The sequence below is a fragment of the Paenibacillus sp. S29 genome, assembly GCF_049319765.1.
Taxonomy (GTDB): Bacteria; Bacillota; Bacilli; order Paenibacillales; family Paenibacillaceae; genus Paenibacillus; species Paenibacillus polymyxa_B.
On the sequence record NZ_JBMOUI010000018.1, the window covers coordinates 1 to 57,671 of the forward strand.

26 protein-coding genes and 3 pseudogenes (1 of these 29 running past the window's edge) are annotated in these 57,671 nt (G+C 46.0%); 10 read left to right on the forward strand and 19 right to left on the reverse strand.

Features of this window, described 5'->3' with window-relative positions:
• The 10 genes and pseudogenes from ACL9RM_RS23270 to ACL9RM_RS23315 all read right to left on the reverse strand — a co-directional run.
• Nucleotides 1–5,152 (reverse strand): amino acid adenylation domain-containing protein (locus ACL9RM_RS23270; RefSeq protein WP_414126575.1); only part of this gene is annotated, 5,152 nt, incomplete at its 3' end.
• 1,722 nt (nt 5,153–6,874) lie between these two features.
• Nucleotides 6,875–7,327, reverse strand: a complete 453-nt coding sequence (locus ACL9RM_RS23275) for a hypothetical protein (RefSeq protein ID WP_250268345.1) — start codon at nt 7,325–7,327, stop codon at nt 6,875–6,877.
• Between the two features lie 269 nt (nt 7,328–7,596).
• A complete protein-coding gene (locus tag ACL9RM_RS23280; RefSeq protein ID WP_061830895.1) occupies nt 7,597–7,905 on the reverse strand; it encodes a hypothetical protein in 309 nt (102 codons plus the stop codon).
• A gap of 120 nt (nt 7,906–8,025) precedes the next feature.
• Complete coding sequence (locus ACL9RM_RS23285) at nt 8,026–9,876, reverse strand: ABC transporter ATP-binding protein (RefSeq protein ID WP_250268344.1); 1,851 nt, start codon at nt 9,874–9,876, stop codon at nt 8,026–8,028.
• A complete protein-coding gene (locus ACL9RM_RS23290) occupies nt 9,869–11,632 on the reverse strand; it encodes an ABC transporter ATP-binding protein (protein WP_250268343.1) in 1,764 nt (587 codons plus the stop codon). The genes ACL9RM_RS23285 and ACL9RM_RS23290 overlap by 8 nt, the downstream gene beginning before the upstream one ends.
• Before the next feature lie 74 nt (nt 11,633–11,706).
• The gene (locus tag ACL9RM_RS23295) at nt 11,707–12,117 is read right to left on the reverse strand and encodes a MarR family winged helix-turn-helix transcriptional regulator (protein ID WP_250268342.1); all 411 of its coding nucleotides are present in this window, start codon (nt 12,115–12,117) and stop codon (nt 11,707–11,709) included.
• A gap of 568 nt (nt 12,118–12,685) precedes the next feature.
• Nucleotides 12,686–13,708 (reverse strand): NADH:flavin oxidoreductase/NADH oxidase, encoded by a 1,023-nt coding sequence (locus tag ACL9RM_RS23300; protein WP_250268341.1) that lies wholly within the window; start codon nt 13,706–13,708, stop codon nt 12,686–12,688.
• A gap of 173 nt (nt 13,709–13,881) precedes the next feature.
• Nucleotides 13,882–14,103, reverse strand: a pseudogene (locus ACL9RM_RS23305) (NAD(P)H-binding protein); the annotation flags it as partial.
• Between the two features lie 860 nt (nt 14,104–14,963).
• Nucleotides 14,964–15,224, reverse strand: a complete 261-nt coding sequence (locus tag ACL9RM_RS23310; protein WP_250268339.1) for a hypothetical protein — start codon at nt 15,222–15,224, stop codon at nt 14,964–14,966.
• A gap of 56 nt (nt 15,225–15,280) precedes the next feature.
• A complete protein-coding gene (locus ACL9RM_RS23315) occupies nt 15,281–15,619 on the reverse strand; it encodes a hypothetical protein (RefSeq protein ID WP_250268337.1) in 339 nt (112 codons plus the stop codon).
• A gap of 75 nt (nt 15,620–15,694) precedes the next feature.
• Between ACL9RM_RS23315 and aiiA the strand changes: the two genes are divergently transcribed.
• The 6 genes from aiiA to ACL9RM_RS23345 all read left to right on the forward strand — a co-directional run bounded on the left by aiiA (nt 15,695) and on the right by ACL9RM_RS23345 (nt 19,352).
• On the forward strand, nt 15,695–16,453 hold the full coding sequence (gene aiiA, locus ACL9RM_RS23320) for a quorum-quenching N-acyl homoserine lactonase AiiA (RefSeq protein ID WP_250268336.1): 759 nt from the start codon (nt 15,695–15,697) through the stop codon (nt 16,451–16,453).
• Nucleotides 16,454–16,467: 14 nt separating this feature from the next.
• A complete protein-coding gene (locus tag ACL9RM_RS23325) occupies nt 16,468–16,737 on the forward strand; it encodes a hypothetical protein (RefSeq protein WP_250268335.1) in 270 nt (89 codons plus the stop codon).
• Nucleotides 16,738–16,750: 13 nt separating this feature from the next.
• Complete coding sequence (locus tag ACL9RM_RS23330; RefSeq protein WP_250268334.1) at nt 16,751–16,927, forward strand: hypothetical protein; 177 nt, start codon at nt 16,751–16,753, stop codon at nt 16,925–16,927.
• 45 nt (nt 16,928–16,972) lie between these two features.
• Nucleotides 16,973–18,361, forward strand: coding sequence for an Asp-tRNA(Asn)/Glu-tRNA(Gln) amidotransferase GatCAB subunit A (locus tag ACL9RM_RS23335; protein WP_029515916.1), 1,389 nt, complete (start codon nt 16,973–16,975; stop codon nt 18,359–18,361).
• Between the two features lie 29 nt (nt 18,362–18,390).
• Nucleotides 18,391–18,582 carry a hypothetical protein gene (locus ACL9RM_RS23340; RefSeq protein ID WP_029515917.1) on the forward strand — a complete coding sequence of 64 codons (192 nt, stop codon included), beginning with the start codon at nt 18,391–18,393 and terminating at the stop codon, nt 18,580–18,582.
• A gap of 161 nt (nt 18,583–18,743) precedes the next feature.
• On the forward strand, nt 18,744–19,352 hold the full coding sequence (locus ACL9RM_RS23345; RefSeq protein ID WP_061830913.1) for a TetR/AcrR family transcriptional regulator: 609 nt from the start codon (nt 18,744–18,746) through the stop codon (nt 19,350–19,352).
• A gap of 1,119 nt (nt 19,353–20,471) precedes the next feature.
• Here ACL9RM_RS23345 and ACL9RM_RS23350 read toward each other — a convergent pair.
• Together ACL9RM_RS23350 and ACL9RM_RS23355 are read right to left on the reverse strand one after the other, a co-directional pair.
• Nucleotides 20,472–20,594 (reverse strand): annotated as a pseudogene (locus ACL9RM_RS23350) (NAD(P)H-binding protein); the annotation flags it as partial.
• 288 nt (nt 20,595–20,882) lie between these two features.
• Entirely contained in the window at nt 20,883–21,791 is a 909-nt protein-coding gene (locus ACL9RM_RS23355; protein ID WP_323873156.1) for a LysR family transcriptional regulator, read from the reverse strand.
• Between the two features lie 78 nt (nt 21,792–21,869).
• Between ACL9RM_RS23355 and dapA the strand changes: the two genes are divergently transcribed.
• Nucleotides 21,870–22,748, forward strand: coding sequence for a 4-hydroxy-tetrahydrodipicolinate synthase (dapA, locus tag ACL9RM_RS23360; RefSeq protein ID WP_422759402.1), 879 nt, complete (start codon nt 21,870–21,872; stop codon nt 22,746–22,748).
• A gap of 636 nt (nt 22,749–23,384) precedes the next feature.
• Here the strand turns inward: dapA and ACL9RM_RS23365 are convergent.
• Nucleotides 23,385–23,489 carry a DUF6254 family protein gene (locus ACL9RM_RS23365; protein ID WP_023988604.1) on the reverse strand — a complete coding sequence of 35 codons (105 nt, stop codon included), beginning with the start codon at nt 23,487–23,489 and terminating at the stop codon, nt 23,385–23,387.
• A 233-nt stretch (nt 23,490–23,722) separates the two neighbouring features.
• Nucleotides 23,723–24,637 carry an arginase family protein gene (locus ACL9RM_RS23370; RefSeq protein WP_250268333.1) on the reverse strand — a complete coding sequence of 305 codons (915 nt, stop codon included), beginning with the start codon at nt 24,635–24,637 and terminating at the stop codon, nt 23,723–23,725.
• A gap of 106 nt (nt 24,638–24,743) precedes the next feature.
• Between ACL9RM_RS23370 and ACL9RM_RS23375 the strand changes: the two genes are divergently transcribed.
• Nucleotides 24,744–25,085, forward strand: coding sequence for a winged helix-turn-helix transcriptional regulator (locus ACL9RM_RS23375; protein ID WP_061830921.1), 342 nt, complete (start codon nt 24,744–24,746; stop codon nt 25,083–25,085).
• A 154-nt stretch (nt 25,086–25,239) separates the two neighbouring features.
• Here the strand turns inward: ACL9RM_RS23375 and ACL9RM_RS23380 are convergent.
• Nucleotides 25,240–26,523, reverse strand: a pseudogene (locus tag ACL9RM_RS23380) (glycoside hydrolase family 2 TIM barrel-domain containing protein); the annotation flags it as partial.
• A gap of 77 nt (nt 26,524–26,600) precedes the next feature.
• On the opposite strand from ACL9RM_RS23380, the gene ACL9RM_RS23385 reads away from it, so the two are divergent.
• Nucleotides 26,601–26,873, forward strand: a complete 273-nt coding sequence (locus tag ACL9RM_RS23385; protein ID WP_254351826.1) for a helix-turn-helix transcriptional regulator — start codon at nt 26,601–26,603, stop codon at nt 26,871–26,873.
• A 171-nt stretch (nt 26,874–27,044) separates the two neighbouring features.
• Here ACL9RM_RS23385 and ACL9RM_RS23390 read toward each other — a convergent pair whose 3' ends face one another.
• On the reverse strand, nt 27,045–27,932 hold the full coding sequence (locus ACL9RM_RS23390) for a LysR family transcriptional regulator (protein WP_235306330.1): 888 nt from the start codon (nt 27,930–27,932) through the stop codon (nt 27,045–27,047).
• A 111-nt stretch (nt 27,933–28,043) separates the two neighbouring features.
• On the opposite strand from ACL9RM_RS23390, the gene ACL9RM_RS23395 reads away from it, so the two are divergent.
• Nucleotides 28,044–29,429 carry an MFS transporter gene (locus ACL9RM_RS23395; protein ID WP_250268328.1) on the forward strand — a complete coding sequence of 462 codons (1,386 nt, stop codon included), beginning with the start codon at nt 28,044–28,046 and terminating at the stop codon, nt 29,427–29,429.
• A gap of 280 nt (nt 29,430–29,709) precedes the next feature.
• On the opposite strand, the gene ACL9RM_RS23400 is transcribed toward ACL9RM_RS23395, so the two are convergent.
• The 3 genes in view from ACL9RM_RS23400 to ACL9RM_RS23410 are tightly spaced (at most 32 nt apart) and all read right to left on the reverse strand, a layout consistent with a single transcriptional unit that may run on beyond the window.
• Entirely contained in the window at nt 29,710–50,712 is a 21,003-nt protein-coding gene (locus tag ACL9RM_RS23400) for a non-ribosomal peptide synthase/polyketide synthase (RefSeq protein WP_250268327.1), read from the reverse strand.
• A 32-nt stretch (nt 50,713–50,744) separates the two neighbouring features.
• Nucleotides 50,745–55,370 (reverse strand): non-ribosomal peptide synthetase, encoded by a 4,626-nt coding sequence (locus tag ACL9RM_RS23405; protein WP_250268326.1) that lies wholly within the window; start codon nt 55,368–55,370, stop codon nt 50,745–50,747.
• A gap of 23 nt (nt 55,371–55,393) precedes the next feature.
• Nucleotides 55,394–57,671, reverse strand: the final stretch of a protein-coding gene (locus ACL9RM_RS23410; protein ID WP_414126578.1) for an amino acid adenylation domain-containing protein. Its footprint extends 6,596 nt past the window's final position; the window shows 2,278 of its 8,874 coding nt (coding positions 6,597–8,874); the start codon falls outside the window, past its right edge — the gene reads right to left on this strand; the stop codon is at nt 55,394–55,396.

The window sequence follows — 57,671 nt, forward strand, 5'->3', positions numbered from 1 at the left end:
CACTCCAGAACCGTTCAGCCTCTGCTTTGTCCTGCCGCTCCAGCCATTCAATATATTCGCTGTATGGCGTTACCGGGGCAAGCTCCGGCTTGCGGTCTTCGAGGATGGCAAAGTACGTATTAAATGCCTCTCCTACAATTAGGAACAAGCACCAACCGTCCATCAAAATATGGTGGAAGCTCCACACAAAACGGTACGACTCCTCACCTGTACGCAAAATAGACACCCGCATCAGCTCGCCTGAGCTGAAATTAAAGCCTTCGGCTTTGTCACGCTCAGCAAAATCAGCAATGTATGCGTCCTGCTCTCCTTGTCCCATTGAGCGCACATCTTCAAAACGGAACCCGGCATGTTTGTGACGGTACACCACCTGTAAAGGCTGCTCATTCCAGCCGCTATAAAAATTCGTTCTGAATATTTGATGGCGATCCACCAGTTGATTTAAGCTTTCGGCAAAAGCCTCCACTTGAAAGCTACCTTGCAGATCAAATGTCGCCTGCTCAAAGTACGCCCCGGATTTTGGCTCCATTAGGCCGTGGAACAGGATGCCTTTTTGCATGGGTGTGAGCGAATAAATATTTTCTAGTTCTCCCGCAGCAGCCGTCTGCTCTACAATATGATCCAGCTCTCCAGCCGTCAGTCCTTGGAAGGACAAGTCACTTGGCGTCAGCTCTGGCAACTCTTTTTCCACACAGTGAGCCAATACCTCACGCAAGCTCTCCTGAAGCAGATCAGCCAGCTTTTTGATTGACTTTTTCATGAACGTTTTGTTGCTGTAGCTGATCGTCAGTTCCAGTGCACCGTCCGTGATCATGCCGTTGATATCCAGAGCATACCGCTTGGTCAACGTATCACTAATGGAAGCTCCGATGGAATAAGGAGACATGCGAAAGGCATTATGTTTCAAATCCTGATCGAATTGTCCGAGATAGTTAAAGCTGATTTCCGGCTCGGCGACAAAAGCGGCTTCCCCTTCCCTAGGCGCAGAAAGATATCTCAAAATACCGTATCCAATTCCTTTATACGGCAAACGACGCAGCCCTTCCTTGACGCTCTTGACACGCCGTCCCACATTCCGATCCTCGCCCATATCGAGCACAACCGGGAATTGGCTGGTAAACCAACCGACCGTACGCGTAATATCCACATCCGGCAAAATAGCTTCCCGTCCGTGACCCTCCAGATTTACAAGCACCTGACGGATGCCTGCCCACTCCTGAATTGCGGTGCCCAGAGCTGTCAGCAACAGGTCGTTCGCTTCCGTATTGTAGGCCCGGTGTGCCTGCTTCAAAAATTGTTCTGTTTCTTCTACCGTCCACGCTACTGTCAGTGTGCGGTCATCTCGTAGCTGAGGCTTGGCCTCGGATTTGCAAGTGTAATCCTTGGGCAAAGCTGCTTGTGTAGCTGCCGCTTGCTCCAGCTGTTGCCAGTACGCACGCTCCTTCTCCAAAGCCGAACTGTTCGCATATGTCGACAGCTGATCAGCCCACAGACGGAAGGAATCCGTCTTATTGGGTAAACGGACAGACTCGCCCCGTAAAGCCTGCTCATAACCGGATGCCAAATCCTCCAGCAAAATACGCCAAGACACGCCGTCGACTACAAAATGGTGGATCGCTACCAACAAATGGTCTCCATCCGGGCAACGGAACAGACCCAGTTTCACCAGCGGTCCTTCGGACAGATTCATGTTATTTTGAATTTCAGTTGCTTTCGTCTCAATCGTCGCGCTCAGCATGGATTTATTTGTCAAAGCTCTAAAATCCAGCACGTCCAGATGGTACAGCTCGCCTTCTTGTATTCCGCGGTTCCACGCTTGATAGCCTTGCTCGGTCTTCCTGAACACCATCCGTAGTGCATCGTGGTGCTCCGTCAAATGCATAAGCGCCTGACGCAAAGCAGCTTCGTCAAAGCCCTGCTCCCGGTGCAGCATAACCGCCTGATTAAAATGATGCGCATCCACTTGCTCTTGTTCAAAGAACCCGTGCTGGATCGGAAGCAACGCTGTTTTCCCGCTCACTTCTCCCTGATCTGCCGTATGACTTGCCTCGTGCATGTGCGGTGCCAATGCTGCAACGGTTGGATACCGAAGCAGATCCTTCATGTCCAGCTTGTAGCCTGCCTGGAATGCACGAGATACGATTTGAATCGCCTTGATCGAATCGCCGCCCAGATCAAAGAAATTGTCCAACATTCCGACGGTTGGCACGCCCAGGACGGACTGCCAGACGGCTGCGAGTGCCCGTTCCGTTGCAGTGCGTGGCTCTACATAATCCGCTCCGCTTTGCAGGCTGCCTTCCGGTGCTGGCAAGGACTTACGATCAATTTTACCGTTCGGTGTCAGCGGCATCTGCTCCAATTGAATGAAATACGACGGCACCATATAGCTTGGTAGCTCCCGCCCCAGCTCACTTCTCAGTTCGCTGGCTCCGAGTTCTTGACTCGCCACATAGTACGCCACGAGTTGTTTTTGACCCGTTTCGTCCGTATGGGCCACGACGACCGCTTCTCGTACCGATTCCACCTGCAATAGCTGCGATTCAATCTCGCCCAGTTCGATCCGGTAGCCCCGGATTTTCACCTGGTGGTCCATCCGTCCCAAATATTCAATGTTGCCGTCCAGCGTCCATCTCGCCAAATCGCCTGTACGGTACATACGTTCATACCCGACTTTGCCTCCTACAAACGGATTATCCACAAATTTCTCGGCCGTCAGTTCTTCGCGATTCCAATATCCACGGGCCAGTCCTTCCCCCGCAATACATAACTCGCCCGGCACACCGACTGGCTGCAATTCCCCACTCGCATTCATGATATAGATTTGGGTATTCGCGATGGGACGGCCGATATTAATGTCTTGAGCATGAGTCAGTTCCTGTACGGTCGACCAAACCGTCGTTTCTGTAGGTCCGTACATGTTATAAATGCGGGGGCCGTTTGCTTCTTGCAGTGCTGCGAGCAGCTTGGACGGAAGGGCTTCACCCCCGACCATAATTTCCTTTACGTCTCGCAGCGCGCGGAAACCTGATTCATGATCCATCAGCATTTGCAGCCGCGATGGTGTCATTTGCAACATATCAATATGATGGTGAGCAATCAACTCACCAAGCGCCTGAGGGTTCACCTGATGCTGGCGGTCGCCAAGCACAACAGTCATTCCACTCAACAGGGGCAGGATGGTTTCCAATACGAAAATATCGAATGAAATGGTCGTCAGTGACAAAATCGTTTTGTTCGCTTCAAAGTCGATGATTTCACGCATCCCGGTAATAAAGTTGAGTACCGAGCGATGCTGGAGCATAACTCCTTTCGGATTTCCAGTCGAACCAGAGGTATAGATGACGTAAGCCAGATGCTCTGGGCGGGCAATTGCCTCTAGGTTGCCGCTTTCTCCCTGATACAATGCTGCATCCTCAAGAAACATGGTATTGGCGATGTAATGATGTTCTTCTGCCAGATCACGACTGGTCAGAAGCACTTCGGCCTTGCTGTCTTCCAGCATGTATTCAATACGAGATGACGGAAATTCGGGATCGATCGGCACATATGCACCACCTGCTTTTAAAACGGCCAGCAGACCTACGATCATTTCCAATGAGCGCTGCACCATCAGACCAACCAGTTTGTCAGGTCCTACTCCTTGTGCTTGAAGCATTCGTGCCAATGAATTCGCCCGTTCATTCAGCTCCCGATAGGTCAGACACTGATTTCCAAACATAACCGCTGTCTGATCCGGTGTACGTTTTGCCTGTTCCTCGAATAGCTCATGAATCCCCACATTGTGTGGATAGGGCACTGCTGTCGCATTAAATACATCCATAATTTGTGCCCGTTCTTCGTCACTCATCAGTGACAACTCCTGAATCCGCTTCTGTGGCCCTTTCACCATATGTTCTACCACACTCAGGAATTGGCGAATAATTCGGGCGATCTCCTGCTCGCTGAACAACTCGGTCCGATAATCCAGTTGCAATACAAGTTTATCGTCATCCAGCATGTCTATCATGGCAATATCGAAGTCACTCACCGTATCTCCGCAGAAATCGGTATGCACCTGCTGAACGGCTTCATCAAAACGGGAGAAGCTCAGTGTACGGTATTGAATGGTAACGCCAAACAGGCGGCGAATATCCGTGCCGCTTTGCTGTTCACGCAAATCCTGCATGATTTTGTTGTACGGATAACGCTGATGCCGCAAAATGGACGCCTGCTCCTTGCCAACACCTTGCAGGAAGGTGAGTAGCTCGGATTCCGGCTCAACCCGCAGACGTGTAGCCACAGTGCTGACGAACATGCCCATTGTATTTTTTTCCTTCTTCAACGTACGGTTAGCATACAATGTGCCCACGGTTAAATCCTGTTCCCCTGTCATTTTATGCAAATAAATATACAGAGCAGCCAGGAAAAATGTAAAAATACTGATGTTATTCGCCTCGCAAAAAGCAGTGACACCACGATATAATTCGTGCTCCAGTGTATAGTTCTCCCGGCGTGCAGCCGTACTCACCGTAAGTGGATTGTATGATTTTAAACCTGTAACCTCCGGCAAATCGGCAAATTTCTCCGTCCAGTATATCTTGTCCTTTTGATAGCGGTCCGATTGCTCATAGCTTTGCTCCACCTGAATAAAATCGAGATATGAATTCTCTGGAGCCGACGCATCTGAACCTGTACCATGCACAATATTCATATAATGCCCCGTAATTTCATTAATGGCCTGCTCCATGGTTACGCCGTCCGAAATAATATGGTGCATTTTGAAACTAAACCAGGTGTCTTCTGCCCCCAACCGCAAAATAACAAACCGATACAGCTGCGAATCCAACAAGGGGAACGGCTGTGCGTTATGATGGCTGACCCATAGCTCAGCTTCCTCCGGGGTAACCTGAAGCGTTTCTATGCTTTGAGCAGCAAACGGCTCCACATATTGATAGGGGATGCCGTCCCGAGCCGTGATTTTGATACGAAAAGAATCGTTTTGTGCAATCACCCGGTTCATTGCCTGCTGCAATGCATCTATTCGAACTGTTCCCTTGATTTTAACAGTGGTAATAATCGTGGACGTGTTGCGATTGGGATACACAAGCTCCGTGTACCAAATACGTTGCTGTGGTTGGCTTAATGCAAACAATTGAACATTGTGCTGAGTCATACGTATCTCTCCTCGCGAAATAGATGTGGGTAAAAAGTAACTCCTCATAAATGACCGTCCTTGTCAAGGAACTGGTCATGTGTACCTTTTCACCGGCATTAAATTGCCAATGGCAGTCGGCAAAAGCGACCACTCCTGATATACCATTGAGATATGGGTGTCTTCGAAGAGCTAAATTTGAATAGAAACAAGCACATCTCTCTTTTTCATCACTCACACTTTCGCAGTGCAAGCTTTTTTAGTTGGGCGGACATAGTGAAATAACTCTGACTCTGGATGTATGAATATGTGCATGGAGTGAGAACATTTTTGAATTATGCTGAGAGTACATCTTGGTGGTGGGTTGTAGAATGGTTGCCGCAGTGTTAACAACGTAGTGTATCATGCTGTGTGCTGTTTGAATCTTGGCTGGAGGGTATCGATGCTGTGAGATACATGAGCTGCTGCAGCGTGGTGAGGAGCGTAATTCTAGGATGAAAGGACAAAAAAATACTCACGACTGCGCTTATAACTTCCTGATTTTGTACATGGATGAAAAATGATGGTCATCGGACGAGTCAACGGGATTCCCAGGCTGTTAAAGGATATATTTCGTATACCTTAAAAATAATAGAGCTGTCTTTTGGAATACGGAAAATGTGAGACGGATTTACCAGATATGATGCTATGGACAGGAAATCTTGCAGTTTTGCCTATACAACTGCCATGCTGTTTCAATTACAATCAGTGCTCCCATACAGTGTCTAAAAAAGAAAACAGCTTATGTACTTATGAAGCCATTTCGGGAAGCCGTGAGGGCATATTGTTCTGCTTGATATCCATGGAGCTTCTGCTGAACAACTTTCATGTTCTGTAAGCCATTCAGGTTTAAAGCCCCCATGTCGGGCGAAACAAAATAACTGGATCTTCTCAGTCAGATGGATCACGTTTTTAAAACCAAGACATGACCGAGTTGACATATAAATTTCTCATATCCTCTTACTGTCCAAAATCTCACAATAAATCCTTATATCCCTTTTTTCCTCCCAATACTTTCTAGCTATTTTAAATATACAAACTTTAAAACCGATTAGCATGGGACATAAGTTCCAAATTAATGGATTTCATGAAATCAATAAATAACCCATATTATTCCATTATTTTTAAATCTTCAAATGCAAGAATTTTACTTTTTTATTAAATTGAATACTGACCATGACTCGTTAATGTGATTCAAAACAAAATTTTTGATTTTATAAATTGATAAAATCAAAATGATGTAGGCTTGCAAGAAAGTCCAAAACCCTTGTGCGAAAACAAATTTTACGTTACATACCATTAACACAAATATAACAAATCAATCCTGACATAATCCGACAAATTTCAACTTTTTCAGCAATATTCTTTAATTACCTATATCATGGAATCTATTTGCATTAAGCTGGAATAATTCAAAATTAATAACTCTTCACTTTTTAAATAGATAGTGACTTTTAATAGATCTTTTGAACCAATTTACATGCGGAATTTTCTTTAATTTTTCTCCTGAAATTTTAGTTCAGCTTAAATTCCCTCTAATTTAAGCTATAAATTTTATTTTTTAATTAATAGAAACGTTTTGATTCCCCTTTAAAAATATAAATTTTTAGAAAACTCATAACTTTGGAACTATTTTTTTTCGCAAAATTTAATGAACGGAAAATACAAAATAGCAAGTCTCCATGTTGCAAGAGACTTGCTATTTTAAAGTTTTGGCGACTTGACCCTTAAGAATGAAGTGAATACTCTCACAGCGAACGTACCGGAAACATTTGTTGTGTGATGTATACTGTGTACGAATCGAATCGTTTTTGTTGCCGAGCGCATCACAACCGAGTGAGCTTCTGCCCTGTGACCAGACAGGAAACGAATGCTTTGAAACCACTCATCAGAAATCCAGACAAACCCTCGTACATCACGTCTTTTAAATGACAAGGGCTTGCCGCAGCTGTTCACATTAACCGACAGTTTTTTTACGCAAAACAATCTCATTACTGTCTTCCTCGCTAAACATCCCATCAAACGAGCGCTGACAGCCCATCCTGACAATCCAAACTGTTCCGAACTGGAGATCTCCATTAATACGCCATCCAAAGCAATAATTAAATCGCCGCTTTTTACCGTCAATGGTTGTTCGCCTAATTTACCAGCTTGCACTGCCTCCGTAATGAGAAACAGCGAAACATCTCTAACCTAGCATCGTTCCCCTTTTAGTTGATCCAGCTGTTAAGTCTCTTAGCATCCAGCCAATGGAATATGTATTTTGTGGTATGGATTATTCTTCCCAGTATATTAACATAATTAACAAAAATGCTGACATCTATGTAACTCGATGTCAGCAGGCAGAAATCAGCACTGTCAATTTGCTGTAAAGATATACTACGAAGTCAACAACCTTCAGCAGAATAAGAATAGTGAATAGTTCTTCACCCATCCACCACATCTGCTTGCAAATCTGTTGCAATTTCAATCATCTTAGGCACGACAGCCTCATCGGAAATAGCCACATACACATCACCCATGTAATGACGAAAAGGTATTTCTACATCAGCATACTTCCACATGAAAAAGTCTCCCTCGATCGACATGGTGCTCTCAGCACCTTGTATAATTAGTACTCGTGAATACGAAAAGTCTGGCTGGGATGCAAAGTAATCTTTGCACTCCTCCAGGGTAATGGATTGCTCCACAGGACTTTCCTGCATGGAACGGGTGATTCGAAAACGCTGGTTCATTGATCTGCCTCCACAATTATGATTAAAAAATTCTGGCTTTCATACCTTATAATGTCCATATGCTGATGTCAATGTCGTTGGAATTATATGGATATTTAATATGCTTTCAAGCATTTACTTTTAAGATGCATGTTCAAACTGACTATTGTATAGATCGGCATAGAAGCCGCCTTTAGCCAACAATTCCTCATGGTTACCCATTTCGATAATGTCACCGTCCTTCATGACCAGAATCAGATCCGCATTCTTGATCGTCGAAAGTCGGTGAGCAATCACAAAGGAGGTTTTCCCCACAGTCAGCTGGTCCATCGCTTGTTGAATCAGCAATTCCGTACGCGTATCGACCGAGCTTGTGGCCTCATCCAGAATGAGCATGGGTGAATCTTCAATCATCGCTCTTGCAATGGTAATCAATTGCTTTTGACCGGCAGAGAGATTGGCTTTGTCATCCAGCACTGTATCATAGCCCTGCGGCAGTGTTTTAATGAAGCTGTGCAGACCCACCGCTCTACATGCAGCTTCCACCTGCTCATCGGTAACATGATCTTTGGAAAAGACGATATTGTCACGAATCGTTCCTTCGAACAGCCAGGTATCCTGAAGCACCATACAGAATAATTCATGAATATTCTCGCGCGTTAATTGGCTAATCGGGGTGCCGTCAATGTAGATTTCTCCATCGTTCAGCTCATAAAACCGCATGAGCAAATTCACGAGCGTGGTCTTACCAGCGCCTGTCGGACCGACAATGGCAATTTTCTGACCAGCTTCAGCTTTCATGGAGAAGTCCTTGATGATCATACGATCTGCATTATAGCCGAAACGGACATGTTTGAATTCGACATCCCCTTTGGCAGTGTCCAGCTTTATGGTCTTGTGACGCTCATCTGCCAATTCTTCTTCACCCAGAAATTCGAATACACGTTCACTGGCGGCAGCCGCCGACTGCAGATTGGTTGCGGCCTGTGCCAGCTGCGACAAGGGCTGTGTAAACAGACGAATATACACCATGAAGGCGACAATAGTTCCAATAGTTATAGTCTGTTGGTTGACCAGCAAAGCTCCCACGACACAGACCGCGACATAACCAAAATTTCCAATGAACATCATGACTGGCATCATCAGACCAGACATGAATTGGGACTTCCATGCATTTGTATATAAGCGGCTGTTAATGCCATGAAACACTTCCTTGGCTGCTTGTTCCCCGTTATATACCTTGACTACGTTATGACCAGCATAAGTTTCTTCGATATGACCGTTGATCTGGCCAAGCTCCGCTTGCTGTGCAACAAAGTATTTCTGTGAATGCTTCATAATCACGCTCATCAGGCAAAAGCCGATCAGCGTAGCTATAATTCCGGTAACGGTCATGATCCAGTTCGTATACAGCATCATAATCAAGGCGCCCACAAAGGTAGCCAGCGCACTGACAAGCGTGCCGAGACTGTTGTTTAACGTTTGTCCAATGGTGTCGACATCGTTGGTTACACGGCTAAGCACATTACCGTAGCTCGTAGAGTCAAAATACTTCAAAGGCATATGATCGATTTTTCGAGACAGTTCTGTCCGCATCTTCTTTGTAAGACGCTGTGAGACGGTTGCTGTAATGAAGCCCTGGAAATAGTTAAAGATAAGACCAAATCCATATAAAAGCGCCAATACAAGAACAATCTTCTGAACAGCACTTACATCAATCCCGGTCACGATTCCTTCCTGAATCAGGTTGGCAATATCGCTGAGCTTATCGGGGCCAATCACGTTGAGGGTGGAGCCGACCAGGGCCAGTACCATAGCTAGTATAATCATAAGCACATAGGCCTTGCTGTAGGATACAAGCTGGCTGATGGTCTTTTTAAAATTATTCGCTTTTTCACCAGTACCCTTGCCCCCCGCGGGTCCTTTACCCATGGGACCTCGCTGATTCATTTTCATTTGCTGGCTGTCGACGGTGTGTTCATTCTTATCCATGTATGAGTTCCTCCTTCGAAAGCTGCGAATATGCGATTTCCTGATAGGTGCTGCAGTTCGTCATCAGCTCTTCATGCGTGCCGCTCCCTACAATCTCTCCCTGGTCCAGCACGATAATCCGATCAGCGTCTTTGATAGTACCTATGCGCTGACCAACGATAAGTGTCGTAGCGTGGCCGGTTTCTTTTTTGAGAGCGGAGCGCAGAATCCGGTCTGTTCTGTAGTCTAATGCCGAGAAGGAATCATCGAAAATATAAATTTCCGGCTGACGGTAGATGGCACGCGCAATGGACAGCCGCTGCTTTTGACCACCCGAAACGTTCGCTCCACCTTGCGAAATTCTACCCTGATATTGACCATCCATTTTTTCGACAAACTCCGTTCCTTGAGCAATACCAACGGCTTCTTTAACGAGTTTCTCCGAAGCTCCTGCTCTTCCGTTATCGCCATACGAAACGTTGGATACAACCGTACCGTGGAACAGTACAGCTCTCTGGGGGACATACCCGATTTTGTTATGGAGTGCCTGCTGATTATAGTCCCTGACATTCACACCATCCACGAGTACCTCTCCCTCGGTCACATCATAGAAACGGGGAATCAGATTGATCACGCTGGTTTTTCCGCTGCCTGTAGCGCCAATAAAGGCAACCGTCTCGCCTTGTTTCGCCGTAAAGCTAATGTTGCGAAGCACGGCCTCCTCCGCGTCCGGATATTTGAAGCTGACATTACGGAATTCCACTTGCCCCATAACGCTCTCTTCTCCAGTCGTCTCATGCCCGTTAACGATGCTGGATTCGGTATTCAAAACCTCCATGATCCGTTTGGCAGAGATCGAGGCGCGAGGCATCAGAATGAATATCATACTTACCATCATAAAGGCCATAACCACCTGCATTGCATAAGAGGAGAATACAACCATATTGGAGAACAACGTGATGCGGTCTGGTACGGCCGCCCCGTTAATCAGGTAAGCGCCGATACAATAGATAGAGACACTCAGACCTGACATAATAAAGGTCATACCTGGGCCAATCATCGTCATTAATCGGTTCGCGAACAGGTTTGTATTCGTCAACTCAACGTTAGCCTGCTCGAACTTCTCCTGCTGATACTGATCTGCATTATAAGCGCGTACTACCCGAAGTCCGATCAGATGCTCACGTGTTACCCTGTTCAGATTATCGGTGAGACGCTGGATTCTCTGAAAACTTGGAAGAGCGAAAACAACAATGACACTTAGCATTAGAATCAGAACAGCCACGGCCGCTCCTGTGGAGGCGGTCCACTGCCAGTTTTTATCCGCAATCTTCACAATAGCCCATACGGCCAGAATAGGTGCCTTGATGATCACCTGCAGCCCCAGCGCAACCACCGTTTGAATCTGCGTAACATCGTTCGTGGAGCGGGTAATGAGGCTTGCCGTCGAAAAGCTGTTCATCTCTTCCATAGAAAAGGATAAGGTCTTGTCAAAGACCATCGCACGCAGACGCATAGCCAGCCCAGCAGCCACCTTTGCCGCGAAATAGCCCACAATAATAGATGCAATCATACTGCCGACGGCACAAAACAACATGTAACTGCCGGGAATCAGCAGTTCGGACACAGGCGTTCCTTCCGTTTGCAGCTTGGTCGTAATTTCCGCCATATAATCAGGCAGCTTCAGATCAAGCCATACCTGCACAACGATGAAAGCTAGGCTGCAAAGTACGAGCATCCATTCATTTTTCTTGAGATATTTGAATATCTTTAGCATTCTGTTGCTCTCCTTTTATCTGATAGTCTTTGATGTTTGGTGAAGTATGGTGCGTCCTGCATCTGCATAGAAGTTCAGCTTCTAGAGACAATAAGCTTAATGAGTCGAATCAGTTCTTTAGCATCCTCTTCGTCTAACTTTCGAAGAACATTCTCGGTCCATGCAATTCCTTCATTATGCCTATCAATCATAAATTGCTTACCTGAATCCGTAATGAATACAATCACCTTACGTTTGTCGTTGACATCAGTACGCCGTACAACTAGCCCTTTCTTCTCCAGACTCTTCAGTGCCGTTGCTACCCGTCCCGTACTGACGGACAAGTATTCGCTCAAGTGGCCAGAGGTAACCCCGTCCTTATTGAAATTCAGACAAATGAGAATCCCCATTTCGCCACGTGAGAAGTGCCCTCGTTCCTCTAATGCCGGTTTCCGCGATTTGACGATATACTCGAATAGTTCTGTCGCTAATGATTTATAATCCAATGGTCACAACACCTTCTCGCTAATACCTTATAGTATGAGATAATTAATCTTATAGTATAAGATAATAATAATGTCGAGTCACAAAGTCAATTAGAGAAAATATGGAATACAAAAAAATCCTCCGTAACTAGCTTGTATCTTTACCAATTTTTCTACACAAAGTCCAATGTAAAAACATCAGAGCTAAAACTGAATCTCTTCTTATGTATCTTCCTCTGAACATCTTCATTATTGTTTGTAAGGTCAAGTTCTACATGCCGTACTTTGATGAATCGTCTGGTCATCGATTCCGCCCACAGATTCAAAGCATATTCGGCAATCTTACGCACTTCTCCCGCCACAATCGGAAACCTTCTTCCATGCTCCTGCCCAGGCAGCCAGCAAATTGGTTTGAGCAACAATATTCTGGATGCTCTCTGTGATCGCAGAGCTCATTAATTAGACCTTTTGTAGAGTACCTTGATAGAGTACTTTACAGAAGGTCTAAAGGACGTACTTTTTTTGCTTAATCGATTCGAATCGTTTTACTGACCCAAGCAGGCTCAATCAGTAATGTATACAGTCAGTCTTAAAACCCTGTAGTATACTGTGTAGGGATTGCGGTTTCTTTTTTCAATTTTGATGCTGCTTCCAGTGACCAATAAGGATTTCTCAACATCCCTCTACCCACAGCAACCAGATCAGCCTCTTCATTTCCGATAACTGCATTCGCCAAAATTGGATCTTCCAGTCTTCCAACGGCCATCACCGGAATATCCAGAGCTTCTTTGATATCTTTTGCCAAGGGGACTTGATACGCTGCGTGAGTTCCTGGTCTGCCCCATGCAGCTATAGGTCCCTCACCGCCAGATGAAATATCAAACATATCTACTCCTGCCTTTTGATATTCCTTGGCAAAAGCAATGCTTTCCTTAATACCATATCCACCTTCTACATATTCTTTGGCAGAAATACGCATCAACAGCGGCATATCTTCCGGCATTTCGCCCTTCGCTGCCTGAATGATCTCCCGACCAAAAAGGGTAAGATCTTTACCATATTCATCTTCCCGTTTGTTCGTAAGCGGCGAATGAAATTGATGAATCAAATAGCCATGTGCACCATGAATTTCAATGCTGTCGAATCCAGCCTTAACAGCGCGAGCTACAGCAGCACGAAATTTCTCAACGAGTCCTTTAATCTCTTCTGTTGCAAGCGCGCGAGGTTGTTTTGAATTTTCATCAAATGCAATAGCAGATGGTGCTACAGGGACTTCAGCATCTTCCGCCTTGCGTCCGGCATGCGCGATCTGGATTCCCACTTTGGCACCGTAGCTGTGACAAGCATCTACAATCCGTTTGAGAGCAGGAATCTGCTCATCTGACCATAAACCAAGATCAAAATCGGAGATACGACCATCTGGCTCTACATCTGTCATTTCAATTATGATAAAACCAGCTCCGCCTACCGCCCGGCTAACGTAGTGTATATAATGCCAATCTGTGGCGACCCCATCCTTTTTGTCAACCGAATATTGGCACATTGGAGGCATAACTACACGATTTTTCAATTCCAAACCTTTAATTGTATAGGGACTAAATAAATCTTTCATGTGAGAAAGACTCCTCTCTGATTTATATTATGAAATGCATCAATAAAATGCATGCACAAGCATATACATTAACATGTTTGTTTCATTTGTCAACTCTAGGTATGATTTCAAAACTTCAAAGTAATTGGTGCAAATAATTCTTTATTGTTTGGATTCACACTTGATCCTCATCTTCAGATTTTTTGCAATGCTTCGACAACTGAATCGTCACCAGTAATCAGATCAAATGCTCGCTTGTATGTGTTCTCCTCATCTAAAGCTGCCACAATGGCACTGGCTACATCCTCACGTGGGATACTGCCATAGGTGATATTCTCCGCGGCAGCCACTTTTCCCGTACCGATTTCATTCAAAAGAATCCCCAGTCTTATGATTGTGTAGTTCAAACTGCTGTTTCCAGCTATGAGTAATGGCTATACTTGAGACAAAAGTTATTCTTACATTCCTAAAATTTCTAGTTATAAGTGATACTTTCTTGCTTTATAACTGAGACTTTTTACGTTTTTTTGGATTATAACTGAGACTTATCCTCCAACAATAACATAATCACACCCTAATATGATCACTCGTCATTCTATAACTGTGAAGAGAAATGAGAACCAGTAGATTCCTTTTAGCTACTGGTTCTACCTGAACCGCAACAGCGACACAACATCCGTTTGAGTAAACTGTAGGCGATCTGCCCGGCTAAAAAAGTCTCAGACATATACCAAAAAAAGTATAGCTAAATTCGTCTCATGTATTACCGTAACTCATACCTGCGTCAATATGCCGGAAGTGTATTCAATAAGATATCCTTTTTCACGAGCATATTTGATTGTGTTTCTAATCCGACGCTGAAACTCCATTGGTGATTTAACCTTTCCGATATGAATTTCTATCGTATTATCCCACCGAAAATAGCCGTAAATATTCGTCCCTTTACCAGGAACTCGTAGCCACAAGACTATTCGTGTTAAAGCTAAGCAATCCAAGAAGAATGCCATAATGTCGATTGACAACCATGAAACCGGTGCATGACCTAAATACAAGAATAATCCAACGAGAAAACTAAATATAAAACTTATGCAAACAGTTTCAAGCGAACGCCCTTGATAAAGCCTGAAGCAAAATTTGAATCTCTTAAACATTTCATCCCACCAATCTTTAAATCTCTGCAGTTGTCTCCATGCCGTGGTTTTTCCACCATTTGATCACAGTAACCGCTGACTCCCCAAGATCCTGTAAGTCAATAACGTGTACAGCATGACAACATTCAAGCTTTTACCCGGACTAGATGCCCCTCATGGATCGAAATCCATTCGTGCCGAGAGGAGTGAATTCTAATCGGGCTATCTTTCTCAAATGACCACTCGTATCTCCCTGGTATCCAGCCGTCCCCAAATTTAACCTCCATGTAGCTACCCGCTTGGATCGGCTTACCGGCAACAAAATGCCGCAGGCCATTGCCGCTGCCTTCGTGTCCAAGTGTAATCAGATCTTCAATCATTCCATCTTTTTTCGGCTGCGGAGTCATCGGGTCCTTCTCCCCAACCCACTTCCTGACTTTCAGTTCCAACCCAGGGATCGGTTCTATCCAATCCGCATCCTAATAATATGTTCCGGTATGATTCCGAAGTTATCCGCTGTAAATAGTATTCTAAGCTGACTAAAAGAGGGCACTGTCACAATTTCCTCTCCTACTTCGGGGTACCGTCGTAAGATTAAATCGGACCTCACTTCAGATACAAATTCATCGTTGCTTTTCAATTCAAATCGTGGCAGATGACTAATAAACTCGGATCGCTTTTTGGCAACTGCCTCTGCATCTTCTTCTTGCTTCCGGGATGCGTAAGGGTAGAGCAGATACATACCAATTGTTGCAGGTGTAAGGCTTTTGCCGAAGCCCAACCGCCGATGACAAATTGACATCGGACAATTTGTCCGATATAATCAAAGTAAAACGGACAAACTGTCCGAATTTATAATATGAAGGGTGAAACTGGGATGAATATAAAAAAGTTGTATTTTTTACCTGTAGGTGAATGTTTCCTAGATCAATCGGCAGTTAATCGAACCCTTGCCCCCGGGAAATTAGTCAGAATGCCTGTGTGGTCTTTTCTATTGGAAACGACCAGCGGGCCGATACTCATCGATACGGGAATGCCCGACGCTTTTATCAACAATCCCGATTACTACAAGGGGACTAGACGTGAAGGGCGCGTCGTCCCTAACATGTCTGACGGCGACTCGATCGTAAATGTGTTAAAGCGTGTAGGTTATCGACCTGACGATATTCAAATGATCATTAGCTCCCATTTACACTTGGATCATTCTGGGGGAAACGGGCATTTCCGCAATACGCCGATCCTTATTCAAAGGGCAGAGTATGATGCGGCCATAAACAATGAGGATTACTCTCCATTAGAGTGCAGGCTGCACGATTTACAATATCAAATCATTGAGGGTGACCATGAATTGATTCCGGGGGTTCAAATTTTATTCACTCCGGGTCATTCCCCTGGCCATCAATCAGTCCTTGTCACAACAGAAAAGTCGGGTCCAGTGCTACTGACAATTGATGTTGCTTATACTCGGGAGAACTTCGAGAATAGCGTACCGTTCTTGACATTCGATCAAGAGATGGCTGCCAAATCGATTACTCGCATGCAGGAGTTAATTCAGGATGTTCGGCCGTCCTATGTTTTCTTGGGACACGATAGAGATCAGGCGCAAAAATGCCGCACCTTTCCTGACTTCCTGTAATGGAGGGACAGACCATGGATACTCAATCAATGGCTTTATCCGGCAATGAGCGGAAATTAATGGGGACACTTTGCTTGCTCATTATTTTCGGAAACATCAATATGACCATGTTTAATTTGTCTATACCTTCGATTTCCGCTGACTTTGCCCTGACCTCCTCGCAGGTGAGCTGGGTTATGGTCGGTTACAGCATTTTGATGGCTATCGGCGCCGGTACTTACGGCAAGTTAACGGAGTCCTTTTCCTTTCGCCAGCTGTGTTTCGACGACACTCCGTTCGGCTGAGCTGGGTGTAGGGATGGGTATTTTCACACTGGCCTATCTCCTAGGCGGAGCATTCGGCCCTGCGCTGGTCGGCCGACTGATTGATCTAAAGATGCCTTTTTCTGTTGTTTATTTTACCATTTCCCTGTTGGCAATCCTGACATACTTATTCGCAAGAAAAGCAAATCGTAGCGGAAGCTATGGTAATTAGTTTGGTAGACTTACGACATGTCCGAAAGAGACGGAGGATGAATAGATGAGTAAATTAAATTTCCAACTGTCCTTTGCTGCTATTCATGAGCTGGCCGAGGGGATCCGAACAAGGGAAATATCCCCGGTAGAGATTACAGAACATGCGCTTCACCGCATCGAACGTTTGAATCCGAAACTGAACGTTTTCGTTACCCAAACGTCCGAACTGGCGATTGAACAAGCGAAGCAATCGGAACGCGATATTATGCATGGTCGGTACAAAGGGCCCCTTCACGGGATTCCCATCGTTCATAAGGATCTATATTACACTAAAGGGATCCGAACAACTGCCGGTTCAAAAATATTGAACAGCTTCGTCCCCGATTACGATTCGACGGTTGCAGCTAAGCTACATGAGGCTGGAACAGTTCTGCTAGGCAAAGTACAGACTCACGAGTTCGCTGCGGGATTGACAACAACTAGCCCGCACTTCGGTCCTTGCCTCAATCCGTGGAACACTGAACTTGTAACGGGAGGTTCAAGCGGCGGCTCGGCTTCTGCTTTAGCGGCTGGACTTACTTATCTGGGCACAGGCTCGGATACCGGAGGTTCGATCCGCATACCCGCTGCTTTGTGCGGTGTCGTAGGGATGAAGCCGACGTACGGTCGGGTCAGTCGGTATGGTATCATTCCAATGGCCTGGTCATTGGACCACTCGGGTCCGTTGACCCGCTGTGTCATGGATGCGTCCCTGTGCTTGGATGTGATGTCTGGCTTCGATCCAAAGGATGAATCGACTGTCGATCTGCCTGCGCCAGGTATCAAGATGTATCCGAATGGTCTCAGGGGTGTGCGTATCGGATTGCCGACAAGCTACTATTACGAGGATTTGATGCCGGAAGTGGAAGCTGCGATGAAGGCCGCTATCAATAAATTCCGAGAACTGGGAGCAGAAATCATCGAAGTTAGCCTGCCCCTGATCAAACATGTTAGAAGTGCGACGATGGCCATTATGATGACGGAAATGTACTCGTACCACGAGAAGTGGCTTGAGACAGAATTGGAACAGTATGGACCGGACGTCCGAATGTTTCTTGAAAGCAGTAGAGATATTCCGGCTTCCATTTACCTTCAGTCTCAGCGGGCCCGGCAACTAATTGTCAATGATTTTTTGAATGCATTGTCCGGAATCGACATCTTGTTGACGCCGGCAACACCGATCACTGCGCCGCGTGCAGATGATGATGCTAGTGTATTCAGATTGAACTCATTTACGGTTCCGACCAATTTGACTGGCTTGCCTAGCCTGAGCATGCCTTGCGGCTTCTCACCTTCCGGTCTGCCGATTAATATGCAATTGATTGGCCGCCCCTTCGAAGAAGCGACAGTACTAGGTATCGGCAATACTTATGAAATGAATACAGACTGGCACAAGAGACATCCGGATTTGTAAGCCTGACTATATTTGATGGAGGGTAATCTATGGATCAAAAGCAACTTAACTCTGAAGTTAGCAGGAAAGCATCAACCGAAACCGGAACAGATACGACGAGCGACAAGAAAAAAGCATACGAGCAGTTTATTCATACGATCGCAAGTTTAAAGGAACTGGACCTATCGGGCATTGAACCGCATTTGCCTCCAATTTACAAAAAGCACTATACCAAGAAATAAAAAAAAGCTCATCGGTCACCCAAATGAATGTATTTTTAATTTTTCACGAAATGTATTATAATATGAAGACGGACAACATGTCCTATACACGAAAAACGGACATATTGTCCGTTTTTCGTGTTAAATAACAGTTAAATTAATGATGAAGGGAGATGTTTATGATGAATTCAGAATCGCAATCTGTCTCTCTGAAAATTCCCAGAGAGGAGTTAAACCGAAGACGAATTTTGGCGGCGGCTAGAGAACTTTTCATCAAAAACGGTGTTGACAATGTCAATATGCATCAGATTGCGAAGACTGCTGGAGTAGGACAAGCAAGCCTATACCGCCGCTACTCGGATAAGGGCGACATATGTCAGGAGATCGCGTATGAAGAATACCAACCTTTGTTTGATGAAGTTCAAGCATTTCTTGATCAGTCCCCAGAAACCGCTGCCTTGGACCGGCTTTACCATGTAATCGTAAGATATGTATCTTTTTTAGAAGCGAAAGTTCCTTGGCTCTGTGAGGTCAGCCGGGCCTCAACCGGGCATCGTCCGTTACAATCTCCGTTATGTCAATGGATGCGCAATATAAGCAGAAATCTGCTAAATGAGGCCGTTGAACAGGGAGACGTATCCGGGGTGGACATTTCATATACTATTGAAGCCCTGCTGGCCGTGCTTCACAATATCGATTACCATCTCCAAGATGAAGGCTTTACAAGCCAACGAGTTCTTGATGGATTACACCGCATATTTATTGAAGGTTTAAGAGCTAATAGACATTAATTGAGGGGCTGGCCACAAAGCCACATAACATGGATGAGGGATAGTCCTGCGTAACTCCTCTTTTTATCTCATAATGGTATATTGAATGTACAAAGAAACCATATCCTTTCAAATGGTCGGGTGGTACCTCCATTTTACCCAGGAACGGTTTCTTATTGTTTTACAATTGGAGAACAGGACGTCCCTAGTCATTTTTATGACTTATGGGACAACCCTTTTTTTTCTGCCAATGGCTGCTATGCGAATTGTCCGGATCGGACTTCCATGGCACGCTCTCCTTATTCGGTCTTCTTATCATCAGCAGCGCTCTTTCGTCTACTTCCTGTAGGCTTCGTAGCCTGAGAATCCATGGAGAACAAGCAGGTTTTCATCTTATGTATTCCAAAATTGCAGTTGAAGAGATTTGTACAGCACTTTTATCGTATGACTTCTTCTCTTGTTGCTTCTCAAGTTTCATCGAGGCTTCCAGTACAAAAGTCGGGTGATTCACTAAATCAGTAAAAAATATCTCTAGATCCTCACCATCAGGCCTCCTTAGCCACACATGAGGGGGATTTATGGTAACCACCTTGAACTTTTTCCCATAAAGACAACACTAAGCATATATCCTGATTTGATTAAATGCCATACAACATTCCTCCATCTATTTTTTCTACTTGGGGGTTCACCTGTGTGTTTAGTAATATTATGCTACGGGATGAAATAAGCTCGTTGAGATTGGTGATTAATGTTCCTTTTGCGATGAGGTGATAAATCAATGGTTTAATTAAGAGGGGATCTGTATTGTTTACGAATGTGGAGGCAAGATGGTCAACTGGACAAGACCCAAATACACTGAAGTCGATAGATAACAGGGTTATATACCATTGTGAATAGTACTTTCTCTCTTTTAAAAAATCTTTCAAAAACTTAAGGTTACGGGACAGAGATATCGGCGTTTTTTTGGGAAAACTACTTGATATTCCCAATCCTTTTTTGATGCGTATGTTCTACAATATTTATTACCCAATTCTGTTCGATCATTGTTTCGTTCTTCTTTGGGCTCCAGTTTTATTTGATAAAGTAATGGAATATGCCCTTGCCTAAAAACCAAAACATCAGGAACATGGAACCATTATGATAAGCATTAGCTTGTTCTTGTTTCCTAACCATCGCACGGACTGTGTGTTCTTTGTTTTCTTTCAAAAAATGGATAAGATGTTGTCCAATTTGTCCATTTGAACCTACCACCAAAACCTTCACCTAATCACTCCTCATTATTATATTTTTTCCTTTCCCATTAACTTAAATCACCATTCTTGGCTGTAAGGTCGATCATCTTGTTCTAATTAAACATTAAGTAACCGAATGGTTTAGTGAATACAAATATTGATTGCTTATTCTCCAGAAAAAATACGTCGATGATTTGAATAAACTTTGGTTCATCTTTGCTTTCTAAGTTCTCATTCTTCGGTACGTTAAACTTTGAGCGCTTCTGGTATCTACTAGGAAGCGCTCGTATTGTATATTAATTTTGATGTGGAGGAAAATCTATATTCTCATGCTCTCCATAAAAAAGCTCAATGCGTTGGACACCCACTTTTTGGGATGAAGAACAAGCTGAATTTCCAGCTTGAGCTCGGCATGCTCAAAGGGTAACACCTTCAGCTCTTCCCGTTCGACCTCCTCCAGTGCAGCCATTAGAGGTAGAATGGATATGCCCTCTCCAGTCTTGATGCTCCGTTTGATCGCTTCCGGATTACCCAGCTCCAGACTCACGCGATAGGTGATTCCATTTGCTCGAAGCACTCTCTCCAGCAGTTGTCTGTAGTTGCACGTATGCTCGGGCATGATCCACTCCGCATCAACCAGATCATTCAGGTCGATTCGCTCTTTAGCGATAAGCGGATGGTTCGGATGGACAATCAGCACAAGCGGTTCTTCTCGAATGGTAATCCACTGCAACGCCGGATTGCTTGAATCGTCCGCGAGGATCAACCCAACATCGGCCTCCCCTTCCCTCACCTGGTGCAAAATCATCTCTTCGCGATCCGTATGCAATCGTATGTTCAGATCTGGGTATTCTTTGCGAGTCGCCTGCATATACGGCGGCAGAAAATACGAAGCGATGGAATCCATAGTACCGATCGTCATGGAGCCTCCGCCCTGCTTGGCCAATTTTTCTTTCGATTGCTCGAAAAGCTCCAGCATTTGTCCAGCAAGCTTGAACAGCTCTTCTCCGGCGGAGGTAAGACGAATCTTATTGTTATTGTAGCGCTCGAACAATTTAACTTGATATGTTTTCTCCAGCTTTTGAATCTGGGTCGTGACGCTGGATTGTGCGTAACCGAGCACTTCTGCTGCTCTTGTAAAGCTTTCACGAATGGCAACTTCCCGAAATGTTTGAAGATAAATGAAATCCAATCTGGCCACCCCATCGAAAATTTTGATTAGAATCATCGTTTATTATAGATAACTCTGATGCTGTTTCCTATGTTACATTAGATTTAATTCAACGGGAAGGGATAACTGATGATGATGAACGAACAACATATTCATGGGATTTTCATACCGCTGATTACACCTTTTACGCGTGACTATAAGCTGGACATCGATTCGTACCGGAAGTATGTTACCTATCTTGCAGGCCATGACATCCAGGGTCTGGTCGTTAACGGTACGACAGGAGAGTCGCCAACCGTATCCTGGGATGAAGTGAAGCTGATGGTACATGTGACGCAGGATGTTCTGAAGAGCATGAACAAAACCATTCCGATCGTTATTGGCACGGGAACGAATGATACCTATTCAACGGTGCATCGGACGGAAATGGCGGCTGAATTAGGAGCGGATGCAGCCATGGTGGTCACTCCGTATTACAACCGGCCGACGCAGGAAGGAATATTGGAGCATTTCCGTGTCGTATCTCGTGTAGGCCTGCCTGTGCTAGTATATGAGATTCCGGTTCGCACGGGTAGTCGCATGACAATAGATACAATTCGCAAAGTGCTGGACCTGGATGGCATAATTGGGCTCAAGGACAGCACGGGCGGTCTTGATCTGCTCTTAAAATTGACCCAGTACGAGACCAAGCCTGTCCTCTGCGGAGAGGATGCCTATTTCCATGCCATGCTATGCCAGGGGGCTACCGGTGGTATGCTTGCATCCGCTCATCTCCATATCCAGAAGTATGTGGATATATACCGACGTTTTATGGCTGGCGACATGAACGGGTCGCGAGACAGTTTTATGCTACTGAAACCGATGATCCAGCATGTATTTGCAGAGCCAGCCCCGGCCGCGATCAAGTGGTGGCTTACCCAGCAAGAGATTATTGCCGCCGAGCAATTGCGTCTGCCACTTATGCCCCTGTCGGATCAGGTGAAGCAGGGTCTCCTGAATTCAATCGTATCCTGATAAATCAGCTTATCTCAGACTCCCCAATCATAACGTAGAAGAAGCATCTCCTGGACAGGAGATGCTTCACAGAGTGTCGAGAAAGTCCAGAGGACTTTTCGACACTTCTATTTTTATATGGGGAGACGCATATTTTAAAACAAAAATCGATTTAAAACGATCTGAGGACCCTAGTTTTTAGACCACTAAGACAGTTTTAAACCCCCTGCAAAAAAACAGGGGGTTTCTCGACAGCCTGAGAAGCATCTCCTGGACAGGAGATGCTTCATTTCTTAGCCGGAACAGAAAACCTTTAGAAAAACGAATTTAAGAAGATACCCTCTATAGTAGAACGCTGCGCATCTTCATCCCCAACCAACCCCAACTGTCTGTCATCAGGAAAACATTTTTTACAAGTCCCGCTATCTGCATTGGGTTGTTATACAAAGAGAATATTATGAATAACTACATACTCAGCGTTTTCATCCTAATGAGGTCTGCAATCTGAAAAGCTTACAAGCAATAGCTGGAAAGTTATTAGTAAATCCAGCTGCAACATTAAAGGGATTATTTCCTGTAAGCGAATTTTTGCAAAAAGAGGGCTGCCGATGAATTTCACCGACAGTCCTTCTCTTTCAAGCAGTATACTCCTCACTCCTATTCGCTGGACAGCTCCTTGAGCGATTTGACTTTACCATGGGGATGCTGCTCTTGCTTTCGTGACTTCCAGGCTGCTTCTTTCCTTTTCTTCTGGTGAGCCATAACAGATATCCTCCTTTGGAAATTGTGATGTATACTACTTTCTTAAGTTGTCATTTCTCAGCTCTGTTCATTCATAAAACTAAATTCGTTGAATTTTCTCCTACATATCACAATCCCAAATATAGGATGTCAAAATCGCTTAATCATAAAAATGCACTCACGCACTTTATGTTTGCGGGGGTGTATTTTTGTGATTAAGCAGATCATTGTTCTATTATAATCCATGTATGAACTTACTTATTTAGAATAGGTATCTCTCCAAGCAGATTCTTTAAATTAATAGCATCCCACGGCATATGCTCTGTTATACCTAATCCAACTACATCTGTTTCTTCAGATAGTTCTTTAATCAGATTAAGTAGCTGAGGCATTTGCATTGTTCCCGCAGGAGAAAAATTATAGGGCGCTTCAGGGTTGGCGAACAGTAAAGAACGAAATGCTTTTGGGTCAAGCACATCTAAATCAAGGTGAATAGCTAGATGCTTAATGCCACTTTCTTTAATCCACTCTCTAATAGATTCAGTACTATTCGTTAACTCTTTGGTTCCTGCAGTTTTAATCCCTAGTCTTTGAATCACTTCTGTGTCTGATTCTGTAGGAGCTATACCTAGTCTTTGAAACGCTTCTGAAATGACTTCTGTTTCTTGTTCTGTAGGAGCCGCTAATCCCGCGATAAAAACATTTTCAGGTTTTAGTGGGATTTTCACATGTTTTGCGAACTCCTCATCTCCTTCTCCCAAAAGATTTCCGAGCGGTAATGTATGTCCGTTATCATAGCCCACATATCTAACTAAATCACTGTGAGCATCGATCCAAATTAAACCTAATTCCCCACCGTATCGTTCGTTCAAATAGGCAAATGGAGCTTGTTCCACTAAGCAGTCACCACCAAACATTACAATACGATCTGGCTTATGAGCATCAATGATATGCTGAGCAGCCTCTAACTGTTCAAGTAGCTGTTTTCTCCCATTCATACCGTTTTCGTTTTCAAGCGGAGTACCGTTATAAGCTTGAATTGGAACATGAATAAGGGGTTGATCATTATCCGGAGCTAGCCAAGCAAGCAGTTCGGCTCCAAAAGAGTAATTAGGATTGTTTCCCCCTTGCCATTGTGGCATTAACAGACGTATTGTTTTTTTAGTCATGTTTTTCTCTCCTTTACTTCAAAAGTAAGGTTAGTATAAACTGAACACAAATAAAAACGTAGTACGCACTATTTTGATAGGTACTACCCGAAAGGATATTGTAAACATGAGTATGGCTGAATTTAAAGGTAAAGTTAAAAACATTCAAGATACACCTTTTGGTTATACAGTTTCACTGATTGGTGGTAAATGGAAAATGGTTATTATTTATCTCCTAGCCGAAAACCGAACAGTTCGCTTTAATGATCTGAAAAGACAGATAGGGGCTATTACTTATAAAACATTGAGTTCACAACTAAAAGAATTGGAAGCGGATGGTCTGGTGAATCGGAAAGAATATCCTCAAGTCCCCCCTAAAGTCGAGTACAGTCTCACAGATAAAGCAGAAACGCTATTACCTGTTTTGGAAGGGTTATGTGAGTGGGGAACAAAAAACCAAAAAAATTAAATCCAGTTTTCTAATAAAAAGCCTGTATGCGAAAAGTTGTCCTGTTTTCCAACATTGCTATTCCAAGTTTAAACTCTCTAGTTAAGTGAATCCAGCAATGGCTGAACAACAGCATGCAGCCGTTCTGCAAATTCTATTATCTTAAATTTCCGCTTCAAGCCAGATTTATTTCCCGAATCACTTCAAGCGGAACCTTCGGTTTTCGGTCTTCCGTCAACAATCCGTTAACTTCCTGCTGTACATCGGTTACCTGTGTATAGCAATAGCCCGAGAGATAGGGGGTCGCTTTAATTGCTCCGGTGATTGCACGGAAACGTTTGATAAAAGCTTCGACTGAATCCACCTGGTTTCCGTATCCCCAGCCCTTGTCCGTCTGGAAGGCAATGCCGCCGAATTCGCTTATGATAATCGGTTGTCCTCGGTAGGCATATCCTTCTGCAAAAGCATATTTCCAATTGTTAAAGGAGATGCTGTTGTTTACGATGCTTTCCTTATCCTGATATCGCTCCAAAAACTCTTCGCCCGTCTCCACATAATCATGAAGGGTCAAAATATCCGAGACCGTATGCTCCCAACCGTCATTGGTAACCACCGGACGAAACGGATCAATCGTCTTCGTCAGATGATAGATCGTTTGCGTGAACTGCTGCTGCCTTACATCATGTCCAATGGTCGATATGCCCCACGATTCATTGAACGGGACCCAAGTTATGATGCTTGGATGATTGTACTGCTGCGGCACGATTTCCAGCCATTCCTTCGTAAAGCGGCTAACCGCCTGATCATTGAACTCAAAGGTCGACGCCATTTCTGACCAGACGAGCATGCCTTTCACATCACACCAATATAAAAAGCGAGGGTCTTCCAGCTTCATATGTTTACGAACCCCGTTATATCCCATCGCGGCTATTTTATCGATATCTTCGATAAGAGCTTCTTCAGAAGGGGGAGTCAGATGAGTTTCCGGCCAATAGCCCTGATCTAGAATCAGCCGCTGGTAAAGAGGGCCATTATTCAATAGAATCTGTCCGTTTTCAATCAATATTTTCCGCATGCCAAAATAAGAATACACCCTGTCGCTCTCTTTCTCATCCTCATACAGAGCAAACTCTACATCGAACAAGTTGGGCGATTCCGGTGACCACAAGCACTGCTTCCATGGACCACACGCTTCATGAAATACATGGGCCTCCACCGTTATCCAGGGCCTGTCGGCAGATAAGCTGACCTTTTTCACATGCTGTCCTTTCAGCGCAATCCGTGTCTCCAGGCGTAAATTATCTTTAGCCTCAATACCCATGAGCTGAAAGTCAAAGCGGATCATATGACGGTCGATATCCGGTATTATCTTGACCTCATTGATTCTTACCTCATTCACATATTCAATCCACACACTTTTCCAGATTCCGGTGCTCTGTACATAAAAGCATTCAAAGTTTCGGCACCTCTCCCGGCGGCACCGTCCATGAGAGGATTCGTCATACGGCGGAATATATTCGTATGCAATGTCGGAACATGCTCGATTTGAAGACAATGGCTGCGACGTCAGGTTATAGCTCCTTTCATTTTAGCCGGCTCTTCCATCAGCTCATGGGCAGCACCCCAGCTCAATATTTGCTCCAATGCCGAATAACGCTGGCCAAACATCTCCTTGTATCCACGGTACTCACTGTAAAGCAGATTGCACTGGAAACTGGCTTTCATCAAAGAAGCTATTTTATCAAGAGATTTCGGGAGCATACAGGCATCACGACGGAGCAGTTTCGCCAGCTGAGAAGGATGGGTTAGTACAATCTAAAAAACTCCTTCAATAGCTGGGCATGTGTGTATGGCAGCGTACAAATCGAAATTACAAATTTTGCAGTTGAATAAAAGAATAAGCGGCCGCTTAGGACGTTTGGTTAACATGTCCTACGCTACCGCTTCTGTTAATGTTTTTTATTTCACTTATATATGGGATTATATTGTCTGTTTGGATATTGCTCCGAAATATTCTACAACTACCTCACGGAATTCTAGAGCAGCCCGCGAAATATACCGACTCCTGTGCCATAATAAAGCGATCTCCCGTACCAATTCGTGATTTTCTACTTGAAGATATTTAAGATGTTCCCGTGAGTTTCTTGCCGTGCTTGGTATGAAGGCTATGCCAATTTCAGCTTCCACAAGCGTACTAAGCCTTGCAGGTTCATCCCCCTCATACACATACTTAGGTATAAAACCTTCCGATTTGCATACAGAGTCCACTAAATCGCGAGTACCGTAGCCTCTCTTTACACCGACAAACCATTCATCCCTTAGATCCGTCAACGTTACACTGCTTCGATCCGCCAGCCGATGCCCCTTTGGAACAGCTACAAGGATTGGATCGATAAACACGATTTGGCATTCGATGTCATCTCCCTCTATTGGAGGTGAGGACAAGCAAAAATCGACCTCTCCTCTATGAAGCAGCGTTACCATTTCCTGCGTGGTCAGCATTTGCACATGAAATTGAATATAGGGTCGCTTTTTCCGAAACTCTCGCAGAATATTGGGTAATGTGCTTGCGGTGGTCACTGCCAATTCGAGAGTGCCATGTTCCGGGCTGGATAAATCACTAAGCTCCTGCTTCCCCTGCTCCAATTCAAATAAAGCCCTCTCTGCACGGTGAAGGAATCTACTTCCGAACTCATTCAATCGCAGTTTCCTCCCTGTTCGATCGAATAGAGGAACCCCCAGATCTTCCTCCAGGCGTTGAATCGTTTTGCTCAGCGACGATTGAGTAACGTGCAGACTTCGTGCAGCTTCGGTCACATGTTCCAAACGAGCTACCGTCAGAAAATATTGCAGTTGAAGAAGTTCCATTATGATCCCCCATTCATTCCCTCAAGTCAATGAGATTATAACATCAAATGCGTTGGAATAAATAATCGATTTCAAGTACGATGACATTAATTCGCTATGGGGGGACCAGGAATGAGCGTTCGCAGCTGGTGGTTAATGATTTCAGTTGGTCTAGGGATACTATTGAACCCATTAAATTCTTCGATGGTTTCTGTTGCTATTCCAAGTCTGCAAAATGTGTTCCAACTTGACTTTACAGGTGTTTCCTGGATTATTTTTTCTTTCTACATTGCAAGTAGCATCGCTCAACCTGTCATGGGAAAAGCCAGCGATTTATTCGGTCGTAGGAAAATTTTTCTTACCGGGCTTGTTGTAGCCTTCATTGCATCATTATTAGCTCCATTATCACCAAATTTCGGGTGGCTCATCGTGTTCCGCATTGTGCAATCCATCGGAACAAGCATGATGGTTGGGGTTGGAATGGCTATTGTTCGAATTCATATTACAGATAAACAAGCAACTGCGTTGTCTGTTTTGTCCATATTCCTATCTGGAGCGGCAGCAATTGGCCCCTTTATTGGTGGGGTCTTGATTCATTGGTGGAATTGGCCTGCTATCTTTTTCATCAATATTCCGTTTGTGGTGGCCAGCTTTGTATCGGCTTGGAGGAATATTCCTAAGGACGAACTGCCAACATCCGTAGCACGCAATATGTCCTTTCGTAAATGGTTTGAATTGATTGATGCATTAGGAATTCTGCTCTTCACAGTGGCTTTGGTTACCCTGCTCGTTGGATTACTCTCAGCAAAATCATCTGGACATATCTCATTAGGAAATGTCATTGTCGGGCTGATAGGTCTCGTTGCGCTGGGGATATTCGTACGACATGAGTTAAAAGCGACATCACCCTTTATTCCTTTACGTACATTTGCCAAGTACCCTGCGATGACTTGGGTTAATGTTGAATTCATGCTCGTTAATGTACTATATTACTCGCTCTTTTTCGGGCTTCCGTCCTACTTGCAAATGGTACGTCATGTCAGTGAGTTCCAAACAGGCATTCTCATGCTAAGCTTAGGCTTGTGCTCGCTAATTACTTCTCCAATTGCAGGACAATGGATCGATAAATCAGGACCCCGACCGGCATTGCTGGTGTCCGCAATTCTGATGACATTGGGGTCAGTGTGGCTCGTGACATTGAATCCAACTTCACCGGTTATCAGTGTGTGTTTGGCTTTAGCTGCATTCGGTATTAGCAACGGTTTGAACAATGTAGGTATGCAAGCAGCCCTGTTCCAAAGTTCTCCAAAAGAAATAATCGGTGTAGCATCCGGATTATTTAATACATCCAGATATCTGGGAACCATTATCTCTTCATTATTGATAGCTATTGTTATGGAAGGTACGTTTAGCTTCAAGGGATTTCAAATGCTTGGGATTATCCTCACGGTAATTGCATTGTCTTTGGTATTCATGAGTCGGCAGCACTGGAAGTCAGCGCAATTGCATGAGTCGTAGTCCCACAAAGTTCATATCTCAAACCATTGCGCGGCACCAATCATCATGCATCCAATGTCATTTATTTGGCGTAAAAGATCTACTACAACAAGTTTTAATTCAGCGACATTGCTACATAAAACTTCGTTACATTCAAACCACAAAAGCCGTAAATCTCCGGGGTTATTGGAGACTTGCGGCTTTTGTGGTTTGTTTAGATTGCCCCAAAGCCATTTGAAAGCTTTGGGGCAGTTTCCGTATTTTGAACTCGGAGCTTGTTTTTAATGCCTAAAGTGAAAAATCAGGTGGACATTATTCCACTTCCGTCTGTTACTAGTAAGTTCGCTAGCTCTGTTTCCAACATCGCTTTAACGATTTCTGGATTTTCTTCAAAAGGAAGTTCCAGTGAGATTTGCAATACATTCTCCATATGCTGAACAGTAAAGAAAATGATTGAATCCCGATAGATGTCCCTCTCTTCCGGCTCGATATTTTTAAACAGCTGATATTTATCCGACGCTTCGCCAAGATAATTGAACACAATAGGCAGCTTATTCAGGCTATGCTTCAGATACCGGTTAGACTGCGGATACAACGAAGCCATTTCATCATTGTATATGAGATTTAGAAAATTCAGATTACGCGCTACGGCCAACTGCATACTGTTTCTGATCTCATGCCCATGTTCATCCGCATCTGTAAGCAGTACAGGGATTTGGTCTATAAATTCACCTATAATATCAAAATACTGCTTGTCCTCGTATGCCCGGCCATAATTGGTGAGAAGAATAGGAATCTCGTCCACTTGCAAATATCTGCGGAAAAAGCGGTTAGCTAGTCGTATAGCCAAGTCCCACATGTCTCCGATTGCGTCAGAATCATTCCAATCTGCAAGTTCTACTGTCACATCTGTGCCCGTTGTATGGCTGCGCTCATCAATTGCGAGGACTACAGCGTCCGAAGCAGCAGCAAATGCGGACAAGCGAAATTTGTCGACAATCTCTTGATCGCCCATGCCCTGAGGTCCTTTGCGAACCTGACTCACATAATCACGGTAGCTTCCTGCTAGTTGCTCTTTTACATTGCTCATGTCATCATATGCACGGTACAACTCACTCTTAACGACCTCTCCGCTCATGCCATCATAGATGAGATGTGAACAAGGGAGCAGCAGCAAATGATCCCGTAAATTAAGGCGAACAAGCGCAATGCGATATAACAAGTTTCCGGTTGTTTCATAAGGGTTCATAAAGAATGCAGGCAGTATATGTGAGAGTATACGATTTTGCATCTCTGCACCGTAGTTCGATAAATCTATCATTGGAATATCCATGCGCTCCTTCATGGACAACATTTCCCATTCCCATCCGACATCTGTTTGGACCAGCACACTTCTAAAGAGTTCATGACGCTCTATCAGGCGTTGCATGATTGCAGATAACCGTTCTACATCCAGCAGGTAACTATCAAAAGGAATGACACCTCCTGAGGATTGCGGATGCTCCAAATGATAATGTTGAGCGGGAGCAAGCGCATAGCGTTGTAAAGGCTCCCCTGCCAGCATCGTGCTGTTCCATTGGTCATTCATCCGCAGCAGATGTTCCAGCCATTCCTCAGCATGCCGCTTCACAGCTTCGTCGTCTACCATCGTATCTGTGTATAGCTTTTCACAGTCAGGTACTTGAGCAGCTGCTTCAAAAGGAAGCAAATGATGTGGATGAAGGTCAGGATGAAGGCGTGACAAAATGACTTCCTTCAGCGCCTCTGCTTGTATAGAATCGAAAGGATCTATGTGCAAAGTTAATTGATCTCGCCCTTCAACAGCTGTTGATTGGAAATGAGCATGTACGTCATAAGCCTTTTCGATGATGTCGATTGCCTCGGCAATATCACGTGTTAGCATACCCGACATTGAAGTGTCTGCTCGCATATACTCTGATATTTGGCGAATAGTCTGATATTGAAACACCTGATTAATCCCTATTTCAATGCCAATAGCCTGAGCCTGTGAAACCAATTGAATGGCTTTTAGGGAGTGTCCGCCTAAATCAAAATAGTTATCATCAATGCCAACAATACTGACACCCAGATTCTGCTTCCAAATATCTACCATGTGCCGTTCCATGCCGTTTCGCGGGGCTGCATATTCAACACCTGTTTGAATGTCTCCGTCCGGCGCAGGAAGCGATTTACGATCAATTTTTCCGTTAGTGGTCAACGGCATCTTCTCCAATTGAACAAAATAGCTAGGCAGCATGTACATCGGAAGATTGGGAACCAACGCTGCTTTAAGTTCCTGAATGGTCAGATCGCTATCAGCCACAAAATAAGCACATAAATCTTTTTGTCCTGATTCATTCTCACGAGCAATAACCACCGCTTTACGGATCACAGGCAGGTTCATTAATTGCGCTTCTACTTCTCCAAGTTCAATTCGGTAACCCCGAATTTTTACCTGATGATCCATCCTACCTAAATATTCAATATTTCCGTCTGCCATCCATCGCGCCAAATCTCCTGTGCGGTACATACGTTTTCCGGGTTGGAAGGGGTCTGCTATAAATTTCTCATCTGTCAGCTCACGATTTCCCATATAACCTCGCCCTACTCCATCACCACCAATGTAGATCTCGCCTGCAATTCCTATCGGAACCAACTTCCGATTCATATCCATAATATATACGTGCTGGTTAGCCATTGGCTTGCCAATCGGCACCGTATGTGTCCAAGCTGTCATCGTCTCCCCGTCAATGTCGTATGCAGTTGTGTCTACGCAGCACTCGGTAGGACCATAAACATTAGTTATTTGCGGACGATATCCGGGCCGGTTGCTCAAAAATGTTTTAACGAGATGACCGGGTAGCGCCTCTGCACCAAAAATAAAATGCTGTACATTCAGATCTGCAACGGAGTCTTGCATTTCCGTCAGCATATGCATGTGTGCAGGTGTACCATCAGTAAAATCAATACGTTGGGATCTGAAATAGTCAGCCAAACGATGACCATTGGTGCTAATCTCTCTCGGCACCACGTGAAGCGCATGCCCGAGAAGCAGGCATGGGAAAATTTGTTTCACTGATGCATCAAATACATACGGCGACAGCCATGCCATCCGCATTGGCGATTTGTATTTCTTATACACTTGTTGTCTAAATGCGGTTGTCATATTAACGACATTAGAGTGTTGAATCATCACTCCTTTGGGTTTACCCGTTGTGCCGGAGGTATACATCACATAAGCCAAATGGCCGGATTCACATACTTCAGCCAAATTGGAACCGTCTTCTGCGGATAGCCTATGACTATCAGGTGAAATGACTAGCACATCCGTCGGTACCTTCACGGCCATTTCCGGCTTTGCAATCAGAAGCTGGATATGGCTGTCTTGTAACATATAGAGTATACGTTCCTGCGGAAACTCAGGGTCGATAGGTACATATCCCCCACCAGCTTTTAAAATACCAAAAATCCCTACAATCATTTCGATAGAGCGCTCCATAATCATTCCGACCAATTGATCCGCCTGGACTCCTTCTGCTCTTAGCACGCGAGCCAGTTGGTTTGCACGCACATTTAATTCGTTATATGTGATCTGGCTATCTCCAAAAACTACAGCTACTTGATCTGGAGTCTTCTCTACCTGTTCTTCGAATAATTGATGAATGGTTTTTTCACTTGGGTATTTCACCGCAGTATTTCCCCAGACATCCAATATCATTTCGATTTCCTGTGGCGTAATGATCTCAATTTCAGAAAGCTTTGTCTGTGGTTCATCTACAACAGCTTTAATCAACTGGAGAAAGTGATCGGCCATTCGTTTAATCGTGCTTCTCTTGTACAGGCTATCGGCATATGTGAAGCTGAAAACCAAACCTTCAGAGCTTTCCATGGCCGTAAGTGTCAAATCGAATTTTGCCATATTCTGTTCGCCTGGGCACAGAGTAACCTGCAAGTCTTGGAATTCCGTCGTACCAGAGTCCATGTTATCTAGCTCAAAAAGAGTATCGAATAACGGATTCCGACTCAGGTCCCTCTGTACATTCAGCTTCTCCACCAGCAATTCAAACGGATAATCCTGATGCTCAAAGGCATCAAGCACCTGGTCCTTTACTTCCTGAACATATTCGTAAAATGACTTGTCCCCTTCAGGAAAGCTCCGCAATGCAAGCGTGTTGACAAACATGCCGACGACAGGCTGCAAATCGTGATGCTGTCTACCTGCAATAGGTGTTCCAACAACGATATCCTCCTGACCGCTGTACTTGAACAATAGGGTCTTGTAGGCCGCAAGTAATACCATAAATAAGGTAGCTCCCGCCTGCAAACTGATTTGTTTCAAACCGTCCACGTCCTGAGGTGAAATGGCAAAGGAAACGGTGCTGCCCGAAGTGCTACGTGTTGCAGGTCTTTCAAAGTCGACTGGGATACCCAAAATCGGAATGTCGCCGCTCATCTGCTTGAGCCAGTATGCTTCTTGTTTTTCCATCCATGAGCTACCAATATCTCCTTGCTGCCATACCGCATAATCCTTGTATTGAATTCGCAAGGCGGGCAACGTTTTTTCTTCATACAGTGCGGGCAGCTCGTTCAGCAATATACTCATAGATACACCATCTGAAATCACATGATGCATGTCAAACATAAACCAATGGCGCTGTGGAGATTCTTGCAACAGAGCAGCTCGAAGTAACGGTGCCTTCCCAAGATCAAAAGGTCTGATAAATTGTCTCATCATTGCTCTTGCTTCGTTCTCGCCATGTCCCTGCATAACCTCCAAAGTGAAATCGACATGGTCGTGAATCCGTTGTACCAGTTTATCATCTACAAATTCAAAAGAGGTTCGCAATGTATCATGACGCTGAATTAATTGCTTAAGCACTCTTTCCAATCGTAAAAGGTTCAGTTCCCCTTCCATCAAAAGCATGGCAGACATATTGTAGTTATTCATGCTGCTCAAAACGTATAGTCTATTTTGAGTTATAGATGCCGGATAACTGTCTCTCAATTCGGCAACAGGAATCGCTGCAAATGGATTTGGTGACAATTCATGAACAGCCTGCGCCATTTGCTCAATTGTTGGAAAGTCAAATACATAACGCAACGGTAACTCAATATTCAGTTCTTTGTGAATTTTTGCGGCCAATGCAGTTGCACGAAGTGAATGTCCGCCAATGGCAAAGAAATTATGATGAATTCCAACGGACGGAATGTCGAGTACCTCTCTCCAGATTTGTGCTAACTTCGCCTCCATGGCTGTGCGCGGCGCTGCATATTCTGCAGTCAAATCAGTATGTTCCTCGAATGCCGACAGTGCCTTGCGATCAATTTTTCCGTTCGGTGTCAGCGGCATGTTCTGCAGTTGTATAAAATACGACGGTACCATATAGTTCGGCAATTTCTCATTCAGCAAATTCAACATCATACTGCCGCTGATTTCTTTTTCAGCTACGTAGTAAGCGGCCAAATGATAGTCTCCCTGCTGATCTGCACGAGCCATGACAATAGATTCTTTAACACCGTCCACCTTGATAATTTGCGCTTCAATCTCACCGAGCTCAATCCGATACCCGCGGATTTTGACCTGATGGTCAATCCTACCCAAATATTCAATGTTCCCATCTGGCAACCATCGTGCCAAGTCACCTGTACGGTACATTCGCTCATAGCCAACTTCCTCTGCTGCAAACAGATTGGCTACGAATTTTTCTTTTGTCAGCTCTGGACGGTGCAAATAGCCGCGTGCCAGCCCCGGACCGGATACACACAGCTCACCAGGGACTCCTGCAGGTGAAAGATTTCCGTGTGTATCCACCATATACACGCGGTGATTAGATACTGGCCGTCCGATGGATATGATTCCACCTAACTCAGAATTTTCTTCCGATACCGGCCAAAGAGACGTTGCAACGGAATTTTCGGTAGGACCATACGCATTGTAATAAGCCACCCGGTCCTTCCATTTGGACACCAGTTCTGCGGTAGAGGCCGATCCTGCTGTGAGCAGAACACGCAAATCAGGCATGCGATCCGGGTTCAGGTATACAGCATAGTTTGGCGGCAGCGTTGCAATTGTAATTCTGCAGGCAGCCATGTACTGCTCGAAACGTTCATAATTTAAAATAGTCTCGGAGGAAGGTATATACAATGTCGCTCCGCATAGTAAAGACTGGATTATTTCCGAGCATGACGTATCAAACGAATAACTGGCAAACATGATAACCCGATCGGACAAGCCAATACTCAACTTTTGCTCGAAGTAGGTTTTAAGATTACTAAGACCGTGATGCTCAAGCATTACTCCCTTAGGCTGACCTGTCGTCCCGGACGTATAGATGACATATGCTAGATCGTTTGGACCCGATACAGCCTCCAGATTCGAACCGTTCTGATGATATACGGGCAGCATTTCCCCGCGTACATCCGCTTTTCTTGTATCGGAAGCGACTCCGTCCTGTTCACCGTCAAGCACCAGCACTTTGCCTCCAAACAGCACCTTTTCCGTCAGGTGCTGTTGCGTTAACAACAGTTCCGTACCTGAGTCGTCCAGCATGTAGCGGATGCGTTCCTCCGGATAGGTTGGGTCTATCGGGATGTATGCTCCCCCCGCCTTCAAAATTCCCAATATGCCCACAATCATTTCTACGGAACGCTCTGTCATCAGACTAACCAGACTATCGGCTTTCACACCATAGCTGCGTAAAGTACGGGCCAGACGGTTTGCGCGCTCGTTCAATTCATGGTAGGTCAATTGTTGACCTTCAAAATATACCGCTGTCTGATCCGAAGTCTGCAAAACCTGTTCCTCGAACAGTTCGTGAATTGTTTGTTCACGCGAATACTCTGCCGTGGTATTTCCCCACACCTGAATGATGTGCTCCCGCTCCTGCTTAGTCAACAGATCCATTGTCTCAATTAAACTATCCGGATTCGCTATAATTTGATCCAGCAACTGCAGTAGATGTCCTTGAATCTGCGACACACTCTGATGATCATACACCTGGGCATTGTAGGAAAAATCAATTCGTAGCGTATCTCCCTGAAGTACTATGATGCTTAAATCGTAGCTTTCTTGCTCAGTATTGGCCTCTTCCAAAGTAGTCTCAAACACCATTCTATGGCCAAAGAGGGCCAGTTGTTGCACTTTCGTTGTAACCAATTCAGACATTGGCAAATGTTCATATACCGCAGATTCATCGGTTTGCTGCTGCACACTTCTCATCAACCCGATAAAGTTAGCTCCTGCTTCGGTTCGAATGCGAACTGGTAAGGTGTGGTTACCCAGTCCAATTGAATGCTTCGAATCCAATTTATCTGTCAAAGGACTTGATATGGAGCAAGCGAACACCACATCATCTGTACCGTTATACTTTTGTAATAAAATTCCCCAGGCTGTCTGCAGCAGCGTATTTGTCGTCACCTGCTCATTCAGTGCAATTCGCTGCAGTGCCACCGTTCGTTCAACATCCAAATTAATCTCCAGATGCTCTGTCTGATATGGACTGCGTCCCATCAGATTGGCATATGGCAATTGAGGTGCTTCTTCATAGCCTTCGAGCAGAGTACTCCAGTAGCGAGAAGCCTTTAGGGTGTCCCTATGTTTTTTTAGAATCCCTTTGTCTTCTTCCGAAATCAGCGTCAATTCGCCCAGCTTAGTATTGGGATTGGCTACAACGGTTTTAACCAACTGTACAAAATGCCTTGCCATGCTTTCTACCGTTTCCCGTTTAAACAAAGATGTAGCGTACAGAAATTGGAGCTGAATAGATGCTTCCTCCTCATTAACTTCAAGCGTCAGATCGAATTTCGCAGAAACCTGATCTATGTCAAAAGAGCGGAAGAACAACTTGTCCAACTTCACTTCCTTTTTCTCCATATTCTGCAATACAAACATCGTGTCGAACAACGGATTACGGCTCATATCTCGTTTCAGGTCGAGCTTTTCCACCAGCTCCTCAAAAGGATAGTCCTGATGCGCATATGCTTGCAGTGCACATGTCTTGGCGTCCTCAATGCAGTTATAAAACGTCTGTTCAGCGTGAGGATGATTGCGTAATGCGAGCGTGCCGACAAACATACCGAGCATAGGCTCCAGGTCAGCATGCGGTCTACCTGCAATCGGAGTACCAACAATGATGTCTTCCTGCCCTGTGTAATAATGCAGCAATGCTGTGTATGCAGCCATAAGTACCATGTACAGCGTAGAATCCGTATGCACCGACAGTTCTTTTAAACACTGAGTCAATTCCTGTCCCATTTCAAACTCAACAGCGTCACCTTTCGTACATCGTGTTACCGGACGCTCAAAATCAGTTGGCAAATCCAGTTGAGGCAAGTCACCACTAAATCTATTCAGCCAGTACTCTCCCTGACTCTTTATTCGCTCCTGCTGAGTTTTGCTATGCTGCCACACAGCATAGTCCGTATATTGAATACGCAGCGGAGATAATACTTCACCGCTATATAAGCGGGCAAAATCACCAGCTAATATTTCAATGGATACTCCGTCTGAAACGATGTGGTGCATATCAAGCATCAATAAGTGCTGCGGCTCCTGGCCTTCTTCGTCCAATCCCAATTTAACCAGCTTTACACGTAGCAACGGAGCGATCCTCAAGTCAAATGGGCGTACAAAGGAACGGGCATGTTCTTCTGCTAAATTTTCAATCATAAGTTCATTGGATTCTGTCCGCAGTTCTGATATTGTGGCATATTCCAACTCAAAGTGAATCGTATCGTGCACTCGCTGCATCGGCACACCATTCACCAGTTCAAAGCTTGTCCGGAGGGCCGCATGACGTGAAATTAATTGACGGAATACCTCTTCCACCTGGTTCACATCTATCGGACCGATTACTTTCAGTGCTGATGTGGTGTTATAGCTTATCCCTTCCGGATCCAGCTGGTGAAGCACATACATCCGTGTCTGTGCGAAAGAAAGCGGGTAAGTGTCGCGGTTTTCTGCCACCGGAATGGATGCATATGTGATTTGATCCTGTTCTTCAAGCAAGGCCGCCAATTGCTCGATTGTCGGTGCCTCAAATATGTTTTGCAAATCCATCGGTCTGTTTAAATCTTTGCGAACTCTAGAAGTTAGTGTCGTCGCCCGCAGCGAATGACCACCAATTTCAAAGAAATTTTCGTTGATGCCTACTTGCGGTAGACCCAGCACATCCTGCCAGATGTCTGCCAATTTTATTTCCATCCACGTTCGCGGTGCAACATGGTCGGCCAAACGAACTTCTGGTATCGGTAGCGCCTTACGGTCAATTTTACCGTTTGGTGTAAGAGGTACATTCTGCAATTGAATGAAATGTGAAGGGACCATATAATTCGGGAGTTCTTCATTTAACATCTTGCGAAGCTCGCTCCCCGTCACTTCCCGTTCCGCCACGTAGTAGGCAACCAGTTCGTGTTGGTTTTGGCTGTTTGCATGTGCCAGTACGATGACCTCTTGCATGCGATCTGCCTTCAGCAAAGCCGCCTCAACTTCGCCCAGTTCAATCCGGTAACCGCGAATTTTGACCTGCTGATCGATCCGGCCCAGGTACTCAATGTTGCCGTCAGGCATCCATCTTGCCAGGTCGCCTGTCCGATACATGCGTTCATAGCCCGATTCCCCACCTGCAAACGGATTGGTCACAAATTGTTCAGCCGTTAATTCCGGACGGTGCAGGTAACCGCGCGCCAGTCCTGGGCCGGATACGCATAGCTCCCCGGGGATTCCTGCTGGTGCAAGCTGCCCATGTGCATCGACCATATACACGCGGTGATTCGGTACAGGGCGTCCGATTGAGATGAATACCCCTGCTTCGGCCCCTCCCGGTACTGGCCAAACAGACGTTGCTATGGAATTTTCCGTTGGACCGTAGGCGTTAACGTAGGTCACACCGTCTCTCCATTTGCTGACTAGCTCAGTACTGGTCGCCGATCCGGCCGTAAACATGATGCGTAGTTCCGGCATTCGTTCAGGGCTCAAGTATATGGCATAGGTTGGGGGCAGCGTTGCAATTGTAATGTGATGATCCGCCATATACTGCTCAAACTTGTCATAGCTGAGAATGGTTTCTGATGTCGGGATACACAAAGTGGCCCCGTTGAAGAGCGCCTGAAGCATTTCCCAGCATGCCGCATCAAAGGAAAAGCTGGCGAACGATACAACACGGTCGGAACTGCTGATCCGCAACGTCTCCCTGAAGTACGTATGCAGATTGCAGAGTCCACGATGCTCAAGCATGACTCCCTTAGGCTGGCCTGTCGTTCCAGACGTATAAATCACATACGCTAGGTTATGAGGACCGGATATGGCGTCCAAATTCGTACCATCCCTGTGATATACGGACACGGGTTCTCCTTTTGCCTCAGCCGTACTTGCATCCGCACTGCCTTCGCCCAGTTCTGCATCCAACAGCAGGACCTTGCCCCTAAATTCCACTTTTTCAACCAAATGCTGCTGCGTTAACAGCAGTTCCGTACCTGAATCGTCCAGCATATAACGGATGCGGTTCTCCGGATAAGTCGGATCGATCGGAATGTAGGCGCCCCCTGCCTTCAAAATACCCAAGATGCCGACAATCATGTCAATCGATCGCTCTGTCATCAGGCCGACTAGGCCGTCTGCTATCACACCGTTACTGTGTAAAGTTCGCGCCAGACGGTTCGCTTGCTCATTTAATTCACGGTAGGTCACTTGTGCTCCTTCAAAATATACCGCTACCTGCTCCGGTGTCTGCTTGACCTGCTCCTCAAACAACCCGTGAATCGTCTGCTCACGTGGATATGCTGCTATCGTGTCACACCAAGCACCCAGCATTTGCTCGCGTTCCTGAGGGGTTAATATATCCAGCTCGCAAATCCGACCAGCTGGATTGATCTTGATTTGCTCCAGCAGTTGCAGCAAATGCCCCCGGATCTGTTCTACCCTTTCATAGTCATATACCTGGGCGTTGTAACCAAAATGAACTCGTAGCGTCTCTCCCGGTAACACCACGATATTAAAATCATAATTCGTCTGCTCAACCGCTCCTGCTCCGGTTATTTTAAAATCAGCTTCCTCTCTTTCACCTAATTGCTCAATTTGTTCATCCACCGGATAGTTCTCAAATACCATAATATGATTAATCAGTTCCACTTTCTGCTCTGCCTGTGCCTGAATCTCATAGAGTGGGAACGTTTCGTATGTTCCCGAAGCAAGCGCCTGTCGCTGAGTTTGCTTCATCAGCTCTGTAAATGCAGTTGCTTGTCCGCCTTGAATACGGACGGGGACCGTATTAATGAATAGTCCAATCATCTGCTCTACTCCGGCAATGTCCGCTGGACGTCCCGATACCACGCTCCCGAAAACGACATCCTCTGTGCGATTATACTTTTGCAACAAAACGCCCCAGGCCGTTTGCATCAGCGTATTTATCGTTACCTGTTCTTGCTTTGCCAATTGCAGTAGGGCCGTTGTCAGGTCTATACCCAAATCAAATTCCAGATATTCGGCCTCATATTCCTTGGACTTCCCTGTTTTGGCCTGCGGCAAGACCGCCGTCTCCTCATAGCCCCGCAGGTAACCGCTCCAATACTCCGCTGCCTCTTGACGATTCTGCCCCTCCAGCCATTCGATGTATCGGCTATATGGTGTTACCACAGGCAATTGCGGTAGCTTCCCTTCTGTAAGGGCGGTATATCCTCCAAAGACTTCGTTGGTAACCAGTGACAAACACCAGCCATCCATGATGATGTGGTGGAAGCTCCATACAAAATGGTATGAATCATCTGATGTACGCAAGATAGATACCCGCATCAGTGCATCCTTTGCCAGATCAAAGCCCCTCTGCTGATCTCGACGCGTGAACTCCTCGATGTACTGCTCTTGCGCAGCCTTCTCCTTCTTACGTATGTCCTCTACGTAAAGCTCTCCACGTTTATTCCGGTACACCACTTGCAACGGCTCGCCCTGCAAATCGCTCCGGAAGTTGGTACGCAGTGCTGAATGACGCTGTACCAACAAGTCCAGACTGGCGGAGAATGCAGCGAGATCCAGCGTTCCCTTCAGTTCAAAGGTGGACTGCTCTACATAGGCGCTCGACTGGGAATCCAGCATGTTGTGAAACAGCATTCCTTTTTGCATCGGCGTCATGGGATATATATTCTCAAGCTCTCCGTCAGGCTGGATCTGCTCCACCATCCGGTCCAGTTCTTCAAGGCTTAAGTCCGAAAGCAGCACATCACTTGGCGTCAATTCGGAGTGCTCCCGAGATGCACAATGCTGAATCACTTCCAGCACGTTCTGCTTGAATTGCTCTGCTAGTTGCTCAGCAGCATTTTGTTGGAGTGCCTTATTGTTGTATTGAATACTTAGTTCCAGCATGCCATCTGTAACGAGTCCTCCCACGTCCATAACACAGGACATTTGGGTCAGTTCATGAGTATTAGCTCCGCTGGAATATGGAGAAAAATGCATGCCGCTATGCTGCAGTGTCTGATCAAATTCGCCCAAATAATTAAAGCTGATCTGTGGCTCGGCGTATGTTGCCCCGGACGGTCCATTCTGGCTGAGATACCTCCAGATGCCATACCCAATTCCTTTATGTGGAATGCTGCGCAGCATCTCCTTCATCCGTTTGATGTGCCCGGAGATATCATCTTCTCGGTTAATCCGCAGCAGTACCGGGTATTGACTCGTAAACCAGCCAATCGTCCGTGATATATCCGTATCCTTTATGATTTCTTCCCGGCCATGGCCTTCGAGAAGAATCGCTACCTTTTCACTGCCAGTCCAAGCGCTTAGCGTCTTGCCGAGTGCCGTCAACAACAGATCATTCACTTCTGTGTTGTACGCGCGGTGGGCTTGCTTCAGTAGTTGATCAGTCTCTTCCTTCGTAAGCCTCACATTTACGATACCCATGTCTTGCTGCATAAACCTATCGCTATGCTCTTGGGACACTGGAAGTTGGGGCGACTCGGATGCCGCCAGTTCATTCACTTGCTCCCAGTATGCGTGCTCACTTTCCATCTCAGGACTATCGGCATAGGCTGACAACCGCTCCGACCAGACCCGGAAGGAGTCTGTTTTGGCCGGAAGCTGTATGGCTTCTCCACGTACAGCCTGCTCATAGGCATTCGACAAATCCTCCAACAGTATCCGCCACGATACGCCGTCTACCACCATATGATGAATAGCCAGTAGCAGATGGTCCCCATCAGCGCAGTGGAACAGGCCCACTTTCAGCAGAGGTCCTTCATCCAGACGGATGCTACTCTGAATAGTACTGGCCCGGGTTTCTATAGCTTGACCCAATGTGGGACCGATCGGCACGTCTTTGAAATCGGCCACTTCCAGATCATACAGCTTCCCTTCCTTCACTCCGCGGTTCCAGGCTTCCCAGCCTTGCTTCGTCTTGCGGAACACCATCCGTAACGCATCATGATGCACCGCCAACTGCGTCAATGCCTGTTGTAGCGGCTCTTCCTCGAATCCCTGCTCCCGGTGAAGCATAACCGCCTGATTAAAGTGGTTCGGCACAGGCTGTCCTTGTTCCACAAACCACTGCTGAATCGGTGTCAGCAGCACGGCTCCATCGATCTCTTCCTGATCAGCTAATTGGGTATCCGACACACGCAGGTGTGTAGCTAGCTCGGCAACCTCAGGGTACTTAAACAGGTCTTTAATATCCAGCTTATACCCTGCCTGCAGCAGGCGTGAGGATACCTGAATCGCCTTGATCGAATCCCCGCCCCGATCAAAAAATTGATCCGTCAATCCGACAGGACCGCCGCCCAGCACAGCCTCCCACACATGGGCCAGCGCCTGCTCCGCTGCTGTCTGCGGAGCCCTATATTCCTGCGTGGAACGGGAAATCTGCTCCGGTGCCGGCAATGCCTTACGGTCGATTTTGCCGTTAGGTGTGAGCGGCATTTGCTCCATCTGAACAAAGTGCGAGGGAACCATATAATTTGGAAGCTCTTCACTCAGCTGCTTGCGAAGCTCGCCCCCCGTTACTTCCCGTTCCGCCACGTAGTAGGCAACCAGTTCGTGTTGGTTTTGGCTGTTTGCATGGGCCAGTACGCTGACCTCTTGGATACGATCTATTTTCAGCATAGCCGACTCGACCTCGCCCAGCTCAATTCGGTAGCCGCGAATTTTAACTTGTTGATCCATCCGTCCAGCGTATTCTAATGTACCGTCTTCACGCCAGCGAACAAGGTCTCCCGTGCAGTACAGGCGATCTCCGTCCACCCACGGATTGGCAAGGAATCTCTCAGCCGTCAAATCAGGACGGTTCAGGTAACCGCGTGCAACTCCGTCTCCGCCAACAACCAGCTCACCCCATGCTCCAATCGGCTGCAGGTTAAACGCCGAATCGACCACATACGCCGTCGAATTGCGGATAGGACGCCCGATCGGCACAGAATCAAGCTGTTCTTCCTTAATATGATAAGTCGTCGAAAAAGTAGTATTTTCCGTTGGTCCATAGCCGTTAATGATATTCATGTCCGGATTATCACGCAGCACCCGATTGATATGCGGTGCAGACAGCACATCGCCTCCGACCAGCAAATACTTCACATCTCCGAACAATTTACTGTCCTGCTGCGAAAGCTGATTAAATAGCGGTGTAGTCAGCCACATCATAGTAATGCGATGGTCCCGTATGGTCTCCTTGAGCTTAGCTACGTCCAAAAGATCATCCTTATGCACGAGTACAAGCTCACCGCCGTTCAGTAGCGCTCCCCAAATTTCAAACGTAGACACATCAAATACAAACGCGCAAGTCTGCAACATTCGGATCGATTCATCGAACGGCGCATAATCCGTATTACGCACCAAGCGCACGACACTTTGATGCTCAACAACGACGCCCTTAGGCTTGCCTGTTGATCCCGAGGTATAGATGACATAAGCAGCATGTTTGCCTGATCCATCTATTCCTAAATTGGAAGTATCCGGACTGTAGGACGTATCATCATTCAGATTGACAATCTGTCCATCAAAATAGCAACGTACCAGTAAATCTTGTTGAGTCAGCAGCAGTTTGGCTCCCGAGTCCTCCAGCATATAGCGGATACGGTCCTCCGGATATTGAGGATCTATCGGCACATACGCGCCTCCAGCCTTCAAAATAGCCAACGTTCCGCTAATCATATCCAGCGAACGCTCCGTTAGAATGCCGACAGGCTCATCGGCCTTCACTCCAGCAGTCTGTAGCGTATGCGCTAATCGGTTAGCCTTCTCATTGAGTTCCCGATAGGTCAACGATTGATGACCCAAAGTGACGGCCACGTGATCTGGCGTACGTTCAGCTTGCTCCTCAAACAGCTTTTGGATTGTCTGATTGCGCGGATATACAGAAGCCGTGTCGTTAAACTCGCCTGTAATCTGTTGTCTTTCCGCCGTTGTCACCAATTCTAGTTCTTCAACGCTTACATACGGGTTGAACGAAATTTGCTCCAGCAGACGAGCAAAATGTCCATGCAGACGCTCAATCCCGGTTTGATCAAAGCTCAATGCGTTATACATAAAACGAATCTTAATGCCTTCTTCCGGCATCACGACGACATTCAGATCGTAGTTGGTTTGTTCTGTAGCCACCGCGTTTAAAATTGTGAATGCATTCTGCCCATCACTTCCCAGCTGCTCTACCTGCTGCTCCACCGGATAATTTTCGAATATCATAATGTGCTTGATTAGATCCTGCTTCTGCTCGGTCAGTGCCTGAATTTCATACAGCGGGAACGTGTCATAGGCATTGGCAGAAAGCGCCTGTCGCTGAGTTTCCTTCATTAATTCACTAAATGCAGTTGTTGGTTTACCTTGAACACGGACTGGGATGGTATTAATGAAAAGTCCGATCATTTGCTCTACTCCCGTAATGTTCGCTGGACGGCCCGACACCACACTACCGAAAACGACATCCTCTGTGCGGTTATACTTTTGCAGCAACACACCCCAGGCCGTTTGCATCAGCGTATTTATCGTCACCTGTTCTTGCTTTGCCAGCTGCTGAAGTTGCGCCGTCAGGTCTATACCTAAATCAAATTCCAGATATTCGGCCTCATATTCCTTGGACTTCCCTGTTTTGGCCTGCGGCAAGACCGCCGTCTCCTCATAGCCCCGCAGGTAACCGCTCCAATACTCCGCCGCTTCCTGACGATTCTGCCCTTCCAGCCATTCGATGTATCGGCTATATGGTGTTACCACAGGCAATTGCGGTGGCTTCCCTTCTGTAAGGGCGGTATATCCTCCAAAGACTTCGTTGGTAACCAATGACAAACACCAGCCATCCATGATGATGTGGTGGAAGCTCCATACAAAATGGTATGAATCATCTGATGTACGCAAGATAGATACCCGCATCAGTGCATCCTTTGCCAGATCAAAGCCCCTCTGCTGATCCCGACGCGCGAATTCCTCGATATATTGCTCTTGCGCCACCTTCTCCTTCTCACGTATGTCCTCTACGTACAGTTCTCCGCGTTTATTCCGGTACACCACTTGCAAGGGCTCGTCCTGCAAATCGCTCCGGAAGTTGGTACGCAGTGCTGAATGACGCTGCACCAACAAGTCCAGACTGGCAGAGAATGCAGCGAGATCCAGCGTTCCCTTCAGTTCAAAGGTGGACTGCTCTACATAGGCGCTCGACTGGGAATCCAGCATGTTGTGGAACAGCATTCCTTTTTGCATCGGCGTCATGGGATATATATTCTCCAGTTCTCCGTCAGGCTGAATCTGCTCCACCATCCGGTCCAGTGCTTCCAGGCTTAAACCCGGAAGCAGCACATCACTCGGCGTCAATTCAGAGTGCTCTCGAGATACACAATGCTGAATCACTTCCAGCACGTTCTGCTTGAATTGCTCTGCTAGTTTTATCACATTATCTTCCTGTAACACTTTTGTGTTATAACGAATATCCAGCTCAAGCATTTCATCCGTTACAATGCCCCCCACATCCAGGGAACACGGTATTCTGGTCAGTTCGTTAACATCTGCTCCACTGGAGTACGGGGACATGTGCGTTTCGCTGTGCCGCAGCGTCTGATCAAATTCACCCAAATAATTAAAGCTGATCTGTGGCTCGGCGTATGTTGCTCCGGACGGTCCGTTCTGGCTGAGATATCTCCAGATGCCGTATCCAATCCCTTTATGCGGGATGCCGCGTAGCATCTCCTTCATCCGTTTGATGTTCCCGGAGATATGATCTTCCCCGTTAATCCGCAGCAGTATCGGGTACTGGCTCGTGAACCAGCCAACCGTTCGTGATATATCCGTATCCTTCATGATATCTTCCCGGCCATGGCCTTCCAGAAGAATTGCAACCTGATCACTGCCAGTCCAAGTGCTTAACGTCATGCCGAGCGCCGTCAGCAACAGATCGTTCACTTCTGTGTTGTACGCGCGATGAGCCTGCTTTAGCAGTTGATCAGTCTCTTCTTTCGTGAATTTCAAGCTCAAAGTAGCTGTGTTATTTATGGTCAATGTTTTTTTAGAATCCAACAATTCTGTAAGTCTTAAAGACTCGGATGCCGCCAATTCATTCACTTGCTCCCAGTATGCGTGCTCACTTTCCATCTCAGGACTGTCGGCATAGGCTGATAACCGCTCCGACCAGACCTGGAAAGAGTCTGTTTTGGCCGGGAGCTGTATGGCTTCTCCACGTACAGCCTGCTCATAGGCATTCGACAAATCCTCCAACAGTATCCGCCACGATACGCCGTCTACCACCATATGATGAATAGCCAGTAGCAGATGGTCCCCATCAGCGCAGTGGAACAGGCCCGCTTTCAGCAAAGGCCCCTCATCCAGTCGGATGCTACTCTGAATAGTGCTCGCACGGGCTTCTATAGCTTGACCCAATACGGGACCGATCGGCACGTCTTTGAAATCGGCCACTTCCAGATCATACAGCGCCCCTTCCTCCACTCCGCGGTTCCACGCTTCCCAGCCTTGCTCCGCCTTGCGGAACACCATCCGTAACGCATCATGATGCACCGCCAACTGCGTCAATGCCTGACGTAGCAGCTCTTCCTCGAATCCCTGCTCCCGATGAAGCATAACCGCCTGATTAAAGTGGTCCGGCACAGGCTGCCCTTGCTCCACAAACCACTGCTGAATCGGCGTCAGTAGAACGGCTCCCTCGATCTCTTCCTGATCAGCTAATTGGGTATCCGACACACGCAGATGCGTGGCTAGCTCAGCAACCTCAGGGTACTTAAACAGGTCTTTAATATCCAGCTTGTAGCCTGCCTGCAGCAGGCGTGAGGATACCTGAATCGCCTTGATCGAATCCCCTCCCCGATCAAAAAATTGATCCGTCAATCCGACAGGACCGCCGCCCAGTACAGCCTCCCATACACTGGCCAGAGCCTGCTCCGCTGCTGTCCGCGGAGCCCTATATTCCTGCGTGGAACGGGAAATCTGTTCCGGTGCTGGCAATGCCTTACGGTCGATTTTGCCGTTGGGTGTGAGCGGCATTTGCTCCATCTGAACAAAGTGCGAGGGAACCATATAATTCGGGAGTTCTTCACTCAGCTGCTTGCGAAGTTCGCTCCCCGTCACTTCGCGTTCCGCCACGTAGTAGGCAACCAGTTCGTGTTGGTTTTGGCTGTTTGCATGTGCCAGTACGATGACCTCTTGCATGCGATCTGCCTTCAGCATAGCCGCCTCAACTTCGCCCAGTTCAATCCGGTAACCGCGAATTTTGACCTGATGGTCAATCCGGCCCAGGTACTCAATGTTACCGTCAGGCAACCATCTTGCCAGGTCGCCTGTCCGATACATGCGTTCATAGCCCGCTTCCCCATCTGCAAACGAATTAGCCACAAATTGCTCAGCCGTTAATTCTGGGCGGTGCAAGTAACCGCGTGCCAATCCTGGACCGGATACACATAACTCTCCTGCTACTCCAGCAGGTAAAAGATGACCAAGAGCATCGATCATGTACACCCGGTGGTTGGGTACGGGACGTCCTATAGAAATGGTATCGATTGCTCCGGGGTGTTCCGACACCGGCCAAATGGACGTTGCTACCGAGTTTTCTGTCGGGCCATAGCCATTAAAATAGGCAACCTGATCCTTCCACTTGTTTACAAGCTCCATCGAGGAAGCGGAACCAGCGGTGAACAGAATACGCAGATCCGGCATTCGTTCTGGGTTTAGATACACTGCGTAGGTAGGAGGTAATGCCGCTACCGTAATTTTATGTTCCGCCATATACTGTTCAAACTGGTTGTAGTTCAGAATGATTTCCGAAGTAGGCACGTAAAGTGTCGCACCACAAAATAGCGCCTGAAATATTTCCCAGCATGCAGCATCAAATGCGTAGCTCGCAAACAGTAGGGCATGATCTGACGGACTTATCTGCAATGTTTCATCAAAATACGTTTTCAGGTTACACAATCCATGGTGCTCCAGCATTACACCTTTAGGCAGTCCGGTAGTTCCTGAAGTATATATAACATAGGCTAGGTCGTTTGCCCCTGATACGGCTTCCAGATTTGATCCTTCCATGTGATATACAGTTGGATCTCCATCCAATACCAGAACTTTTCCTCCAAAGGCGGCTTCTTTGACCTTTTCCACAAGATGGGTTTGTGTTAAAAGCAGGTCTGCACCGGAATCGTCAAATATATAACGGATACGTTCCTCTGGATATGACGGATCGATGGGTACATATGCCCCTCCTGCTTTAAGAATAGCAAGAATGCCAATCACCATATCTATAGAACGATCAGTCATGAGTCCAACTAGCCGATCAGTTGTGGTGCCGTAACTACGCAGGGTACGAGCCAGTCGGTTAGCACGTTCATTCAGCTCAGCATAAGTCAGACTGGAGTTCTCACAGACAATTGCTGTTGCCTTCGGTGTCTTTTCTACTTGTTTTTCAAAACAAAGATGGATGGTATCACTAGAAGGATATGAGATCTGTACTCCGCTAAATTCGGATAAAACCTGACTTTTCTCTTCTGTTGTCAGAAATTCCAAATCGGAAATCGGTAGATCCGGCTGTTGAACAATCTGCTCCAGTCCCTGTTTAAGATGAGCTGCAATTAGCTTAATCCAATTTTCATCGTAAACCAGCCGATTATAACTAAATGTAACTTCATACTGTGATCCAGGAACGACAATCACATTAAAATCATAGTTGGTCTGTACAATATCCTCTACGTCGGTAACCTGAAGTGTATCAGGCCCTTTTTCCGCATGAATAAGCTCCTCTGAATAAGGATAGTTCTCAAAAACAACAATATGACGGACTAAATTTTGTTTCAAATCCGTGTGATTCTGAATATCTGCCAAGGAAGAATAAGAGTACTGAGTAGACTCGATGTTGGAGTTTTGCACAGATATCAGCAGATCTGAGAATCTCTGGTCCGCATCACTGGTTATGCGTGTTGGTATTGTGTTAATGAACAATCCAACCATATTTTCAATTCCCGGAACTTCATCTGGTCTGCCGGATACTACGGACCCGAACACAACATCCCGGCTGTGGTTGTACATTTGAAGCAATAATCCCCATACCGTCTGAAATACAGTGCTGACTGTCGTGTGGTAGTGTTTAGCTATTCTCTCCATTCCTTGAGTCAGTTCTTTACCCAGCTTGCATGTGTAACGTTCTGCTTCGAAGATTGGATTCAATGGACGGTTATAACCCGGCAAAATTGTTTCATTTTCAAGCCCATTTAAATATCCCCGCCAATAGGCTGTCGCTTCTTCCTTGTCCTGTTGCTCTAGCCACTGAATAAAACTGCTGTACGGATATACCGTATCCAATTGTGCAGGCACTCCAGACCGAAGGGAAGTATACATGGTAAAAAATTCCTGGGCTACCGTTCCCATGCACCAACCATCCATTATAATGTGATGAACACTCCAGACAAGCCTGCAAGAGTCATCATCCCATTGAAACAGGGCAAGCCGAATCGGAACATCTTTTTCCAAGTCAAAACCCACTTGACGCTCTGTCTTTAAAAAGTCAGTAAAATGCCCCCTTTTCTCAGCTTCAGGAAAAACACTGATATTTTCGAAATGAACAGGCAACGCTTCACGTTCTTCCAGGACAATTTGAAGCGGACGTTCTGTTTCTTTATACATAAAAATGGTACGGAATATATCATATCGATTCATGAGCTGCTGCAAGCTTTGCTGAACCAAATGAACATCTAGCACTTCATTAAAGGTAATAACGGTCTGCTCAAAGTAAGCTTCTGATTTTGCGTCGAGGATGGAATGAAACAACATTCCCTCCTGCATCGGGGATAGCGGATAGATATCTTTAATATTTACCTGTGCCAAATCATTCACCTTTCCTTTATCCATGCAGAATTTGAGTTTCAACTTGCTGATATCCTTTATTTCAACAGATTTCCCAGCTTATCCGATAATCGACTTGATATTTGTTCAAATTGCCCCATAGACAATTGATTATATGTAAAATCCGTAGGGCTGCGCTCCGCCTGATCTTTAGTGCAACAATGATGGATAATATTCAATAGATGTTTTTTAAATCCGATCGTTAATCGCTCTACCGTCGCTACACCATATTCAAGCCCGTTATATTCAAATTCAAACCGAAGGATTCCGTTCGTGACCATGCCGTTAATGTCAAATGTATTCGTCTTTTCCGCACGAGGGCTTCTCTCACCATTGGCTAAGTCTGCTAATCGGGAAATACGCCAAGGCATGTCTGTCTTGTTTTCTTCGTCGAATTGTCCCAAATAATTGAAGCTGATTTCCGGGAATGGTGCAGCGACTAGAGAAGCGGCTTTAGTCTGGTCCTTGGTCAAATAACGTAAAATACCATAACCGACGCCCTTATTAGGCACCCGCCGCAGCTTATCTTTAACCATTTTGATCTGATAGGCCAAGTTCTCGGGTCTGTTGACCTCGATTACAAAGGGATACAGGGAGGTAAACCAGCCGACTGTACGAGAGATGTCCAAATCTTTAATGATCTCCTCTCTGCCGTGTCCCTCCAGCAAAATCGGGATTTCGTTGTAACCGCTCCATTCATAAAAAGCCAGGCCCAAGGCTGTAAGCAACAGATCATTCATTTCCGTATGATAGGCATGATGTACATGCTTCAATAGTTTTTCCGTCTCATCCCTGCTGAGTACCACCTCCGCTTGGCGTCGATCTTGCATCAGGCTAACCGCGATTTCACGATCTCTTGGCAACCGACGTATCCTGCGTGAATCTACATTGTTCCAGTAGCTGATTTCTTGGCGTACCTGTACACTTTCGGCGTAAGTGGTCAGTCCTGAAGCCCACTCTTTGTAAGCATCAGTCTTGGCGGGCAGATTCGGCATCTCACCCCGAGCTACCTGATCATAGGCGGTGCCCAAATCTTCCAGCAAAATTCTCCAAGACACACCGTCTACAATAAGATGGTGGATAACGATCATCAGATGATCTTCACCGGATAAATGGAATAAAGCCAAGCGTATGAGAGGACCTCGTTGCAGATCCAAACTGCTTTGCAGCTCATCGCCAATGTGTCGGATTTCTTCTTCAGGCTGGCTTGATTGTGTCAAATCATAGCTCGTTAATGTAAAGAACTCACCTTCGTTCACTCCCCTGTTATAGGCGGTGGTTCCCTTTTCCTCTTCCACAAAAATGATGCGTAATGCATCGTGATGAGCTACCAGCTTGTCCATAGCGTTTTTCAGCCATAATTCATTCCATCCTCTATCATTTTGCAGCATGACTGCCTGATTATAATGGTGACGATCTCTCCGATGATGCTGAAAAAAATCGAGTTGAATAGGTGTCAATTCTACCTCACCTTCTACAATCCCCTGGGGAATGATACGGGTGATTTTTTTTATAAACGGTGCTATCAAGTGAATTTCAGGGTAACGGAATAAGTCCTTTACTTCCATTTTCAGGCCTTTGGCATTTAAGCGGATTGCAATTTGCAATGCTTTAATCGAGTCCCCGCCAAGCTCGAAAAAGTTGTTGTGTAATCCAATTGGTTTAACGCCAATCACTTCTTCCCAGATCAAAGCGATTGTTTTTTCCAATTCATCCTGTGGTGCCTCATATATGCTATCCACCGATGCTATTTCATCCGGTTCGGGCAGATTGGATCGGTCTATTTTCCCGTTATGGGTCAATGGCAACTGTTCCAATACAATGATTTGAGCTGGAACCATGTAGACTGGTAACTGCTGAGCCAGTTTATCTCGCAGCATGTCTTTCTCAGCTGCACCTGCAACATAGGCACATAAGTACTTTTGTCCCGCCGTGTCCAGTCGATCAACAACAACCGCCTGGCGTACTCCTTCCGTTTCGAGCAAAATAGATTCAATTTCTCCAGGCTCAATCCGGTATCCGCGAATTTTATATTGGTAGTCAGCTCGCCCGATAAAATCTATATTCCCATCTGGCTGCCAGCGCGCCAGATCCCCGGTACGATACAAGCGTCCACCGGGCGAGAACGGATCAGACACGAATTTCTCCGCTGTAAGCTCCGGTCTGTTCAGATATCCCCGCGCTACAGAAGCCCCACCAATACACAGCTCGCCCGTTACACCGACAGGGACCGGACGCATCCTGTCATCAACAATGTATAACTTATGATTCGGTAGAGCTCTGCCGATAGGCACAATACCGGACAGCGGCAATTTTTCCAGCTCGTTCTCATAAAAGCTAGACTCGATTGCGGCTTCGGTAACTCCATACGTATTAATAATTCGCATCTTGCTGCCAAAACGGGTCAACATCTTACGGTAATCTGCAACAGCCAAGCTATCTGCTCCAGTAGTAAGCAGCTTTAGTGAACTGATATTTGTACCGTGCTCATAGATGTAATTCAATAGCAGAGCTAAAAGCACAGGAGGCGTCTCAAACGTAGTAATCTTCTGCTGCTCCAACAGTGTAGCCAGGGCAGCTGGATCATTTCTCACGTTTTCAGGACAAATGACTAAGGTACCTCCATTGACAAATGCCTTGGCCAAATCGCATGCAAACACATCAAACGACATGCTGGCAATTTGCAGTAGCTTAACTGGGAAATCTTCGAATCCTTGGCTGTGTCTGTAGCCGAGTGCAGTGTTGACATATTGTTGATGTTCAACCATAACGCCCTTGGGCTTACCTGTGGTACCCGATGTATAAATGACATACGCCAAAGAGCCAGGCTCATATGTGGAGATATACTGCTTGTTCGAATCCATCTCGGGCTGGAGTGGCAAGGTAGCGAGATCAACTACCTCGCCCATGAAATCCATTGTTTTCAGCCAGCCCGTCAGGTGAGATTGCGTAAGCACAATCGTCGTTCCGCAGTCACGCAGCATATATTCAATACGTTCTTCTGGATACACGGGATCTACTGGCACGTAGGCAGCTCCTGCTTTCATAATTCCCAGCACCGCCACTATCATCTCAACAGACCTGTCAACCATGACAGCGACCAGACTCTCCCGTGTAATTCCACGCTTCTGCAAAAGATGGGCAAGAGCGTCTGCCCTATCATTAAGTTGTCTGTAAGTGAGCATTGTATCTTCATATATGACGGCCGCTCGTTCTGGTGTACGCTCCGTCTGCGCTTCGAATATCCCGTGAAAAGTAAGTGCAGGAAACTGGACAACGGGTCCGCTCCATATTTTCGTCAAAGTAGCCTCTTCTTCGGTTGTTAACAGCCGAACATCACGGAGGCAAACATCTGGATTGCTGGCAATTTGGAGGAAGACATGCTTCAAATGATGGGCCAGATGCTTCATCGCTTCACTGCTATAGACCTTGCCGTTATAGGACAATATGAAACTCATTGCCTTCTTGTCTTCAACTTCAATATTAAAGTCATACGGTATTTCTTCGAATAACCGGGCGTCTTCAATAATGAATCCGAGTTTGTCTTGCCAGTCCCGTCTCCCGACCATGTTTTCCAGCGGATAGTTCTCGAATACAACGATATGATCGAGCAAGCGTTGCTTGAGTGCAGATTGCGACTGGATTTCAGCAAGTGAACAGTATCCGTTCATCCTTCCTTGGACAGAGGCTCTCTGGACATCGCGCAATAATTCAACAAAACTCTTTTCTTCATTTAATTTAATTCGTAATGGAATGGTATTAATGAACAATCCCACAATTCGCTCTACTTCATCCAATTCCGACGGGCGGCCAGATACCACCGTGCCAAAAACTACGTCCTTGCTTCCGTTGTAACGACCAAGTACAATTCCCCAGGCGGCCAGAAAAAGACTGCTAAGCGTGGCCCCATTGCATTCAGCAATCGTACGCAAAGTGCTGGTCTCTGTTTCCGTCAGCGTCGTTCTATATTCCTGCAGCAGATAGCCGCCTTTTTCAGGAGTTGTAGCTGGAGTTTTTAGCATCGGAAGTCCGGCCGTTTGTTCGTAACCTTGTAATTCAGAACGCCAGTAGTCCTTGGCCGCCTCCTGATCCTGTTCTTCAAGCCAGTCGGCATACCCGGTGTAAGGTCGTGGTTCAGGCAATTGAACGGAACGGCCTGTACGATAGGCCTCATAGGCCGTTAACAACTCGTCCATTATGATGCCAAGACACCAGCCGTCCATAATAATATGGTGAAAACTTAAAAGCAACGTATAAGCATCTTTATCCGTCTGAAGTACAGCCATCCGGATGAGCATATCCCTGCTCAAATCGTAATGGGTGTTACGGTCCACATCCATAAATCTACGAATAGCGTCGGCTTGCTCCTTTCCGGTCAGCTCTGTCATATTTTCGTAAGTAATCGCCGTGTTTCGCTTTTTAAAGACAATCAGCCGCGAACGAGAAGCGGATTTATGATAAATGTTCGAGCGCAGCGTTTCATGACGCTGAACCAACAGTTGAAAGCTTTTTTGCAGGGCATTCCAATCCAGATCTCCCCGAATAGAAATACGTAATTGCTCGTAATAAGCCTGTGATTCTGGTTCCATCAGTGCATGGACGAGCATTCCTTCCTGTAAGGGAGTCAAGTTGACCACTTTTTCAATTTCAAGTCCTTTGATCATGGATATCCTCCTCGTACGAATCGTTATAGATTCTCATAAAACTGCTTCATGTCTTCAAACTCATCCAGATCCAAACCACGTGCTCCCACATCCGATGGTGTTAGTTGCCGTCCGGATTGGTCCAGACAATGCTGAATAATGCCCGACAAATGATGTTCAAAACGCAACAGAAGCATTCGGATAGTATCTGCTTCATACGCTTGACGGTTATAAAGCATGCAGATGGAAAGCTTACCGTCTTTCAGCCGCCCATCCAGATAGAGGTGATAGGCTAAATCTGAAACGCTACAATTCTGGTCGGACCATAATTCAACATCCATAGGTGATGTATGAAAGTGAGAGGAACTAACCGATTCAGAATGAATCAAGCGGAAGCCAATTTCCGGGTAATACTTAGCATTAAGTTCCGATTTACCGGAGGTTGCAGAACCATATTTTAGTAATCCATATCCTAAACCCTGGTTGGGTACTTGCCGGACTGTCTCCTTTACGTTTCTTAGCAAAAGAGAACTGTCTTTCCCAGGCTCCATATCCAGGACAATCGGATATATGGAACCGAATTGACCTACGGTTCTTGAAAGGTCCGGTTTGTCCAAAGTCACAGTTTGTTGCTCCCGATCATAATGTTCAAACCCAATGGCGATCTTAGACTGTCCAGACCATTCCACTATAGTCAGTCCCAATGCAGCAAGCAGTAACTCAGCGCTCACCGTATTATAGGTTTGGTTAGCCCGTGTTAACAGCTGGCTTGTTTTCTCGTCCGAAAGCTGTATGATGCAATGTTCTACTGGACGAAGTGTTTCTGAATGTGCAGGTATCTTATGGTCCTTCGGTATAAATTCGCCATTGAAATGAACCTTATCCAGCCAGTAGAGTTTCTCTTTGGCCAGCTTTTTGCTGTCTGCATAGTCTTCTAGCCACCGCATCCAGGAGCGGTAAGAATCTGTTTTGTCAGGAAGCACTATCGGTTCCCCGGTAAGAGCTTGTTCATAGGCAGTTGTGAAATCCTCAAGCAGGATACGCCAAGATGTGGGATCAGCCACTAGCGGATCTACAGAAAGGAAGAACTGGTCGGAGCCCGACATCCTGAATAAGCCTGCGCGTATTCTGGGTCCCTCAAACATTCCATAACTGTTTTGAATTCGGAAGCATTCGGTCTGTAATTGCTTGCTAGCTTCATAGGCATCATCTGAGAGTGAGAACACATCAAGTGTGAACAATTCTTCATTTTCATCTCGGTATACAAGGGTAGACGGTTCGTCGATCGACGCCAGACCAAGCCGCAGTCCCTCGTGATAAGTAGTTAATGTTTGCAGCACAAACCGTAACAGATCCTCATCGAAGTCCGGGTTACCTGCAAATAGCATGGATGTTGTCGTCCGCAAGGTGTACAATGTCCCCAGTTCATTCAACTGCCGCTGAATCGATGTTATTGGAATCTCTCCATGTATCGAATTCTGGTCTGTGTAGCGGAACAAAGTTGTCACAAGCTTGCTAAGGTCCTCAATGAACGGGTGCTCCATTAAAAGAGAAATGTCAAGGGAATAGCCATGCTGACGGAGACGTGAGGCTACCTGAACGGCCTTAATAGAATCGCCGCCAAGCAGAAAAAAATGATCTCGAACGCCTATATGATCACATCCCAAAACGTCTTGCCATACCATGACCAGCGCCTTTTCCACATCATTTCTCGGGGAAACATATTCCGTTTGTAAAGAGTCATCTCGGTCCGGCTCAGGTAAAGCTTTTCGGTCAGTTTTTCCATTGGCCGTAAGAGGAAGCTGCTGCAGAGGCACCACATATGCTGGAATCATATAAAACGGCAGCTTCTGCTTGAGCGCATTTTGCACGTCTAGCGGACTTAATGGCTCAGAAGCCACAAAGTATGCACACAAATCCTTGTAGCCGTCTTTGTTTTCCCGCGCTACGACCACTGCTGACTGGATTCCGTCTACGGACAGCAACTGCGCTTCAATCTCACCCAGTTCAATGCGGTATCCTCTTACTTTAACCTGTTGATCGATCCGCCCCAGATATTCAATGTTGCCGTCAGGCATCCAACGCGCCAAATCTCCTGTGCGGTACATCCGCTCATAACCCTCCGCTCCGCTGTTAAATGGATTGGTAGCGAACTTCTCCTTTGTCAATTCCGGTCGATTAAGATAGCCCCGGGCTACTCCTATACCACTGATACAAAGTTCTCCCACCGCTCCAATCGGTTGCAATCGCTCCGTGCCTTCCTGTACAACGTACAAATGAATATTATCAATCGGTTTACCGATCGGGATCACCGAGTGTTCT

Excerpts from the sequence above, each read along its gene's own strand:
- ACL9RM_RS23280 (WP_061830895.1), bottom strand. The coding sequence starts at position 7,905 with ATGAACCAGCGTTTTCGAATCACCCGTTCCATGCAGGAAAGTCCTGTG.
- ACL9RM_RS23285 (WP_250268344.1), bottom strand. The coding sequence starts at position 9,876 with ATGGATAAGAATGAACACACCGTCGACAGCCAGCAAATGAAAATGAAT.
- ACL9RM_RS23290 (WP_250268343.1), bottom strand. The coding sequence starts at position 11,632 with ATGCTAAAGATATTCAAATATCTCAAGAAAAATGAATGGATGCTCGTA.
- ACL9RM_RS23300 (WP_250268341.1), bottom strand. The coding sequence starts at position 13,708 with ATGAAAGATTTATTTAGTCCCTATACAATTAAAGGTTTGGAATTGAAA.
- ACL9RM_RS23310 (WP_250268339.1), bottom strand. The coding sequence starts at position 15,224 with ATGACTCCGCAGCCGAAAAAAGATGGAATGATTGAAGATCTGATTACA.
- ACL9RM_RS23315 (WP_250268337.1), bottom strand. The coding sequence starts at position 15,619 with ATGTCAATTTGTCATCGGCGGTTGGGCTTCGGCAAAAGCCTTACACCT.
- aiiA (WP_250268336.1), top strand. The coding sequence starts at position 15,695 with ATGAATATAAAAAAGTTGTATTTTTTACCTGTAGGTGAATGTTTCCTA.
- ACL9RM_RS23325 (WP_250268335.1), top strand. The coding sequence starts at position 16,468 with ATGGATACTCAATCAATGGCTTTATCCGGCAATGAGCGGAAATTAATG.
- ACL9RM_RS23330 (WP_250268334.1), top strand. The coding sequence starts at position 16,751 with ATGGGTATTTTCACACTGGCCTATCTCCTAGGCGGAGCATTCGGCCCT.
- ACL9RM_RS23335 (WP_029515916.1), top strand. The coding sequence starts at position 16,973 with ATGAGTAAATTAAATTTCCAACTGTCCTTTGCTGCTATTCATGAGCTG.
- ACL9RM_RS23340 (WP_029515917.1), top strand. The coding sequence starts at position 18,391 with ATGGATCAAAAGCAACTTAACTCTGAAGTTAGCAGGAAAGCATCAACC.
- ACL9RM_RS23345 (WP_061830913.1), top strand. The coding sequence starts at position 18,744 with ATGAATTCAGAATCGCAATCTGTCTCTCTGAAAATTCCCAGAGAGGAG.
- ACL9RM_RS23355 (WP_323873156.1), bottom strand. The coding sequence starts at position 21,791 with ATGATTCTAATCAAAATTTTCGATGGGGTGGCCAGATTGGATTTCATT.
- dapA (WP_422759402.1), top strand. The coding sequence starts at position 21,870 with ATGAACGAACAACATATTCATGGGATTTTCATACCGCTGATTACACCT.
- ACL9RM_RS23365 (WP_023988604.1), bottom strand. The coding sequence starts at position 23,489 with ATGGCTCACCAGAAGAAAAGGAAAGAAGCAGCCTGGAAGTCACGAAAG.
- ACL9RM_RS23370 (WP_250268333.1), bottom strand. The coding sequence starts at position 24,637 with ATGACTAAAAAAACAATACGTCTGTTAATGCCACAATGGCAAGGGGGA.
- ACL9RM_RS23375 (WP_061830921.1), top strand. The coding sequence starts at position 24,744 with ATGAGTATGGCTGAATTTAAAGGTAAAGTTAAAAACATTCAAGATACA.
- ACL9RM_RS23385 (WP_254351826.1), top strand. The coding sequence starts at position 26,601 with ATGCTCGATTTGAAGACAATGGCTGCGACGTCAGGTTATAGCTCCTTT.
- ACL9RM_RS23390 (WP_235306330.1), bottom strand. The coding sequence starts at position 27,932 with ATGGAACTTCTTCAACTGCAATATTTTCTGACGGTAGCTCGTTTGGAA.
- ACL9RM_RS23395 (WP_250268328.1), top strand. The coding sequence starts at position 28,044 with ATGAGCGTTCGCAGCTGGTGGTTAATGATTTCAGTTGGTCTAGGGATA.
- ACL9RM_RS23400 (WP_250268327.1), bottom strand. The coding sequence starts at position 50,712 with ATGGATAAAGGAAAGGTGAATGATTTGGCACAGGTAAATATTAAAGAT.
- ACL9RM_RS23405 (WP_250268326.1), bottom strand. The coding sequence starts at position 55,370 with ATGATCAAAGGACTTGAAATTGAAAAAGTGGTCAACTTGACTCCCTTA.